The organism is Bradyrhizobium sp. LeoA1Lang, from assembly GCF_055413685.1.
This window is the reverse complement of the sequence record NZ_JBVAPG010000052.1, coordinates 1-51,994: the sequence shown is the minus strand read 5'-3', so window position 1 is coordinate 51,994 and position 51,994 is coordinate 1. Positions and strand designations below refer to the sequence as shown.

The window sequence follows — 51,994 nt, the reverse complement described above, 5'->3', positions numbered from 1 at the left end:
ACGGCTGGCAGACCCTCGCCAGCAAGCCCATTGCTCAGCCGGTTGATCTTGCCGCCTGAGCAGATATCATCCGTTCACCGGAGACTCGCGACGGACAAATTCCAACCAAGTTCGCGACGGCACCGTGACCGGATCGGTCCACTGTATCAGCCAGGCGTCGAGCTCTCCATCGTAGACCCTGAGCGTGGTGCCGTAGGAATTGGCGTTGGCGGTGGCATCGGCCTCGCGCAACTCGCCGCGCGGCGGCACGATCCAGACATCCTGGATCGCGCGGCCTTCGAGCGCCCAGCCGAAGTGCCATTCGCCCTTTCGCTCTCGCCTGGTGCCGTCCTCGGCAATGTGGGTGACATCGAGATCCCAGGAGCCGACGAAGCGGCCATAGAGATCCATTTTGCCGGCGCGGTCGGCTGCAGCACCGTCCGCGCCGAGCGCTTCGAGGAACGGGTTCATCACGCCGCTTCCCGCCCGAGCTTGTTCTGCATTGCGCCGACGCCAAGATCCATCTGGGAGGAGATGTAGGGCGCGATCTCGTTCGGCAGCACATCGGCGATCCACGTCACGCGGCTGCGGCAGTCGCCGTCGGCGAACGCCTGGATGGATGCGCTGTGCTGCTTCAGCCGCTCGCTGACGACGGCATAGACCAGCCGCCGCCGTGCGTCGTCGCAGTCGACCAGCAATTCACGCGCCACCGTGCCGTTGGAGAAGGTGACGATACGCGCGTCGCCGTCGAGCTTGGTGTCGAGCACGAAGCCCGGCACCAGCCGCGTATGCAGCGCGCCGAAATCGCGCAAGGCATCCCAGACCTGGTCGGGATGCGCGTCGATGATGAATTCCTTGTGGATGGAAGCCATGGGGTAAGTCCTTCTTGAAAGCCTTTGAATGACGGCAGTCGCAATGATGAAGATGGCGTCTCACGTACACACCGCCTCGACATTGTTGCCGTCGGGGTCGATCAGAAACGCCGCGTAATAGGTCGGGCTGTAATCCTTGCGATGGCCGGCTGCGCCGTTGTCGCGGCAACCGGCTTTCAATCCTTCGCTGTGGAATGTCTTGATCGCGTCGTGGTCCGGCGCGCGGAATGCGACATGGGCGCCGCCATTGCTCTGGCCCTTGTGCAGATGCAGCCACAGCGCCGGCTCGCCCTTCGGGCCGAAGCCGGCGCCACTGTCATCGCGCGAGCACAGGACATAGCCGAGCGGGGCGAGCGCTGCGGTGTAGAAACGCACGCTGGCGTCGAGATCGCCGACGCGCAGGCCGATATGGTCATACATGATTGTTCTCCAGTGCTAGTCTAGGGCGCGCCTGACGACGCGCGGGACTGGAGGAGGTTAGCTAGTGCAGCGCCAGCCGTTCTTGGAAAATCTTGCGGTCGCCGCGCGACGCTTTTCGGAACGCATGCGGTGAGACGCCGGCGGCGCGGTGGAACGTGCGCACGAAATTGGAGAGATCGCCGAAACCGACGTCGTAGGAGATCTCGGTGATCGGGCTGTCGTCGTCGGCCAGTCGCCGCGCCGCGTGGCGCAGCCGCGAGCGCACGAGATATTGATGCGGCGTCACGCCGAGGACTTCCGAGAACAGCCTGAGGAAATGGAACGTGCTGATGCCGGCCTGATCCGCCGCATCATCCAGCCCGATATCCCGCTGTGAGTGTGCATCGATCCACAGCGCCGCCTCGACCGCGCGGCGGCGATCGCGTAAGGCGGCCGTCACCGGCCTCGCCGCGCGTCCCGAGACCATCTCGATGAAGCGGCTGGCCAGGAGATGGCCGGCCTCGTCGAGGCCGATGTCGCTGTTGCCATCTGCTGCCGTTTGCGCGAGCTCGCCCAGCACCATCAATTCCGGCAGCGGCGGCACCGATCCGATCTGCCAGACCGCGCGGCTGTCGCCGATCGCCTGCACCAGCTCCGGATGCAGGTAGAACGACAGGCATTCGTCGCCGCCGACATGGTCATGGGTGCAGGTATATTCGTCGCCGGGATGGCCGACCAGGATCGCGCCGGTCACCAGCTCATGGAAACGGCCGCGGCAATGGCAGCCGAAGCTGCCCTTGCGGACGTAGGAAATCGAATGCGCATCATATTGTTCGGCAAACGGTTTCTCGCCGGGCACCGCGGTGCAGCGGAACTCGTTCACGGCAATGCGCTCACGCTGCAACAGCGGCCTTCGGATCATGCCTTAAGACTTAGCGATGCGCCCGCGGCGGCGCAACGCCCCAAGCAGCACATCCGGAATCCTGACGTTTTCCGTTAAGGAGAACGCGAGAGGCGACTTGGCGAAAGCCTCGGTCTCGGCTAATCAGGAGCGGCAACGCGATCCGCGGGCGTAGTTCAATGGTAGAACGGCAGCTTCCCAAGCTGCATACGAGGGTTCGATTCCCTTCGCCCGCTCCAGCCCTTTGCGTCACCCGACGTCGAATTTGACGCCCTGCGCCAACGGCAGTTCGCGCGAATAGTTGATGGTGTTGGTCGCCTGTCTCATGTAGCCGCGCCACGCGTCGGATCCGGATTCGCGGCCGCCGCCGGTTTCCTTTTCGCCGCCGAACGCGCCGCCGATTTCGGCGCCTGATGGGCCGATATTGACGTTGGCGATGCCGCAATCCGAGCCGACCGCGGAGATGAAGGTCTCGGCCTCGCGGATGTCGGTCGTGAAGATCGATGATGCGAGCCCCTGAGGCACCGCATTGTGGCTGGCGATCGCCTCGGCAAGATCGTGGTAGCGCATCACGTACAGGATCGGCGCAAACGTCTCGCGCGGCACTGGCCCCGTTTGGGACGGCATCTCGACCAAAGCGGGGGCGACGTAATAGGCGCCAGAGGATTGATGGTCCACGCGGGTCCCGCCATGCACCTTGCCGCCGAGCGAGGTGGCTTCATCCAGCGCGCGGCCCATCGCCTCGAAGGCGGCCGCATCGATCAGCGGGCCGACCAAAGTGAGCGGCTCGCGCGGGTCGCCGATCGTCACGGAACGATAGACGCGGCTGAGCCTCGAGACGAAATCATCGGCGATATCTTCGTGCACGAACAGGCGGCGCAGCGAGGTGCAGCGCTGTCCGGCGGTACCCATCGCGGAAAACGCGATGCTGCGCAAGGCAAGATCCTGATCGGCGGACGGCGTGACGATCGCGGCGTTGTTGCCGCCGAGCTCGAGAATGGCGCGGCCAAAGCGCGCGGCGACGCGCGGGCCCACCTGCTTGCCCATCCGCGTCGATCCGGTGGCCGACAGGATGGCAACTTCGGGGTGATCGACCAGGACTTCGCCGACCGTGCGGTCGCCCTGCACGAGTTCGGCCAGACCCTGCGGCGCGTCACCGAAACGTGCAAGCGCGCGTTCGACGATCGCCTGCACCGCGCACGCAGTCAGCGGCGTTTTCTCCGAAGGCTTCCACACCACAGCGTTGCCGCACACCAGCGCAAGCGCTGCATTCCAGCACCACACGGCAACCGGAAAGTTGAACGCCGTGATGATGCCGCACACGCCGGCCGGATGCCAGGTCTCCATCATCCGATGACCGGGGCGTTCGGATGCGATCGTCAATCCATAAAGCTGGCGCGACAGGCCGACGGCGAAGTCGCAGATGTCGATCATCTCCTGCACCTCTCCGAGCCCTTCGGAGAGAATCTTGCCAGCCTCGATCGTCACCAGCCGCCCGAGCAGTTCTTTCGAGCTGCGCAATTCCTCGCCGAGCAGGCGGACCAGTTCGCCCCGGCGCGGGGCGGGGACGGTTCGCCATGTCAGGAACGCAGTCCGCGCGCGAGCAATCGCTGCGCGCGTGTCGTCGTCGCTTCCGGGCTTGAGACGCCCGATGACCTTGCCGTCGATCGGCGAGCGGGCGATCAGACTGCCGTCGGCGACGAAGGCCGGCAGAGCCCCCAGCTTCGTCAGGAGATCGATGGCTTCGTTGGCAACAGTGGAGCTTGGCGTGGAGGTGCTCATGGCGGATGTCCTCGGATCAGCGGTCGCGCATGCAAGCGCCCGCTCGATTTGCTATAGCGTTTTCGAGCGAAGTGGACACCGGTTCGCGTGAAGAAAACGCGTCAAAACAAGAATCTAGAGCTTCGGTTCTGATTCAATCAGAACCGAAAATGCTCTAGCAAGTCTCGCAAGCACTCGTCCGCGTCAAGTCCACCCGCCGCCACGCGAAGAATCTTCGCGCGGCGGCGCTCAGTGCCGGGGGTGTTATGGCCGTGCTTCCAGGATCAGGTTGAACGGCGTTTCGGTGGCGCGCCGGAACCGGGTGAAGCCGGCCTCGCGGGCAATCTCGCGAAGCCTGGCCTCGCCGGCCTGCGCGCCCAGGGCGAGCCCGACCTCCTGGTCCAGGGAGGCCGGCGTGCAGACCATGGTCGAAGCCGCATAGTAGACCCGCCCGATCGGATTGAGATTATCCTCCAGCCGGTCGTTGGCGAAGGGCTCGACCAGCATGCAGGTGCCGTCCTTGGCCATGGTGCTGCGGGTATGCTTGAGCGCGCCGACCGGGTCGCCCATGTCGTGCAGGCAGTCGAAGAAGCACACGAGATCGTAGCCGTTTGCCGGAAAAGTCTTCGCGGTGTGGGTCTCGAACGTCATGCGATCGGACAGTCCCGCATCCCGCGTCAGCTCGCGCGCGGCCTGGATCGAGCCCTCGTGATAGTCGAACCCGAAGAATTTGGATTTCGGGAACGCCTCCGCCATCAGCCGGGTCGATATGCCGTGTCCGCAACCGACATCGGCGACCTTCGCGCCCCGCTTCAGCTTGTCGACGACGCCCTCCAGCGCCGGCAGCCATTCCTGCACCAAATGATGCTTGTAGCCGGTGCGGAAGAAGCGCGCCGTTCCGCAGAACAGGCATTCGCTGCGCTTGTTCCAGCCGACGCCCTTGCCGGTCTTGAATGCGTCGGAGATCTTCGGCTCGTCGAGGAATGTCGCCGCCACGAGGTTGCCGACCGCGCCCAGGAAAACCGGGCTCTCGTCGTCCGCCAGCGCCATGGCCTGCTCCGGCAGCATCGAGAACTTTCCGGATTTGGTGTCATATTCGACGTAGCCGGAGGCCGCTTGCGCCGACAACCACTCGCGCACATAGCGCTCCGCGGTGCCTGTCGCTTTCGCCAGCTCTGCGGAGTTCATCGGTCCCTTCTCGGCCAACGCCTTGTAGAGGCCGAGCCTGTCGCCGATCAGCATCAGCGACGCGTTCATCGCGGCGCCGATGTCACCAATCATCTTGCCCATGAAAGAGTTCAGGCGGTCATTATCAACTTCCATGATATGCCTCCATCGAAATTGTCTTTCGCCAAAATGTCACGTCGACGCTGCGGAAGCGGACCTTGCAGGACGCAAGACCGCTCCATCGCAGCGCCTGGATGATGGTAAGGCCGTTTCGGTGTGGGGAGCGAGGCGTTACGCCTCACGACAGCGAGATCGCCGTCACAAGCGCGCGAGCGGTAACGCGAACTTGCTCTGCTCTCTTCTTTCATCGCGGCAGTGCATGGCAGCGAGGCTGACGGATGTTACGTCAGCAACACCGCCATGCACCGCGTCGTATCACGCGCCCTGCGGCACCTGGTCGAGGAAACCGGTGATGCTCTTGATGCGGCCGTCCTTCAGCACCGCGAAGTCCGTGCCCTTGATCGGGCTGTCGGTGCCATCGGGACCGAGGCCCCAGGAAAAGCGGAGATGGTCGCCGAAACCGTTGGGTTCGCCGATCAGTTTGAACTTGAACGCCGGAAATTTTTCCTGGACGCCTGATATCAGCGCATCGACGCCTTCGTGGCCGTCGCCGCTCATCAGCGGATCGACATAGCGTGCGTCGGCGGTCCAGTTCTCGGCCAGCATCTCGCGGCGCCGGCTCGGCGTGCGCTCGTTCCACAGTTCGATATAGCGGCTTGCGATGGTCTTGTGGTCGGTCATCTTGCTCTCCTTCGCGTATCGCCGAATGGATCGGCTGCTGCGAACTATCGGATGTTGGCGTGAGCTAATCGATTACCTCCGAGGTCATCGCCTGCTGCTTGGAAATCTGCGGTGGTGCGCGAAACCGGATCACGTGCCAGTCGTTGGTTTCGCGCTGGAGCAGTTCGAACAAAACTCTTCGAGTTCTAGATTCCGGGTCTCTGGATCCAGTGATCGCCGACCTTCGCATAGGATCGCTTCACCGCCGCCGAGGCGGTCCGGTGTGCGATGTCCTCTTGCCTGATGTCGCCCGCATGGGCCGGCGCCGCAATTCCTTGCGCGAGTGCGTTCCTCGCCGAAATGGAGCTAATATAGCAGTCCTGCGTTTCGTTGGTGCTTGATCGAGGTCAAACCTTTCGCCGATGCCTGTCCGACCATGGCGCCGGCGAGCAAAAGGGGGAGTGAGCTTGGGCGAGAAGAACAGACCACCGGAAGAGAAGCCGAGCGCCGACACTGATTGGGCGGTGCAGACGCTGCTATGGCCAATGGCGGCCACGCGATTGGCGCTGGAGGCCTATCTGCATTGGTTCGCTGGTCGCGAGCCCACGCCGTCCGAGCCGGAGAGCGAGACTCCGCTATCCTGGACCATGCCGAACGTGATCGCGCTGCAGCTCGCCTCGATGCGGCTGCGGGATTTTTCGCGCAAGGCGACGGGCCAGCCGCTTCTGATCTGCGCTCCCTTTTCGCTGCACGAGGCCTTGGTCGCTGATTTCGCACCTGGCCATAGCCTGGTGCAGGCGCTGCTGCAGGGCGGCATGGATCGCATCTATGTCACCGACTGGTGCTCGGCGACATCAGAGATGCGCTATTTGTCGATCGACAGCTATCTCGCCGACCTCAACGTGGCGGTCGATGACATCGGCGCACCGGTCGATCTCATCGGCTTGTGCCAGGGCGGGTGGCTGTCGCTGGTCTATGCCGCCCGTTTTCCACACAAGGTGCGACGGCTCGTGCTCGCCGGTGCGCCGGTCGACGTCTCCGTGCCCTCAGATCTGTCGCGGATGGTGGCAAGTATGCCAAAGCAAGCGTTCGACGAGCTGGTGCACCAGGGAGAGGGCATCATAAGCGGCAAGCATACGCTTCGCTTCTGGAGCATGCCGCTTACCCTCCATGACGTCGAAGCGACCTTGCAGCGGGATGTCGGCGATGGATCGGAGCAGGGCGCGGCCCTGCTGGCGCGCTTCGAGCGCTGGGATCGCAAGCTGCTGGATTTGCCGGGAACCTTTTATCTCGAGGCGACCAACTGGATCTTCCGCGAGAACCGGATCGCCGAGGGACGCTTCGTCGCGCTCGGTCGCCAGATCGATCTCGCCGAGGTGACGGTTCCGGTCTTTCTGCTGGCAGCAGAGAAGGACATTGTCGTGCCGCTCGAGCAGGCACTCGCCACGGCGCGCCTGCTCGGCACGCCGCCGCATTGGCTGGAACAGGCCTCCGAGCCGTGCGGTCACCTCGGTCTTTTCATGGGGCGCGAGAGCTTGGGCCGTTCGTGGCACCGGATCATCCGCTGGCTCCAGGCGGGTGGTGACGATGTTGCGCAGCCAAGGCCCAGGATCAGGGCGTGAGACGAAAGCCTTCCGCGGGAAGCCGCGCTATCTCAACTCGGCGACGGTGAGCGGGCGCATCGCATCGGGCGCGGCAATATGCTGAACGGTGGGCTGCCGGCGCGAAGCTTCAGTTTGGTCGCTGCTTCGGCCGTGAACCGCCAGCAGCATGATCGCGACCGCGGCGGCAACACCAAGCGCAATGATCTTGCGATGGGTGCCACGATCCGCGCTGATCAATGAATGGTTCATGGCACATCTCGGTCAATTCTATCCTGGTCAGGCGTTCAGGCGGTTCAGCGCGGCGCGGTTCCGCAATTCGATCCGGCGCGAGGTCGCCAGCGCGATGGCGCCGGACTGCTCCAACTGGGTGAAGGTGCGTGACACGGTCTCGATGGTGAGGCCGAGGTAATCGGCAATGTCCTGGCGCGACATCGCAAGTTCGATCGATGTCGTGCTGGCGGTGCGGCGGGCGATATCGAGCAGGAATCCCGCGACCCGCTCCTCGGCGGTCTTGATCAGGAGCAGCATGTGATTGCGGAAGCGCTGCAGTTCACGCGTGGTGGCATCCCAAAGCTGCTGCGCCAGATCCTTCTCGCGCTCGGCACGCAGCATCACCGCGCTGCGCTTGACGATCAGGACCTGCGCCCCGTTCACAGCCTCGGCGGAAGACGAGTGCGTCTCGCCCGCCTCAAAGCCGAAGATGTCGCCCGGCAGATAAAACCCACCGATCTGGCGCCTGCCGTCCTCCAGCATCTTGTAGGTGCGGACAGTACCTGACACCACCTGATAGAGATATTCGGCCTCGTCACCTTCGCCGTAGATCTCGACATTGCGTGCGTATTGAAAGGGCGTGCCCATCAGCGCAAGCGGACCCTGCATGGCCGGGCTTTCGAGACGGTGCGGCGTGCTCGCGGCCTGGCGGAGGACGGGGCGGGAAGCGTCGGTGTGCATGGCGGGCTCCTTCAAATCATCTGATGGAACCAGAATGCCCGCTTGCACCGCGTCTGAAAATTCGGAGCCCTTCCCTAAGGAAGATTACGGAGGGTAGGTCTCCCGAGATGTCGTAGCCCGGGCGGAGCGCAGCGTAACCCGGGACGGTGCGCGCTGGGGCCACACAAGGCCCCGGATTGCGCTGCGCTCCATCCGGGCTACGTACGGTCGCAGAAACTGCGTCATTGCGAGCGCAGCGAAGCAATCCATGCCTCCGCGCGTAGAGAGATGGATTGCTTCGCTTCGCTCGCAATGACGGGCGGCAGGATGGCGGAGTTCTGCGCCGCCGAAAGATCAATGCGACATCAGCGTCGGCACCGTCATGCACTGGAGCATCTCGCGGGTGACGCCGCCGAGCAGGCGTTCCTGCAGCCGCGAATGCCCGTAGCCGCCCATCACCAGCAGGTCGAGGCTTTCGTCGGCCGCAACGGACAGGATGGTGGGCTGGATTTCGGAGTGCGCGGCCGGGAAGGCCACGATCTTGGCCGGCAGCCCAAGCCGCGCCAGATGCTCAACGAGGCGCTGCGGGCTCGCTTCGTCCGGAATCGCCCCTGGATTGCCAATGGAAATGATGGTGAGCGCGTCAGCGTGCCGCAGCAGCGGCATGGCCCCGCAGCGCGCGGCCGGCGAGGCGGCTTCCGTCCCAGCAAATCCCGATACGCCGCGCGGTAAACGCGCCGCGGAAGGTATAGGGCATGAACAATACCGGGCCGCCTGACTGGAACAGGATTTCCTGCGGCATGTCGTTGTCGAACGTATCGCGTTCGGGTTCCGGCTGCAGGACGACGGTGAGATCATGCAGCCGGGCGCTGGCGCCGGCGATCGCTAGCGCCTCACGCGGTGTCGCGCTCATCGTGCGGCAGGTATACGATATCCCTGCGTGCTTCGCCTCGACCTCGAAGACGCGCATCGCGGCCTCTGCGCGCTCCAGTGCGCGCTGCCGGGTCTCTTCGACGATCATGGCGACCGCAGCGCCGCCTGCCGCGGCGATCGGAACATTGGCGGTCTCGTAGGCGACGGACAGCGCGTCGAGGTGAGCGCCGTACGCCATGGTCAGCAGCACGGCACCGTCAATCACCGGCCGCGCGGGACGTTCGGAAGGGATAAGCACCAGCAGGTTCTTGAACATCGTCATTCTCCCCCACAATTGGTGGCGATCGGCACAAATTGCACATCGCTATAAGAGCACAACGGCCGATCGACGTATTGATCCAGGTCAGAGGGCGCCGTCGTCATTTTGACGCATATCAATGCCCGGCCCGCTTCCCAGTGCACGCTACCGGACCCGAGCCTGTTGGAGAGAAACAATGCTGGCAACGGATGTCATGCGAACCTGGTTCGCCACCATAAAGCCGAACGCGCCGCTGCTCGATGCCGTCCACCTGCTCCTGGAAACCAGTCAGCGTGGCTTGCCTGTGATCGACGACGATGGATCTTTGGTCGGCATCATCTCCGAGGGCGATTTCCTGCACCGTCAGGAGCTTGGCGTGACCGGCCCTGCCGGGTTCTTGCTGGAATGGCTGCTCGGACGAGCCGAGGGACAACACATGCACGAGCAGACGCAGGCGCTGCGGGTCGACGCCGTCATGACGCAGAATCCCGTGTGCGTGGATGAAACGGCAACCGTCGACGATATCGTCACGCGAATGGACGCACATCAGATCTCGCAGGTGCTGGTGGTCCGCGACGGCAAGCCCATCGGAATCGTTGGCCGTACGCAGTTGCTCATCGCGCTCGAACGCTGTTTGAGCCGGCAACACTGACGAAAGCGCGGCCGCGGCCGTACGCAGCATTCCAGTCTGGTTTATGTTGATCAACCCATGCAGCGGCCGATTCCCAAAGCTGCCGCTCGGTGATACTTGGATATCATCGCCGCCAACCGGCGGACGCGGATCGGAACCGGCAAACGACTGATGGACGCATCCGCGCACCGACCGCAGCTTGACAGGAACGGAGGCAATGACCGGGATCAGCCAAGCATTGCTCGCCGATATCGGCGGCACCAATGCGCGTTTCGCGCTCGTCAGGGGTCGTCAGATCGGCCCCATCGAACATGTCAAGGTCGCCGACTATCCGACCTCGGCGGAGGCGATCGCCGCCTTCCTTGCCCGCCACGCGACGGGCGGCGTTGCCACTGCGGCGATCTTCGGCATCGCGGGCCCGATCGAGAACAACCGCGTGGTGCTGACCAACAGCCCGTGGATGTTCGATGCGGCCAGCCTGCGCCAACAATTCGCCTTCGCGGCCGCGCATTTCCTCAATGATTTCGAGGCGCTGGCCTGGTCGCTGCCGGCTCTGGGAGCTTCCGACCTGGTGTCGCTCGGCAGCCCCACTCCGGTCGCCGGCGCTCCCATGCTCGTGGTTGGGCCGGGGACCGGCTTTGGCGCGTCCTGTCTGGTTCCGTCGAGCAAGCCGCCCGTGGCGATCATCACCGAAGCCGGCCATGCCACCTTGCCGGCGACTTCGGAACGGGAGGAGCGGGTGATCGATCACCTGCGTGTGCGCTTCGGCCACGTTTCGATTGAACGTGCGCTATCCGGGTCCGGCCTCACCCACCTCTATGACGCCTTGAACGCCATCGACGGCGCCGGCGCGCCCGCGCGCGATGCGGCCTCGATCACGCAGGCCGCGCTTGACGGGAGCTGCGCGACGAGCCGGGCGGCGCTCGACATGTTCTGCGCGATGCTCGGCATGGTCTGCGGCAATCTGGCGCTGACCTTCGGCGCCCGCGGCGGCGTCTATATCGCCGGCGGCATCGTGCCTCGTTTCGTCGATCATCTGGCGGGATCGGATTTTGGTCCGTGCTTCACCAGCAAGGGGCGGTTCGATTCCTATCTGCGGGAGATTCCAGTCCATGTCATCACCCGGCCCGATGTGACTTTTGTCGGGCTCAAGGCGTTCTTCGAGACGAACGTCATGGCCGCATAGGCTGCCTCGACAATGGAAGTCGCTCGATCAGGCTCAACGAAGTGCGCGATGCCGGCCGCACGTAACGATCGGCATCGCCATTCTCGTGCAATGGGCGCTTACTTCGCCGCGGTCACCATGATCTCGACAGTGTATTGGGGCGCCGCCAGCTTGGCCTCGACGGTAGCGCGCGCCGGCGTGTTGCCTGGCGACACCCAACGGTCCCACACCGCGTTCATCTCGCCGAACGTCTTCATGTCGGTGATGTAGATCGTCGTCGTCAGCAGCTTCGATTTGTCGGTGTCGGCCTTTGCCAGATGGCCGTCGATGATCGAGAGGATCTCCTCCGTCTGCTTCGTCACGCTTTCACCGGCCGTCTTGTTGGCGACGATGCCGGCCAGATACACCGTGTTGCCATGCACGACGACCTGGCTCATCCGCGGCCCGGTTTCAAAACGCTGAATGGTCATATTGTTCTCCCGTTGATTGGCGGTGACTACCTAGCGCAGCGGTCAAGCTCTGGCGAGTCGTCTCTTATGGTCTCTTGTAGCCCGGATGGAGCCAACGGGTCGCGCGAATGCGCGCCCGATGACAGGCTCCGCGCAATCCGGGGCAACTCGATGTGTGGATCGAAGAATCCCGGATTGCGCTTCGCTCCATCCGGGCTACGGGACTGCGATTTATCGCACGGCTTTCGCCGCGGCGCGTCCCGCGTTTCGTCCGGAGAACAGGCAGCCGCCCAGAAAGGTCCCCTCCAGCGAGCGATAGCCGTGCATGCCGCCGCCGCCGAAGCCAGCGGCTTCGCCGACGGCGTAGAGTCCCCTGATGATCTCGCCGTCACTCCCGAACACCCGCGCATCGAGATCGGTCTCGAATCCGCCGAGCGTCTTGCGGGTCAGGATGTTGAGCTTCACCGCGATCAGCGGTCCATGCGCGGGATCGAGGATGCGATGCGGCGCGGCGGTGCGGATCAGGCGGTCGCCGATATATTTGCGCGCATTGTGCAGGTTCATCACCTGCGCGTCCTTGACGTAAGCGTTTGCGATCTCGCGGTCGCGCGCCTCGATCTGCGTTCGGATGTGATCGAGCTTCAAAAGGTTCTCGCCGGAAAGCTGGTTCATCGCCGCGACCAGATCCTCGAGCCTGTCGCGCACGATGAAGTCGACGCCGTTTGTCTTGAACGCTTCCACCGGCGCCGGCGCGCCCTTGTTGGTGGCGCGCTTGATCGTCATGCGCCAGCTCTTGCCGGTGAGGTCCGGGTTCTGCTCGGAGCCCGAGAGCGCGAACTCCTTCTTGATGATGCTCTGGGTCAGGATGAACCAGGAATAATCATGGCCGGTGCTCATGATGTATTGCAGTTGCCCGAGCGTGTCGGAGCCCGGAAACAGCGGTGCCGGCAGCCGCCGTCCGGTCGCATCGAACCACATCGATGATGGCCCGGGCAGGATGCGGATGCCGTGCTTCGGCCAGATGGGTGACCAGTTCTGGATGCCCTCGACGTAGTGCCACATCCGGTCGCGGTTGATCAGCCGCGCGCCGCTCGCCTCGGTGATCCCGATCATGCGGCCGTCGACATGGTCGGGCACGCCGGAGATCATGTGCTTCGGCGGCTCGCCCAGTCGCTTCGGCCAGTTCTGCCGCACCAGATCATGATTGCCGCCGATGCCGCCGGATGCCACGATCACGGCTTGCGCGCGAAGCGAGAATTCGCCGACCACATTGCGTGACGAACTCTTGCCGCGCTCCACGTCGGTCGGCTCGAGGATCGCGCCGGTGACGCCGTCGATCGCGCCGTTCGTCACTTGTAGCGCATCGACACGATGGCGGAATTTGAAGATCAGCCGGCCGCTCTTCTCGGCCTCGCGCGCGCGGCGCGCGAACGGCTCGACGATGCCGGGCCCGGTGCCCCAGGTGACGTGAAAGCGCGGCACTGAATTGCCGTGGCCCATTGCGTCATAGCCGCCGCGCTCGGCCCAGCCAACGATCGGAAACAATCGATGGCCCATCGCGCGCAGCCAGTCGCGCTTCTCGGTGGCGGCGAAAGCGACGTAAGCTTCCGCCCAGCGCCGCGGCCAATGGTCTTCGTCACGATCGAAGCCCGCCGTTCCCATCCAGTCCTGCAGCGCGAGCTCGTGAGAGTCCTTGATGCCGAGCCGGCGCTGCTCAGGCGAATCGACCAGGAACAATCCGCCGAACGACCAGAACGCCTGGCCGCCAAGCGATTGTTCGCCTTCCTGCTCGACCACGATGACGCGTTTTCCCGCATCGGTAATCTCTGTGGCGGCAACAAGGCCTGCCAAACCTGCGCCGACCACAATGACGTCTACATCCTCAGCCATTTCTTTCCTCCCCCGAGTTCCCTGTGAATGAGACCTGTGCGTACGCGCGCGGTCAACGGCGAATCGGGCTCGCTTGTGGCGGCTGTTCCGCGAGGACACGGTAAGGTTGTTCCAGTATGGGATCTTTCATCCGCAAACTGCAGCGTGCGCGCAACACTCGATTTGAATTTGTTTTGACCGACCCGTGACGGCTGGACAAAAATCCGGCCTCGCAACACGCTGGCCGAAGTCTTGCATCACTGAAAACCAACAGATTCGATATTCGACTGGGGCAGGCCATGAAGTTGATGACGGGGTTGCTCGCGGCGGTTCTCCTGCTGGCGGGCATGGGGGTTTCGCATGCGGTGGTACGGATCGCCGACGATCGGGGCGGCAGGATCGGCACTTACGTCGACAGATATCAAGGCCTTCGCAGTTCCGGCGAAACCGTCATCATCGACGGCCTCTGCGCGTCGGCCTGCACCATTGTGCTCGGCGCGGTTCCCCATAGTCGGATCTGCGTCACCTCGCATGCCAATCTCGGTTTCCACGCCGCCTGGGATTTCGGCGCCAACGGCCGCGCCATCACCAATCCCGAAGCGACCCAGATGCTGTACTCGATGTACCCGGCTTCGATCCGCCGCTGGATCGCCTCGCGCGGCGGCCTCACCCCGCGGATGATCTTCCTGCGCGGCAAGGCCCTGCAGGCCATGTTCCGGCCCTGCTACCTCGACGCCCAGGCCTCCGTGAACCGGCCGCGCTAGGGGCGCGGTCGTCCTCTGCCGTCATGGCCGGGCTTGACCCGGCCATCCACGTTTTTGATGTGGAGGAAGACGTGGATGCCCGGGTTAAGCCCGGGCATGACGAGTGGCGATAGCTCCGTAATTCCCTCCGCACGATGTGACGGCGCGCCGCAGCATTGCGCTTGCCGGGCGGCGGAACCGAGCTTATTTCAATGAAATGGTTCAGCCGGTTTCCGCCTCGCATGGAATGACCGCACCTGCCTCGGCACAGGGCAAGGTGGCGTCCGTCATTGCCTGGGGCGCTGCGGGCTTGGGCGCGCTCATGGTGCTGGGCGCGGGCGCGCTCTGGTTCCACTACGGCACGGCGGTGTTCTTCGAGACCATCGCGGCCGGCGTGTCGGCTTGTTTCTGAGCATGACCCGGACCCGGAGGGCTGCGCCAGCGCAAAGTGGGCACCGGTTTTCCCGGTAAGGTGATGCTCAAACAATAAACGGCCGAAAGGATTTTTTTCATGGATCGGACCTCCCGCCCGCTCGTGATCGTGGCCGCCTTCGCCGGCAGCCTGGCGGTCGGGCTATTGCTGTTGTTCTGGACCATGGGCGGCCTGCGCAGCATGACCGCGCCGTCGGCGATCGGCGGCCCATTCCAGCTCACCGACCAGGCCGGCCAGACCGTCACCGACAAGAGCCTGAAGGGCAAGCCGACCCTGATCTTCTTCGGCTTCACCCATTGCCCCGACGTCTGCCCGACTTCGCTGTTCGAGATTTCCGAAGTGCTGCGGGCGATGGGCCAGGACGCCGACAGAGTGAACGCCTATTTCGTCTCGGTCGATCCAGAGCGCGACACCGCGGCGGCGATGAAGGATTATCTGTCCAGCTTCGACCCGCATTTGAAGGGCCTCACCGGCGCCCCTGATGCCATCGCCAAGGTGCTGTCGTCCTACCGCGTCTATGCCAAGAAGGTCCCGCTGAAAGACGGCGACTACACCATGGACCACACCGCGCTGATCTATCTGATGGATCGCGACGGCAAGTTCGTCTCCCCCTTCAACCTCAAGCGCACGCCGGAAGAGGCCGCGGCCGACCTCAAGCGCTATCTTTGAATTGCCACTAGGCCCTCGCATCATGCCCCGGATGGTCTATAAGGCCGTCCAATTTCGCAACATTGCCCGGCCAAATGTCCGATCAGACCGCCCCGCTCGACATCTCCCGTGCTATCCGCGCCATGGCCGGATGGCTCGTCGTAGCGGCTTTGGCTGTCTGTAGCGGCGCGGCGAATGCACAAACCCCACAGCAGCAAACTCCGCCGCCGAAGCCGCCTGTCGAGGCGGCGCCGCAGGCAGTGCCCGGCTTCTGGGATCCGCGGCGGCGGCCGGAGCGGCCGGACCTGTCGCGCATCACTGTGATCCGGTTCCTGACTGAGACCGATTATCCGCCGTTCAACTTCACCGGTCCGGACGGCAATCCGGCCGGCTTCAACGTCGACCTGGCGCGGGCGATCTGCGAGGAGATCAAGGTCACCTGCACCATCCAGATGCGCCGTTTCGAGACGTTGGTGGATGCGCTCGCCACCAACCGGGGCGATGCCATCATCGCCTCGATGGCGGTGACGCCGCAATTGCGCACAAGGGTCGATTTCTCCGATCCCTATTACCGCGCGCCGGCCCGCTTCGCGTCGCGGCGCGACGCCGTGCTGCCGGAAGTGCGGCCGGAATATCTCGAAGGCAAGAAGGTCGGCGTCATCGGCGGCACTGCGCATGAAGCCTATCTGAAGGCGATGTTCACCGACGCCGAGCTCCACGCCTACCCCAATGACGATGCGCTCAGGCAAGCGCTTCGCCGCGGCGAGGTCGATTTCATCTTCGGCGACGCGATCGCGCTCGCGTTCTGGATCAACGGCACGGATTCGGCCGAATGCTGCGCCTTCTCCGGCGGCCCGTTCGTCGAGAGCCGCTTCTTCGGCGAGGGCATCGGCATTGCCGTCCGCAAGGGCAACGACCTGCTCCGGCAGGCGTTGAACTGGGCCCTGTTCCGGCTCTGGGAAAAAGGCCGCTACACCGACCTGTGGCTGCGCTATTTTTCCGTCAGCCCGTTCTGACGCAGATGTCGCCGGATTCGTAGTCGGATTCGTAGGGTGGGCAAAGGAGCGTAGCGACGTGCCCACCATCAAGCATTCCGCTCGCAGTGGTGGGCACGCTTCGCTTTGCCCACCCTACGTTTCTTCGCAATGACGATTATGCTATCAAACCGGCCGTTTTTCTTATCTCGGAGAAAGTTCGTTTAAATGTCCGTGACCGACCTTGCCGCAAGCCCGAGCGATCTGCGTGCGCTCGCCGAACAATCCAACGCCTGGCCGTTCGAGCAGGCGAAAGCGATTGTCGCGCGGCTGAAAAAAACTCCGAAGGACGAGGTGCTGTTCGAGACCGGCTACGGCCCGTCCGGCCTGCCCCATATCGGGACCTTCGGCGAGGTCGCGCGCACCACCATGGTGCGCCACGCCTTCCGCGTGCTCACCGAGGACAAGATCAAGACGCGCCTGCTCGCCTTCTCCGACGATATGGATGGCCTGCGCAAGGTGCCGGACAATGTCCCGAACAAGGAACTGTTGGAGCAGCACCTCGGCATGCCGCTGACGAAGGTGCCCGATCCCTTCGGCACGCATCCGAGCTTCGGCGAGCATAACAATGCGCGGCTGCGCGCTTTCCTCGATCAGTTCGGCTTCGATTACGAATTCGCCAGCTCGACCGACTACTACACCTCGGGCCGCTTCGATGCCGCGCTGCTGCGGATGCTGGAGCGGATCGAGAAGGTGATGGCGATCATGCTGCCCTCCTTGCGCGAGGAGCGCGCCGCGAGCTATTCGCCGTTCCTCCCGATCTGCCCGCGCACCGGGCTCGTGCTCTATGTGCCGGTCACGGCGCACGACGCCAAGGCCGGCACCATCTCCTATGAAGACCCCGAGACCAAGGAGAGCGTCACGGTCCCCGTCACCGGCGGCCGCTGCAAATTGCAGTGGAAGCCGGACTGGGCGATGCGCTGGTATGCGCTCGGCGTCGACTATGAAATGGCCGGCAAGGACCTGATCGATTCGGTGAAGCTGTCAGGCAAGATCTGCTCGGCGCTCGGCGGCACGCCGCCGGAAGGCTTCAACTACGAGCTGTTCCTCGACGAGAAGGGCCAGAAGATCTCGAAGTCGAAGGGCAACGGCCTGACCATCGACGAATGGCTGCGCTACGCCTCGCCGGAATCGCTGTCGCTGTTCATGTACCGCGAGCCCAAGGCGGCCAAGCGGCTTTACTTCGACGTGATCCCGCGCAATGTCGACGAATACCAGCAGTTCGTCGACGCCTTCCCGCGCCAGGACGGCCGGCAGCAATTGCAGAATCCGGTGTGGCACATCCACTCCGGCCATCCGCCGCAGGTGGACATGCCCGTCACCTTCCAGCTTCTCCTGACGCTGGTGTCGTCGTCGAATGCGGAGAATGCCGGGACGCTGTGGGGCTTCATCGGCCGCTATCGCCCGGGCGTGACGCCCGAGAGCCATCCGAAGCTGGATGCGATGGTCGGCTATGCCATCAACTACTACCGCGACTTCGTCGCGCCCTCGAAGCAATTCCGCGAGCCGACCGAGAGCGAACGCGCGGCGTTGCAGGATCTGCGCGATGCGCTGTCCAACATGCCGCCGGATTCGACCGCGGAGGACATCCAGAACGTGGTCTACGAGATCGGCCGCCGCGAGCCGTTCCTCGATCCCGTGAAGAAGGGCAAGGACGGCCGCCCCGGCGTCTCGCTCGACTGGTTCAACATGCTCTACCAGGTCCTGCTCGGCCAGGAGAAAGGCCCGCGCTTCGGCTCCTTCGTCGCTGTCTACGGCATCCAGAACGCCGTCAACATGATCGACGGCGCACTGGCGCGTGCAAGCCGACCCATAGAACGTCCGCTGGAGGCTAATGTTCGTCCGCACCCGGAAGCATAGTACGTCCGCGATGCAGTTTCACGCTGTTGGCGCCAAGAGGTCGGTCGCGGCGGCACGTACATGCCTCCGGCGGCATTGAACACGTCCCAACAGCCGCCTAGACGCCGAACACAGCCGTGCTGAGTGCCGAAACTGGATAATTCGAATCGACCACTCCGCCGGAGGAGCCGCGCTCACAGACAGGTCGCGCCGGGCGAACTCCGAGGGAGAACACCCGTCTGTTCCAATATCTGATCCACGACCCTTTCGATCGGCGCAGTGGCGTCGATCGTGACGTCGCCCTTCGGAATGTCCTCCTTAGTGGCATGCAGCCTCACGACCAGATCCAGTTCGACCGGCCGTCCGCCGAACTCGTCTTCAGCCCTGCCGGCAAGCCTCCGTTTCAGGGTCTCGACATCGACGTCAAGAACGAAAATCCCGTCGAGCAGATCGACGAAGCAACCGAAGTTCCTGGAGCCGCCGCAGAAGAAGGAGATCTCGTCGCTGCGATCAGCAATCACGGCCTTGACCTTCTCCACGTTCCAGATCCAACGCTCCTGGCGCCAGCGGACCTTGTCCGCCTCGCTCGCGTGGGCAGGCTCGTCCACCGGCTCTCCCGTCTTCGGATCCCCCTGATAGGCCAACTCCCGGTCGCCGTGGACGACATGGTAACCGCGCCGCTGCAGCTCTTCAGCCACCGTGGTCTTGCCCGTGCCGGACACGCCGTCGATCAAATAGTTTCTAATGCCCATCGTTTACTCTGGTCAGATACCTTCCACGCCGCGCTCCGAATAACGCGACAACAGATGACATTTAAGATCTGATCGGTGACATTTGCAAAATGTAACCTCCCAACCACCCCTATCAGGAGTGCCCTTGATGTCGCCAACGGGATGGGACGCTCTCGCACAATGGGGCGAAGACGCAGATCGCATCAAAAAACTCGCCGGCGGCGTCGCAAACGATGTATGGAGCGTTCGCCTCCGCGGGCAACTCGCCGTCGGTCGTCTCGGCAAGAGGAGCGATGCCGATCTCGCATGGGAGACCGAGCTCCTCCAGCACCTCGACCGTGAAGGTCTGACCGTTCCGGTGCCGATCCCGACGATAAACGGCCGGCTGTTCGCAGACGGTCTGGTGGTGATGACATACGTCGAGGGCGGGCCGCCGGAGACGGAGGCCGACTGGCGTCGCGTGGCCGACACCCTCCGGCGGCTGCATCGGTCGACGCAAGGCTGGCGACAGCGTCCGGGCTGGCGATCATCGACCGATCTCCTGCACGCAGACACCGGGACAAGGATCGACCTCCGCGCAATGCCGCCCGAGGGCGTTGCTCGCTGCCGAGCCGCATGGGCGCGTCTCGGCAGACGTCAAACCTGCGTCGTCCACGGCGACCCCAACCCGCGCAACATCCGCATGACCGCGGAGCGGGTCGCGCTGATCGACTGGGACGAGTCGCACGTCGATGTCCCCGAGCTCGACCTGGTGCTGCCCCACAACGCCGCCGGTCTCGATGGCGACACGCATGACATCGCGGCGCAAGCATCGGCCGCGTGGGAAGCCGCGGTCTGCTGGGACGACGAGTTCTCGATCAAGCGACTTGCCGAAGTTCGGATGGCCTGAACGGCAGCAGGCGGCCTATATAAGAAACCCGCGTCACGGACATACTATGCTTCCGCGCGCGGCCCTTCCCTGTTACCCAACTAAAAATTTGCCAGTCGCTACAGTCTACCGTGGCGGTATTAACCTGACCTTCTATGGGTCAGGTTTCAGCGCGCTCGTCGTAGCTTTCTCAATCCGTCATGCGCGGGCTTGACCCGCGCATCCATCCTGCTTCGCAAGACTCTTTTGGTCGATGGATTGCCGGGTCAAGCCCGGCAATGACAGCATTGTTCGTGGCTCACCATCTATCTCGACCGCAATCGCGTTGCCCACGCTACGACCTACAGCTTACCGTCACGCAATCCATCGCTGGTCGCGCGCAGCAGCGTCAGCAGCAGGCCGTTGAGCGGCGTCGCTACGCCATGTCGCTCGCCCGCCGCGACGATGGCGCCGGTGAGCGCATCGGCTTCGAACGGCCGTCCGGCAAGGCGATCGAAATACATCGAGGTGCCGGCGTCGGGCGGATAGGTCAGCAGCGTCGCCAGCGTTCGTTCGGCTTCGTCCGCATCCAGGCGTGCGCCATCGGCGCGCCCGACGGCAACAGCCTCTTCGAGGATGGCAAGGCACAGCGTCTTGACGTCCTCGCGCCGGAACACCGCCTGCCGCAGCAACGTCAGTGCCGTGATCGGATTGGCGACCGCGTTGATCAGGAGCTTGCGCCAGGCGAGCGTGGCGAAATCGTCGCTACACAGCACCCGCATGCCGGTTCCTTCGAGCAGGGCTTCGAACGCTCGCCCGTCGGCATCGGCTGCGACCGTGAATTCATAGTCGCCGGCACGTCGGAAGCGAACGCGGTCCGGCGCCAATCGCTCGCCATTGTAATAGACGAGAGTAGGAATAATGGCCGCGTGCCCGGCCAGCGGCGCCAGCCGCTCCTTGTGCCCGATGCCGTTCTGCAGGACCGCGATCCGGGTGTCGGCGCCGCAGAGTTTTGCAAGCCACGGCGCGCTTGAAGGCGTGTCCTGCGCCTTGGTGCAGAACAGCACCCAGTCCACCGGCGTGGCCTGCTGCGGATCAGTCAGGGCGCGAAGCGGAACATCGATTGTGCCTTCCGCGCGCTCGACCACGAGACGATCGAGCGGCCGCCTGACGCAGGCGATCACATCGTGCCGGTCGGCCGCGCGCAACAGGCCGGCGATGATGCCGCCGATGCTTCCGAGGCCGACGATGGCAATGGTCTTGCGATCCGGGTTTCGTTCAGTGCCAGCAGTCATCCGCAACAATTCTCCTCATCCTCACTCTAGGGCGAACATTGCCGGCTTTGCCAACGCAAACTGTGTCTTGCCGCGTTGTTCTATCGAAAACATGCTGCCAACTGCCGCCAATGCACCGCGCGCGTCCCGCGAAATCGGGATGAATCGCGTAGGGTTGGCAAAGCGCAGCGTGCCCACCCTCAAGAGCGGTGCAAGAAGAGGTGGGCACGCTACGCATTGCCCACCTACTGCTTCGCATCGCGCAGCCCGTCGCGCCCTGCGAAATCGGGATAGTTGGTGCACGGTAATTTCAAGCGGAGCGACGGCGATTTGAGCTAGACTGCGCCAATAACAAGCCGCCAGCAGAGGGGCGCAAGGGAGGATCAACATGCAGTTCAGGGTTTCACCGGACACGCTCACCGATCAAGGCGCCGCAGAGTGGCAGGCGCGCGTCGATCTTGCCGCCGCGCACCGGCTCGCTTTCATCCAGGGCTTCAGCGAAGGCATCTTCAACCATCTGACCTTCGTGGTGCCCGGCCGCAGCGATCGCTACTACCAGATTCCGTTCGGCACGCACTGGTCGGAGGTCACCGCTTCCTGCTTCATGGAAGTCGGCATCGACGATGCCGAGATCAAGCGCGGCGAGGGTGAGGTCGAGCGCTCCTGTTTTTGCATCCACGCCCCGATCCACAAGGCGCTGCCGCAGGCGAAGGCGGTGTTCCACACCCACATGCCGTTTGCCAGCGCGCTGACGCGGCTCGAGGATCCCCGCATCAAGGAGATCGGGCAGACCGAAGTCGGCATGGCCGGCGAGATCGCCTATGACGATGAATATACCGGCCCGGCGCTCGATCCGGCCGAAGGCGCGCGGCTCGCGAAGGTGATCGGCGACAAGACCATTCTATTCATGGCCAACCACGGCATCTCGACCGTCGGCGAGACCGTCGCGGAGGCTTATGACCGGCTGTATTACATCGAGCGCGCCGCGCAGGTGCAGATCTACGCGATGTGGACCGGACAGCCATTGAAGAAGCTGCCTGCTCCCGTGGTCGAAAAGACCATGCGCGATATCGGCGGTAGCAGTCTCTACAAGGGCCCAAGCCCGGCGCAGCGCCACTTCGATGCGCTGAAGCGCATGCTGGACCGCAAGGAGCCGGACTACGCGACGTAGTTTTGTTCGCGCCTGCATCTAGCCGTCATTGCGAGGAGCGAAGCGACGAAGCAATCCATGTTTCCGCAAGTGGAGGCATGGATTGCTTCGCGGAGCCTGTCATCGGGCGGCGCTACGCGCCGACCCGTTGGCTCGCAATGACGGCATCATCGCGCGATGCGTCCGAGTCCGAGGCTTACGATCGCACGGCCGGCGGCGCCTGCAGTGTTGGCGCCGCAGCCGCGAGAATCTCCGCACGATCACCTGTCCGTGGCGGATAGATCCGCACGTGATTGATCGTCTGCTTGGTCAATTTGGCGGCGGCCCCGCTGGTGCGCATCTGGCGATCCCATCCTTCCGTGTACAAGGCCCCCCACGCGCCGAGATCGAGCACGGTGACATACCAATCGATATGTAGCGGCAGCATCGTCCGCCCGAACAGGTCGGCGACGACATTGTGGCCTGCGAAGCGGCCCATCGGCCGGGCGAACTGGCAGGACATCACGGAGGCGTGGATGCCGTCCACGAAACTGCAGGCCACGTCGCCGGCGGCAAAGACATTCATTGCACCAGTTGCGCGCATGAATTGATCGACGATGACGCGACCATATCGGTCCCGTTCGACATCCAGCGTCTCAGCCAGCGGACTTGCGCGCATGCCCGCGCACCACACGACTGTTTGTGTGGGAATGATCTCCCCCGAACTGAGCGTGATGGCATTTGCGTCGAGCGCGGCAACCGTCACGCCCAGCCGCGTTTCGACGCCGAGCGCCGAGAGCGCCTCATTGATGACCGGGCGGGCGTTATCGCCGATCGTGACGCCAACCGCGGGATTGGGGTCGATGAGGATGATGCGTCGATCGCCGGTGATGGCGGCGCGATCGAGCTTGCCCGGCATCTCGGTTGCGACTTCAATCCCGGTGAAACCGGCGCCGACCACGACCACCGTGGAGCGCGCTTCCGATGGCGCCGCTGCGCCAAGCGCTGCGAGGTGTGCGTCGAGCCGGACGGCAGCCGCATAGGTGTCCACGTCGAAGCTGTTGGCGGCGAGGCCGGGAATCGCCGGACGCGCCAGTTCGCTGCCAAGCGCCAATACCAGCCGATCGTAAGTCAAAACCTCCGGGCCGTCGCGCGTTACAACGCTCACCTGCTGTTCGACCGCATCGATCGCTTGCACCTCGGCAACCCCATGAGCGACGCCGATAGGGTCCAGCACTTCGGCAAGCGGGATCGCCGCCTTGCTTAGGTCGACTTCATAATTGCGAACGCGAATGTTGTGATAGGGATTGCGGTCGATCACGAGGATCTCGACCTCGGCCATCCGGCCGATCTCATCGCGCTTGCGCGCAGCGCCGATGGCAGCCCAGAGGCCGGCGAATCCCGCACCGAGGACAATAATGCGCGCCATTTCCTCTCCGAGCGCCCTCGCTTCTCCGAGCTCCGTCAGTGAGCTTGTCCTGAACCGACGCGGCAATCAAGCCGGGCGAGCCGGCGCATTTCACGTACTCGCGCATGATCCGGAAAAGTGGAGACCGGTTTTCCCTCGCGACAAACGCGAAGCGTTTGCGCGGAGATCATGCTCAAACAAAAAGCTAGAGCGAGATGATGATTCGAAGAAAAATCATCACGCTCTAGCGCACGCTCGCATGTCCAGCCCAGCTATTCCGCTTCTTAACGGACGACTAGCAAATGCGACAGGGATGCGAAGTGCTGCCTTAGCCGATCAGCGCCGCTTGACGATGGAAAAATCACACCCCCTGCTTCTTCGGCCCGAGCCCCTCGAACTGCGTCTTCTGCTCGTCACTCAGGTACCAATAGAAATCGTCGACCGCGTCGTTCACGCTTCCGATCGCCTCTCGCATCGCTTCCAACCGCGCCTTTGCGGCCTTAAGGCGGGCCGGCGGGGTGAGCGCGTCCTTTGGCGGGCATGCGCTTAAGGCTTCCATGGTGCCCATCGTGGTGTCCTGCACCAATTCGAGCGCGGCGCGTTGGGTATCGTTCAGTTTCAGGCTGGCGGCGATGTCGTCGAGGGGCCATTGCTGGGCGACGAGCTGGCGGTATTGCTTTTCGGCCTGTTGCTCGTCCTGCGGTTCGCGGCTCGCCTGGCAGGCGGCGTCCTGCATCTCCTTCAGCTTCGCGGCCGCAGCGTTAGCGCGGCGGTCGCGTTGGGGCGCGTTGAGCCGCGCCTTCTGCTCATCGCTCAGGAGATCGTAGAACTTTTGGAATGCCGGCTGAACGGCCTCAACTCCGCTCAGCATCGCGTTGACGCGGCTCTGCATGGCCGCGAGCCGCTCCAGCGCGGTGGTTGCGGCCTGTGCTGGACAGGAGGCGCGGATGGTGTCGCCGGCGGAAGTCCAGGCGCTCGCGAGCTCGTCGAAGGCTGTGCGCTGCGCCTCGTTCGCCGCGACCACCCGGCCGATCTGCTCGAGGGCAACGCCGGTCGTCTCGGCGGTGTCGCCGCCGCAGAGCTCCCGCACGAAGGGCGCTTTGCGATGCCGCCTCCCGGCGGGGCGCTCGGCCGCAAACGCTGAGAGATCGCTCGCAGCGTAAGGCGAGAAGATCGCGGCGTAGAGATCGCCGTAGCCATAGGCCCAGAAGCCGCTGCCATCACTGAGAAGCGCGTAGTCATAGAGATCGCTATAGGCGAACGGCCAGAACAGCGGACCGACCCAGCCGTATGAACCGTCGGCGTGCTGCCACCAGCCTTGTGCAGCTCGGCCGCCCTGCCAGCCGGCCAGGGCCGCGACGGCAGTGAGCTGCGCGCGCTCACTCGGGCGGATCGACTCGGCGGCGGAGCGAAGATCTTGCGGTCTTAAGGCAGCCATTCGGACGCGGCTGTGGCGCGCCGCCATGCGTGCGCGCCGAAGACCTGCGACCGACAGCATGCCGGCCATCGCGAAGCGCGCGACACCGACGGGGCCGCCAACGCGCAGGCGGAGGCCCGCCTCGGCCGCGCTTGGCAGCGCTCCCAGAACGACCAGGGCAAGGCCGGCCGCAGCCATTCCAAGGCGGGACTTTGGCATGATCTCTCCCTTGGCTTCCCTCCTCAGCGGCCAGGCCGCATCGCGTCACAAATATGACTCGGAGCGAAACCGAAAGTTCCCCCCGCGGTCGTTTTCATTCGGGTGAATCTGCGGTCAGGTGACGATGTCAAACCGCCGTGGTTACATCGTGGCGCATTTTTTAAACGGATATCTTCTTAGAGCGCCATGATTTTTCTTCGAATCATCATCCCGATCTATCTTTTTGTTTGAGCATGATCTCTGCGCAAACGCTTCGCGTTTGTCGCGAGGGAAAACCGGTATCCACTTTTCCGGATCATGCTCTAGAGATCGCTAATGCATTTTACGCGCGTCGACGCGAGGGACGTTTCATCCAAAATCGATCGCGGACGTCCGTAGTGGCAATGAAAAGCTACGCTGAAGCAGAGAAGTCCAGAGATCACCTTTCGCGAGATTTTTAGGGTTATTCGATTTTCGACTTTTGCAACAATATCCCTTCTATAGCGGCACAAGACGGGAAATCGCCTGATGTCTGGGTCGGGTCATTTGCTACGAGGGCGAGCCACCGGCAGACGCGGCTATGGCCACTATCTCGCCGAAAGCGGAAGCAAATCTAGTGCATTGGCGGATCCGTTACGGATGTGATTCAAGCTTCGAAGTCGTAGCCCTCGAAACTTGGTTCGAGGTATCAAGCATGTGCGGAGCGGTATCTTCGCCCGCGCTGCCCTCACTGCCTCACCCACACGATCCGCGCGATCCAGGCCACATCCTCGGCTGCGAGCGTGCGATCCGGCTCCGCCGGATTGAACGACTGCAATTCGAGCGTCTTTGCCGTGCGGCGTTTGCACTCCTTCACCAGCATCTCACCGTCCTTCGTCCGCAGCACCACGCGGTCACCGCGGCGGATCGGGGTTGAGGGCGACACCAGGATGACGTCGCCCTCGCGGAAAACCGGCCGCAGCGTATCGCCGGAGATTTCGAGCGCGTAGGCGTGCTCGTCCGGGATCGTCGGCAGCGCCACCTCGTCCCAGCCTTTGCCGGTCGGAAAGCCGTTGTCGTCGAAAGCATCGCTTGCCGCCGCCTCGGCGAGGCCGATCAGCGGCACCGAGGGGCCGCCGCGGCCGCCGCCATCGCCGATCAACTGCACGAAGGCGTCGATGGACACATTGGTCGCGGCGAGCGCCTTGGCGACCGATTCGGTCGATGGCCAGCGCTCGCGGCCGTCGGCGGTGATGCGTTTGGACTTGTTGAAGGTCGTGGGGTCCAGCCCGGCGCGCCGGGCAAGCCCGGACGGCGACATTCCGGCGCGCTCCGCAAGCCGGTCCAGCGCGGCCCAGACCTGGCCGTGGGTGAGCAGGCGCGATTGCTTGGGCGGTCTGACCATCGGAATTCCGCCGTTCGGATTTAGGAATTATTGCCGGAACCCGCGGCTTTCCGCAAATGTCCCCAATCGGCCCTGCTGTGGCGCTTGAGTTGCGCCACGGGCGTCGATACGTTCCCTCACTGACCCGACCAGTTTCGGGAAAACCCCAACAGACTCAAGCGACAAGCAGGGGACACCGGAAAGGTGCGCACGATCTATAAAATCAGCCCTGCCTCGGCCTGGCGCGAGGCCGAGCGGGCCGGGGTGTATCGGGGTAGTGCCGACGATCTGCGCGACGGTTTCATCCACTTCTCCACCGCATCCCAACTCGCCGGGACCGCGCGGAAGCACTTTTTCGGTCAGGCCGGCCTGTTCCTGATCGCGGTTGACGCTGATGCACTCGGTGACGCCCTGCGCTGGGAGCCTTCCCGTAACGATGAATTGTTTCCGCATCTCTATGGCGAGCTCGATCTCGGTGCGGTCACCGCGGTCTACGACCTGCCGGCACGCGCCGACGGCACCCATGTGATCCCGGAGCAGCTCCCGTGATCCGCGCCTTCGATGCCGTCTCGCTGCCGCTGCTGCGCTGGCTCGATCCGGAGGACGCCCACCGGCTGGCGATCCAGGGCCTGCGCTTCCTGCCGCCGATCCGCCAGCGGCTGGATGACCCGAAGCTCGCGGTGCGAGCGTTCGGCTTGAATTTTCCCAATCCGATCGGCATGGCCGCGGGCTTCGACAAGAACGCGGAGGCGCCCGATGCGCTGCTCAAGCTCGGCTTCGGCTTTGTCGAGATTGGCTCGGTGACGCCGCTGCCGCAGGCCGGCAATGCCAGGCCGCGGCTGTTCCGGCTCGAGCGGGATGAGGCCGTCATCAACCGCATGGGCTTCAACAATGACGGCGCGGCGGTGGTGCTGCGGCGGCTCGCCAGCCGCGCGCATCTTTCCGGCATCGTCGGCGTCAATGTCGGCGCCAACAAGGATTCGCCTGATCGTACCGCCGACTATGTGAAGCTGATCGAGACCTTTGCGCCGGTCGCGAGCTACTTCACCATCAACGTATCCTCGCCGAACACGCCGGGCTTGCGCAATCTGCAGCAATCGGCGGCGCTCGACGACCTCCTGGCGCGGGTCATCGATACCCGCGAGCGGGTGCGGAAGAATGCCGGCGACTCGCCGGTGCTCTTGAAGATCGCGCCGGACTTAAGTCTCGCCGAACTCGACGACGTCGTGCACATTGCGCGCTCGCGCCGCGTCGACGGCATGATCGTCGCCAACACCACGCTGGCGCGGCCCTCGATCTTGCGCGAGCAGGCCCGCGCGAAAGAGCAGGGCGGTCTCTCCGGGCGGCCGCTGTTCCGCCTGTCGACGCGGATGGTGGCGGAGACCTATGTGCGCGCGGAGGGCGCATTTCCGCTGATCGGTGTCGGCGGCATCGATTCCGGCGGCGCCGCACTGACAAAAATCCGCGCCGGCGCCAGCCTGATCCAGCTTTACTCCGCGCTGGTCTATAAAGGCCTCGGTCTCGTCGACGACATCAAGCGCGATCTCTCCTCGACGCTCCTGCGCACCGGCCGCGACTCGCTGTCCGAAATCGTCGGCGCTGATGCTGCGACAATTACCGCCGAGGACTGGCCGGTACGGTAGAGACTTCGTAGCCCGGATGGAGCGAAGCGCAATCCGGGAAGCCGCTCTCCGCAACACTGAAGGCCCCGGATTGCGCTGCGCTCCATCCGGGCTACGGCATCTACGGCTTGAGAAATGACGCCCTGAACAGCGCCGGATAGCGCAGCGCTTCCAATCCGCCGCGCGCGGCGTAGTGCACCAGCAGCGCGGTCCACAGCCCGGCATTGCCGAAGGGGCGCAGCAGGAACCAAGCGGCGAGGAAGATCACGAGCGACAGCACCATCAGATTGCGCATGTCGCGCGCCCAGGTCGCGCCGATATAGACGCCGTCATAGGCGAAGGCGAACACTGCCAGCAGCGGCGACAGGATCACGAACAGCAGGAACGCGCGTGCAGCCTGCCGCACCTCCGTGTTCGCGGTCATGATATCGATCAGCGCCGGCCCGAACAGCGCGAACGCCGCCATCACCGCGAGCGCGAACACAAAGCCCCAGACGATGACCAGCCGCACCGCGCCGGCAAACGCATAGCGGTCGCGCGCGCCATAGGCGCGGCCGCAAAGCTGTTCGGCGGCATTGGCGAGGCCGTCGAGGAAGAAGGCGCTGACCAGGAGGAAATTGTTCAACACCGCGTTCGCCGCCAGCGTGACGTCGCCGGCGCGGGCGCCTTGCGCGGTGAAGAACAAAAACGCCGTGATCAGCGCTGCGGTGCGGATCATGATGTCGCGGTTGACCGCGAGCATCCGCATCAGTTTTTCGCGCGCAAACAGCGTGCCGGGCGGGATGTCGAGCTGTCCGCCGGTGAGATGCCGCGCGATGAGGATGCCGAGCACCAGCCCGGCCGCTTCCGCGATCACAGCGGCGACCGCCGCGCCGGCGATGCCGAGATTGAACACCAGCACCAGCAGCATGGTCGCCGCCATGTTGACGACGTTAATCGCGATCTGCGTCGACAGCGCCAATGTCGCCCGCGCCTGGCCGATCAGCCAGCCGAGCACGACGTAATTGGCGAGCGCGAGCGGCGCCGACCAGATGCGGATCAGGAAATAGGTCTTCGCGGCTGCCGTCACGCCCTCGCTGCCGCCCATCGCGCTGAGCAGGATCGCCGAGAGCGGCACCTGCAGCACGATCAGCGCGGCGCCGATGACTGCCGCGACGATGAAGCCGCGCACCAGGATCGCACGCAGTTCCTGCGTCTCGCCGGCGCCGAGCGACTGGGCGGTGAAGGCGACCGTGCTCATGCGCAGGAACGCGAACAGCCAGAACATGCAGTCGAACAGCACGGAGGCCATCGCGACGCCGCCGAGCAGCGCCGCGTCATCCAGCCGTCCGATCGCGGTGGTGGAGACGATCCCGATCAGCGGCGTTGTCAGATTCGCGATCATCGCGGGACCCGCGATGGCGAACACCTGCCTGCTCGTGACCTCCGCGGATGGGTTTGGTGCGTGCATCTTCTAGAACACCACCACCATGCCGTCGCTGGCAGTGGTGTAGGGCAGCTCGTCCACGCGGCCGAGCATGTCGTCGCTCATATGGGTCAGCACCAGCCGCTTGGCGCCGATCTCGGGCAGATGCGCTTCCAGCGTCGTCAGGCTGAGATGGTTCTTGACGATCTTGTCGTAGGTATAGGCTTCCGCGATGAACAGGTCGGCGTTGCGCGCCGCCGGGATCAGCGCCTCCGTCCATTCGGTGTCGGCGCTGTAGCTGATGACGCGGCCCTCGGCCTCGATGCGAAGGCTAAGGAACGGCCCGCCGGATTCGCCGTGCACCACCGGATAGGGCGTCACCTTCACCGCGCCGAAGCTGCGGCTTTGTTCCGGCACCAGCGGTACGACGGAGAGATCGAAGCGCTGCTTTGTCTTCGACGAATGCTCGAACCGCGCTTCCATCACCTGTGGCAGTCGCGTCTCGATACCCTCAGGCCCCGCGATCACCAGCGGCCGGCTGCGCCGCGAGAACTGCGCATCTAGCAGGAAGAACGGCAGGCCGGCGAAATGATCGCCGTGGAAATGCGTGATCAGGATCAGATCGATCTCATCGCGCGCGATCTCGAGCCGCTTCATGGCCGGCAACGAGGACGCGCCGCAATCGATCAGGAAATCGACGCTTCTGCCGGTGACGTGGAAGCAGGTGTTCGCGCGGCCGCCGGAGCCGAAGGCGTCACCGCAGCCGACAAATCGCAGTTGCATCGCCCCGGTCCGCGACAGCTAGCGGCCGCGCGGCGTGCCGAACAGCCGCGACAACAGCCAGACCGGGATCACGATCACGGCGCCAAGCAGAAAATAGCGCCACAACCAGTTGATGGTGTCGAACCCTAAGTCCCACAGCCGCTGGAACAGCAGGCGGATGCTGTGGATGATGTTCCAGGGATCGAATCCAACAGCCGCGAGCACCACGCCGACCAGGATCGACAAGAGGATCAGCCGGAAGGCGACCGACAGCGGCGAGCCGCCGAGAAAGCGGTACAAACCGTCATTCTGGCTGGCCGGCAAGTCACGGACGTCGTCAGGCATTGCTGTCTCCTCGCGGGTCTGCATCCGCATTATAGGCAAGGCGGAGCACATGGGGAACCCGCGCCGCGCCGTCAATGCTTATCATCCACGCCTGGAACCTTTAATTTGCCGTCACACTCTTCAGCATCCGCTCCAGCGTCTCCAGCCGGTCGGCCTCGCGCGGCGGCTTGTCCCAGCGCAATCGGTTGATGCGCGGAAAGCGCATCGCGACGCCCGATTTGTGCCGTGGTGAGCGCTGCAGACCCTCGAACGCGACTTCCAGCACCAGCCCCTGGTCCGGCTCGTGCACGACGTGGCGGACGGGTCCGAATTTCTCGGTGGTGTTGCGGCGGACGAAGCGGTCGATCTGCAACAATTCCTCATCTGTAAAGCCGAAATAGGCCTTGCCGACCGGCACCAGCTCGTCGCCAGCATCGCCATTGGTCCAGACGCCGAAGGTATAGTCGGAATAATAGGACGAGCGCTTGCCGTGGCCGCGCTGCGCATACATCAGGACCGCATCGATGATGTGCGGATCGCGCTTCCACTTCCACCATTGTCCCTTCGGCCGTCCCGGCAGATACGGCGCATCGCGCCGCTTCAGCATCACGCCCTCAACCGCTTCCGCATCGAGCCCGGCGCCGGCGCCGGCGGGATCGGCGCGCGCCGCCGTCAGCGCGGGCCAATCGGTGAAGGGGACGGTCGGTGACAGGTCGATGCGCGGATCGGCGAGCTTCTTGATGAAGCTTTCCAGATGCGCGCGACGCTCCTCGAACGGCAGTTCGCGCAGATCGTTCTCGTCGTCGCCGAGCAGATCATAGGCGCGCAGATGGATCGGATAATCCTTCATCAGTTTCGGCGACACGACTTTGCGGTTCAGCCGCTGCTGCAGCACGTTGAAGGTCTGCACCCGCCCGTCGCGCAGCACCAGCAGCTCGCCGTCGATCGCGCCGGGCAGATGCAGCGAGGGCAACAGGTCCGGAAAGCTGTTGGTGATGTCCTCGCCGGATCGCGAATACAGCCGCACCTGCAAGTGCCCGCGTTCGTCGCGTCCAGCGACCGCCTGCACGCGGATGCCGTCCCATTTCCATTCGGCGATGAAATCGGCCGGATCGAGACTGGCGAAATCCGCATCCTCGATCGCATGCGCCAGCATCACCGGGCGGAACGGCGCCGGGTCGCGGTTGACGGGTTTTTCGGCACGGCCCTCCAGCCAGGCGAACAGATCGAGATAGGGCGGCGCCAGCCCCGGCCACATCAATTCGATCTCGTGCGGGTCTTTCTCGCCAAGTGCCGCGGCCGCGGTCTTCGCCAGCCGCGCCGAAATCCCGATCCGCATCGCGCCGGTGACGAGCTTTAGCAGCGCCCAGCGTCCGGTCTCGTCGAGTTCGTCCAGCCAGCGCGCAAGCTGCGTCGGCAGTTCGGTCTTGCCGAGCGTGCGCAGCCGGGTGACGACCTCGGTCAGTGTCGGGGGCGGGGGATTATTGTGGCCCGCCAGCGCCACTTTCGGCCACATCAGCGCCACCGTTTCCGAAAGGTCGCCGACGTAGTCATAGGAGAATCCGAACAGCACCGGATCGGTGCGCTCCATGATCAGGTCGCGGATCAGGCCCGGCTTGGCGTGTTTGAACGACAGCGCGCCGGTGAGCGCCGCCAGCGCATAGCCGCGGTCGGGATCTTCGGTGTCGCGCAGATAGGCCGTGAGCAGTTTGAGTTTATTGTTGCGGCCGGGCTCATAGGTGAGGCGATCCAGCAGTTCGGCGAAACGGTTCATGCCCCGCCTTCCTCGCCCTCGAGCACGGCCTCGGTCTCCTCCTCATCGCCATACCCGACGAGATCGAGCGGCCGCGCGGCAAGTCCGCGCGACTTGCACCAATGCACCAGCGCGTCTTCCTGGCCGTGCGTCACCCACACCTCGCCGGCGCCGGTGGCCCCGATCGTCGCAGTCAAGCCGTCCCAGTCGGCATGGTCTGAGATCACCAACGGCAGTTCGACGCCGCGCTGCCGCGCGCGGGCGCGCACCCGCATCCAGCCCGAGGCAAACGCGGTGACGGGATCGGGAAAGCGCCGTGTCCAGATGTCGGAGGTCGCCGTCGGCGGCGCCAGTGTGATGGTGCCGGCAAGCTCGGCCTTCTTCATGCCGCGAACCGGGCGCAAGTCGCCGAGCGCAACGCCGCGGCTCTCGTAATAGCGCGTGATCTTCTCCATCGCGCCGTGCAAATAGATCGGAGCGTCATAGCCGGCCTCGCGCAGCAGCGCGATCACGCGCTGCGCCTTTCCGAGCGAATAGGCGCCGACCAGATGCGCGCGCTCCGGAAACAGCGCCACTGAGGCCAATAGCTTTTTCACCTCATCCGCTGCATTGCCGTGCCGGAACACCGGCAGGCCGAAGGTCGCCTCCGTGATGAAGACGTCGCAGGGCACCAGCTCGAACGGCGCGCAGGTCGAATCGCGCGCATCCTTGTAGTCGCCGGAGGCGACGATGCAGAGATCCTTGCAGTAGACCGCGATCTGCGCCGAGCCCAGCACATGGCCGGCGGGATGGAATTTCACCGTGACGTCGCCGAGCCTGATCTCCTCGCCATAGCGCACCGCCTGCGTCGAGCCGGCGAAATTCTCGCCATAGCGCAGCCGCATCATGTCGAGCGTCTCCTGGGTGGCCAGCACCGCGCCGTGGCCAGCCCGCGCATGGTCGGAATGGCCATGGGTGATGACCGCGCGCTCCACAGGGCGGACCGGATCGATATGGAAGCCGCCCACCTTGCAGCAGAGACCGGCGGCAACTGGCATCAGGATGTCTTGGGGACGCATGCCGCCTATATAGGCAGTTTGGCCGCGATGTTTAGCCGTGGAGCGCAGCCCTTGACCCGCGCTTCCATCTCCCGGAAAAGTACCGCTTTCGCTGCCGGGCCGGCGCCCGGCCATGACCAATATGGTTCTTGACGTATGCCTAGACGTCTCTTCCTGTCCTCCGGCGATCTCGTTGCCGACCGCCGCTATGGATTCGCGCGCGACCTGCAAATGCGGGGCGATCTCGCCGCCGCCGCCGGCCTGCTCGAGCAGGCGATCGAGCTCGCACCGCATTTCGTCTCCGCCTGGTTCGTGCTCGGCGAGATCCGACAAAAGCTCGGCGAACGCGAGGCGGCGATCGCAGCTTTCCGCCGGGCCCGCGATGGCGATCCACAGGACCATCACGGCGCCAGCCTGCATCTGATGCAACTCGGCGCGGAAGGACTGTCCGACATGCCGAAAGCCTATGTGCAGGCGTTGTTCGATCAATACGCGCCGCGCTTCGACGAGGCCCTGCTGCACGATCTCGGCTATCGCGGCCCGTCGCTATTGCTCAAGGCGGTGCTCTCGGCGCGCGCCGCCGCGAACAAGCCCGCCTCTTTCAAGCGCGGCATCGATCTCGGCTGCGGCACCGGGCTCGGGGCGGCAGCCTTTGCCAAGAACGTCGATCGCTTCATCGGCATCGACCTGTCGCCGGGCATGATCGAGCAGGCGCGCGCCACGGGCCTCTATGCCAATCTCGAGGTCCAGGACATGCTGAACGGCCTGCGCGACAAGGATGACGCCAGCGCCGACCTCATCCTCGCGGCCGACGCCATGGTCTATGTCTGCGATCTCGCGCCTGTGCTGGCCGAGGCTGGACGTGTGCTCGCGCCCGGTGGCGTCGTCGCCTTCACCGCCGAGACGCATGAAGGTGAAGGCGTCGTGATCGGCGACGGGCTGCGTTATGCGCACGGCGCGTCCTACATCGGCGCAGCAATCGAGGCCGCAGGCCTGAACTTATCCGCGCTGCAGCCCGCCTCCACCCGCAACGAAGGCAAGGTGCCCGTCCCCAGCCTGGTGGTTGTCGCGAGCAAGACGTAAGTGCCGTAGCCCGGGTGAAGCGAAGCGTAACCCGGGACGGCTCGCAGACGCGGAGGCAGATGCCCCGGGTTGCGCTGCGCTCCACCCGGGCTACGGCATCGGACAAAACTTGAGTCTAGACGCTATCTTTTCCGCGCAGCGGAACTGCTCAAGCGGCATTGCGTCGCAAAGGCAAAAGTTCGGTATTGCCGAGCCAGGCGGAATGTTGATCATTGTTGTCGTCTAGGGAGAGACAACAACAATGAAAAAGCAAACGAGGCGCGAGTTCTGCGCCACCGCCATCAGTGCGTTCGCCGCATCCACCTTGCCCGCGCCCTATGTCTGGGCCGCCGAGAAGAAATATGATCCGGGCTCGAGCGACACCGAGATCAAGCTCGGCCAGACCGTGCCGCATTCCGGCCCCGGCTCGCTGTACGGCGTGCTCGGGCGCGTCGGCGAAGCCTATTTCCAGATGCTGAACGAGAAGGGCGGCATCAACGGGCGCAAGGTCAAATTCTTGACCATGGACGATGCCTATAGCGCGCCGAAATGCGTCGAGGCCACGCGTCGGCTGGTGGAGCAGGAGGAAGTGCTCGCGCTCTATGGTTCGCTCGGCACCGCGCCGCAGACCGCCGTGCACAAATATCTCAATTCCAAGGGCGTGCCGCAGTTGCTGCTCAACACCGGCGCGTCGAAATGGAATGACCCGAAGAATTTCAAGTGGACCATGGCCGGTCTGCCGCTCTACCCGACCGAAGCGCGCATCCTGGCCAAGCACGTCGTGGCCGTGAAGCCGGACGCGAAAGTCGGCATCCTCTACCAGAACGACGATTTCGGCCGCGATTTCCTGGGGCCGTTCAAGAAGGTGTTGGCGGATGCCGGCGGCAAGGCGCAGGTGATCATGGAGCAGACCTATGATCTCACCGATCCGACCGTCGACTCGCAGCTCATCAATCTCTCGAAATCGGGCGCCGACGTCTTCTACAACATCACCACTGGCAAGGCGACGTCGCAGTCGATCCGCAAGGTCGCCGAGCTTGGCTGGAAGCCGCTGCATCTATTGTCGGCGGGCTCGACCGGCCGCTCGATCCTGAACGCCGCGGGGCTTGAGAACGCAACCGGCATCGTCGCGATCCGCTACGCCAAAGAGGTCGGCGTGCCGCGCTTCGAGAAGGACCCGGACGTGCTCGCCTTCGAGGAATTGCGGAAGAAATATCTGCCCAATGTCGATCCCGACAACACCATCGCGTTCGCCGGCTACGGCCAGGTCGCGACCATGGCGGAAATCCTGCGCCGCTGCGGCGACGATCTCACCCGCGCCAATGTGCTGGAGCACGCCACCACGCTCGCCGGCTTCCACTCGCCCTATTTCCTCGACGGCGTCGATTTCAGCTACACGCCCGAGGACTACACGCCGATGAAGACACTCTACATCTCGATCTTCAACGGCAAGGACTGGGACATCTCCGACAAGCCCGTGACGGAGTAGGGGGCCGCGCCGCATCTCCGCTGTCGTCCCCGAAGGCGGGGACCCATAACCACAGGGAGGCGTTATGGCGTGCGCAAGCGGTTGCAGCGGAGCGCACTAGAGGGCCCTGTGGCTATGGGTCCCGGGTCAAACCCGGGACGACAGTGGTGGGACTGGCGGGCGACTCGCACCCCTCGACGAAGCCTCCTTGAGGGCATAGCTCTACCCTGTGCCCGTCCTGACCCAGCCCGCGACCTCGACCGAGGCCGAATTTCTCCTGCCTGTCCGCTTCCAGAAATGGTTCGCGGACCGTGGCTGGTCGCCGCGCGAGCATCAGCTCGCGCTATTGGCAAAGGCGCGCGAAAACCGTTCGGCGCTGCTGATCGCGCCCACAGGCGCCGGCAAGACGCTCGCCGGCTTCCTGCCAACATTGGTGGAACTGAGCGCGGCCTCACACCTCCCCCTGAAAGGTCCTTTCAAGGGGAGGGAGAATGACCAGCTCGCCAGCGGCGAGGGAGCGCTCTCAAGTGCGGCACGCTCCAACCTCATCTCCGCCGGCCGCAGCGTGAAGCGCACGGGCGGCCTCCACACCCTCTACATCTCTCCGCTGAAGGCGCTCGCGGTCGACATCGCGCGCAATCTGGAAGCGCCGGTCGCCGAGATGGGACTGCCGATCAAGATCGAGACCCGCACCGGTGATACGCCGGTGTCGCGCCGACAGCGGCAGCGGCGTTATCCGCCGGATATCCTGCTCACCACGCCCGAACAGCTCGCGCTGTTATTGTCATCCGACGACGCGCCGTTCCTGTTCTCCTCCTTGAAGCGCATCGTGCTCGACGAATTGCACGCGCTGGTGACCTCCAAGAGAGGTGACCTGTTGTCGCTTGGGCTCGCGCGGCTATGGCGGCTCGCGCCGGAGATGCGCGCGATCGGCCTGTCGGCGACGGTCGCCGAGCCGGAACAACTCGCGCGCTTCCTGGTGCCGCAGCAACCGGCCACGCAAATCGCCGCTGATGTCGTCACCGCCGGCGGCGCTGCGCCGCCGATCGTCGAGATGCTGGATACGCGCGAGCGCCTGCCCTGGGCAGGCCACACCGCGCGCCATGCGCTCGGTGAGATCTATGAACTGATCAAGCAGAACAAGACCACGCTGGTCTTCGTCAACACGCGCAGCCAGGCCGAGATGCTGTTCCAGGATCTCTGGCGCATGAACGACGATGGGCTCGCGATCGCGCTGCATCACGGCTCGCTCGACGTCGCACAGCGCCGCAAGGTCGAGGATGCGATGGCGGCCGGCAGGCTGCGCGGCGTGGTCTGTACGTCCTCGCTCGATCTCGGCGTCGACTGGGGCGACGTCGACCTCGTCATCAATATCGGTGCGCCCAAGGGCTCGTCGCGATTGATGCAGCGCATCGGCCGCGCCAATCACCGTTTCGACGAAGCCTCGCGTGCCGTGCTGGTGCCGGCCAACCGCTTCGAGGTCCTGGAATGCCGTGTCGCGATCGATGCGATCGCCGAGAATGCGCAGGACACGCCGCCGCTGCGATCAGGCGCGCTCGACGTGCTGGCGCAGCATGTGCTCGGCTGCGCCTGCGGCGAGCCGTTCCTTGCCGACGAATTGTATGAGGAGGTGCTGACGTCGGCGCCGTACGCGTCGCTGACGCGGGCCGATTTCGACGACATCGTCGATTTCGTCGCCACCGGCGGCTATGCGCTGAAGACCTATGAACGCTTCGCGCGCATCAAGCAGGACAAGCAGGGCCGCTGGCGCGTCGCCAATCCCCGGGTGCGGCAGAGCTACCGTCTCAACGTCGGCACCATCGTCGAGGAAACCATGCTGAAGGTTCGGCTGGTGCGCTCGCGCGCCGGCGGCACCGGCTCGACTGGCGCGCTTGGCCGAGGCGGCCGCGTGCTGGGAGAGATCGAGGAAGTCTTCATCGAGGGCCTCGTGCCCGGCGACACTTTTGTCTTCGGTGGCGAGGTGGTGCGCTACGAGGCGCTGGTCGAAGACCAGGTCTATGTCTCTCGCGCCAATGACAAGGATGCCAAGGTGCCGTCCTATATGGGCGGCAAATTCCCGCTCTCCACCTATCTCGCCGAGCGCGTGCGCAAACTGCTCGACGATCGCCGTGCGTGGAATGCGCTGCCGGATCAGGTCCACGAATGGCTGTCGCTGCAGAAGGATTTTTCCCGTGTGCCCGCGGTGCGCGAGCTGCTGGTCGAAACCTTTCCGCGCGGCAACAAGCATTACCTGGTCTGCTATCCCTTCGAGGGGCGGCTCGCGCACCAGACGCTCGGCATGCTCCTGACGCGGCGGATGGAGCGCGCCCGCACCCGGCCGCTCGGCTTCATGGCCAATGAATATGCGCTCGCGATCTGGGGATTAGGCGACCTCTCTTACCTGATCCGGCACGGCCAGCTTGATCTCAACGCGCTGTTCAATCCCGACATGCTCGGCGACGATCTCGAAGCATGGCTCGCCGAATCAGCGTTGATGAAGCGCACCTTCCGCAATTGCGCCATCATCTCAGGGCTAATCGCGCGTCGCCATACCGGTGAGGAGAAATCGCGCCGCCAAGTACTGTTCTCGACCGACCTTGTCTATGACGTCCTGCGCAAGCATCAGGCCGATCATGTCCTGTTGCGCGCGGCGCGTGCCGATGCCGCAACTGGCCTGCTCGATCTGCGACGGCTCGGCGACATGCTCGCGCGCATCCAGGGGCGAATCACTCATCGGGAACTGGAGCATGTTTCGCCGCTCGCAGTCCCGGTGATGCTGGAAATCGGCCGCGAGTCAGTTTATGGCGAAGCATCCGACGCGCTATTGGCAGAAGCCGCCGACGAGCTCGTGAAAGAGGCGATGTCATGAGACATCGTAGCAATGGAAATGAATTTTCGGGGCGTATCCCTCTCCACACCGTCATGCCCGGGCTTGTCCCGGGCATCCACGTCCTTTGCTTCAGCGTGTGTGGAAAGGCGTGGATGGCCGGGACGAGCCCGGCCATGACGGAGCAAGTGGCTCTTACTGCCGACCCCCCAAGTACTTTCGAGGTCGCCGGCGTTTCGTTCGCCGCCGATCTCTCCGGCGCTTTGTTCTGGGAAGAGCAGCGCCTGCTCGTCGTCTCCGACCTGCACCTGGAAAAAGGTTCGAGCTTCGCCACACGCGGCGTGCTGCTCCCGCCTTACGACACCGCGGCGACCCTGGGCCGCCTTGCCGCCGTCGTTGCCCGGCATGACCCGCGCATGGTGATTGCGCTCGGCGACAGTTTTCATGACCGGCGCGCGCATGAGCGGATGAGCGCGCAGGATCGCGACGCCATCACCGCGCTGCAGGCGCGGCGTGAGTGGATCTGGATATCGGGCAATCACGATCCGGCCCTGCCGTCCGATCTCGGCGGCATGGTCGCTACCGAAGTCGCGATCGGCCGGATCAGATTCCGCCATGAGCCGACCGGCGCCATCGGCGAGATCGCCGGCCATTTGCATCCCAAGGCCCGCGTCTCGACCCGCGGCCGCGCAGTCGAACGCCGCTGCTTCGCCAGCGACGGCGAACGCGCCGTGATGCCCGCCTTCGGCGCCTACGCCGGCGGCCTCAGCATCCGCGACGCCGCGTTTGCAAAACTGTTCGGTACGCCGGCCTTCACCGCGCACCTTCTCGGCGACACCAAGCTGCACACCATCGCCGCTTCCCGCTGTTATTGATTGCTGCCACAAGCGCCGTCCTCATCCCGAGGAGCCGCGCAAGCGGCGTCTCGAGGGATGGGCCACGGGCTCCTCACTCTCCGTCATTCCGGGGCGCGCGCAGCGCGAGCCCGGAATCCATTTGTCCACTTGCGCAAGCGGTAAAATGGATTCCGGGCTCATCGCTTCGCGATGCCCCGGAATGACGGAGGAGAAAATTCGCCAGCGATTCCAACGTGATTTGGCCCGTCCAGCCCTCGCACAAAAAACATTCCGCTTCCGCCGTCGGGCAAATCAGTGATTTAACTCCGCGCGTCTCACCCGAATGAGGGGCGGCTCGCGATCGTCACGAACGTTGCGGTGAGATGCGGTGGACGTGAAGCGTATGACTGACGAGCACGCGCATCACGGACGGCGAAGTCGTGTGGTCCTGGCGCCCCGACGCTGGCGCTAAGTTCGCAGAGATGATCTGTGAGTGATGGTGGCAAGAAAGCCCGGTCACCAAGGAGAGCACGAAGTAAGCCGTAAACCATCGCGCAGGGAAAGCCGGAATGCTTCGGTTGAACCTGTGGTCCTACCCCCGTGCTTTTTGTTGCACGGGACCCACGGGTGCAACCAGCACCCGGCTTTCCCTGCGCCCTCTGATTTCGAGAGGGTGGAAAGTGAAGCAAAGCTCGGACGCAATGCGTCGCGAGAATACAGACTCACATCCCCTCCGCTGTTTGAAATTTGAATCACAACTCGCGGCAATGCTGTAGGGTGGGCAAAGCGAAGCGTGCCCACCCTCACGAGCGGAGTGCTGATGGTGGGCACGCTTCGCTTTGCCCACCCTACGCCCGCTACGCCGCTTTCGCCTGCACGGTGTCGCAGAACTCCGCGAGTCTGTCGGCAAGCCGCAGTGTGGCGGGGCTGGCGGCGGGGGAGGCGAGCAGGGCGACTTCGGTCCTGTCGATCGGGGCAAAACCGTCTTTTGCCGTGAGCACGCGGTGATCGGCCTGGATCGCGATCTCCGATAGGATGCTCAGGCCCATGCCGGCGGCGACCGCGGCCTGGATGCCGGAGAGGCTCGAGGACGTATAGGCCATGTGCCAGGCGCGGCCCGCGCTCTCCAGCGCATGGATCGCGCCGGCCCGGTAGAGACAGCCGGCCGGAAATCCGATCAGCGGCACCGAGCCGCTGCGCGTATCGCGCGGATGCGTCTTGCTGGTGACCCAGTGCACCCGTTCCGGCCACGCCGCGATCGCGCCCTTCTCGCCGGCGGTGCGCTTGAGCAGCGCCAGATCGAGCTCGCCGCGATTGAGATCGCGCTGCAGGTGCATGCTCTGGTCGGCGCGCACGTCGAGCCGGAGCGTTGGATGCGAGCGCGAGAAGGCGCCGAGCAGTTTTGCCAGCCGATAGGCGGCGAAATCCTCGGGGATGCCGAGCCGGATCGCGCCCTGATAGGTCGGTCGCGTCACGACATCGCGCGCCTCTTCGGCGAGCGCCAGCAGCCGTCGTGCATAGGAGAGCAGTCGTTCGCCGGCTTCGGTCGGGGTGACATCCTTGCCGTTGCGGACCAGGAGCGGCTGGCCGACATCTTCCTCCAGCCGCTTGATCTGCTGGCTGACGGTGGATTGCGTGCGGTGGACGCGCTCGCCGGCGCGGGTGAAGCCACCGGCATCGACCACCGAGACGAAACTGCGCAGCAGTTCCAAATCGAACATGGCGGCACCTATTCAAAAATCCACTGGCTGCCAGTCTATCATTTAATTTCCAAATGGGAAGGCGAGGCCCTAGATGGAAGGGCCAAGGAGAATTCACATGTCGCTCGCCCCTTCGATTGCGGCTCCTCGTCAAGGCTTCAATCGGCTGCCGCTATTGATTGCTCTGTTCTGCCTGCTCTGGAGCTACGCCTTCATCGCCGGCAAGATCGGCGTCACCGATTGTCCGCCGCTGCTCCTGCTCACGGCGCGATTTTCGCTCGCGGGCGTCCTGATCCTCGGCTTTCTGGCGCTGCGCCGCGAGGGCTGGCAGCTCTCCTGGCGCGATGTCGCGGTCTATTCGGTGCTCGGCGTTGCCAACAACGCGCTCTATCTCGGGCTTGGCTATACCGGGCTGAAGACAGTCTCCGCCGGCATCGGCGGGTTGATCGTCTCGGCCAATCCGGTGTTCACGGCGGTGCTGGCGGCGCTATTCCTCGGCGAAGTCTTGACCTGGCGCAAGGTCGCGGGTCTCGTGCTCGGCGTTGTCGGCGTCGCCTTCATCGTCTGGCATCGGATCTCCGTCGGCACCGAGCATATGGAAGGCATCGTGTTCACGCTGGCCTCGCTCGCTTCCATCGTCACCGGCACCATCCTGTTCAAGCTGCTCGCACCCAAGGGCGGCCTGTGGATCGGCAATGGCATCCAGAATCTCGCCGGGGGGCTGGTGCTCCTGCCATTCGCGTTCACGCTCTCGAGCGTCTCCGAGATCGTGCCGAGCGCGCGGCTGCTCGGCGCATTCGCATTCCTGGTGTTCGGCGGATCGATCCTGGCTTACGCGCTGTGGTTTCATCTTCTGAAAGTGTGCGGCGCCACCGCCGCGAGCGCCTACCACTTCCTGATGCCGCCGCTCGGCATGCTGTTCGCATTCCTTGTGCTCGGCGAGCATGTCGAGTCCCGCGATCTGCTCGGCATCATCCCGGTCGCGCTCGGCATCTATCTCGTGACCCGTCCAACCGCCGCGCCCGCACCGCGCGCCTGACGACATGTCTTGCTTGTGCCACAACGAGGAGCCAGGTACAGCGCCGGGAACCGAACCACCTCCGGTTCGTTGTCGCGGCGACTGGACCGGGTATGACGCAACACAAGGCATCGACTGGCAATCACGTAAGACCCGGCGATAAGCCGGCCTCCAAGGCCAAGCCGCGCCAGCCCTTCGAACTCAAGCGCTTCCTGCAATCGCTCGGCCCCGGCCTGATCACCGGCGCCTCCGACGATGACCCGTCCGGGATCGGCACCTACAGCCAGGCCGGCGCGCAGCTCGGCTACGGCATCGGCTGGACCATGCTGTTCACCTTTCCGCTGATGGTGGCGATCCAGGAGATTTCGGCCCGCGTCGGCCGCGTCACTGGTCAGGGTATTTCGGGCAATGTGTGCCGGCACTATCCGCTGTGGCTGCTCAACATCGTGGTCACGCTCTTGTTCATCGCCAACACGATCAATATCGCGGCCGATCTCGGCGCCATGGCGGATGCGACGACGCTCCTGGTCGGCGGGCATCCCATCCTCTATGTGGTGCTTTTCGGCGTGGCGTCCGTGGCCGCCCAGATCATCCTCGATTACAAGCGCTATGTCGCGGTGCTGAAATGGCTGACGCTCAGCCTGTTCGCCTATGTCGCGGCCCTTGCCTTCGCCCGCATCTCCTGGGGCGAGGCGCTTGCCGGCATATTGCTTCCAAGGCTCGCCTGGAACGGAAACTATTTCACCACCATCGTCGCGATCTTCGGCACCACGATCTCGCCCTATCTGTTCTTCTGGCAGGCCTCGCAGGAAGCCGAAGACCAGCGCGTCGACGCCAAGAAGCAGCCGCTGATCGACAAGCACTATGGCGCGCGGAAGGAATTTTCTCGCATCCGCGCCGACACCATCGTCGGCATGGCGTTCTCGAACCTGATCGCGCTCTCGATCATCGTCACGGTCGCTGCGACCTTGCATGTGGCGGGGAAGACCGACATCCAGAGCTCGGCCCAGGCGGCAGAGGCGCTGCGTCCGATCGCCGGACCGTTCGCGGAAGCGATCTTCGCGCTCGGCATCGTCGGCACTGGGCTGCTTGCCATTCCCGTGCTCGCGGGTTCAACCGCTTACGCTGTCGGCGAGGGACGCCAGTGGCCGGTGGGCTTGGCGCGCAAGCCGAAGGAGGCGGTTGCCTTCTATGCCGTGCTGGCGCTGTCGGCCGGCTTCGGCATCGCGCTGAATTTCACGCCGATCAACCCGATCTCGGCGCTGTACTGGAGCGCGGTCATCAATGGCGTGCTCGCCGTTCCCGTGATGGTGCTGCTGATGTTCATGGCGCGCCGCCACGACGTGATGGGCCGGTATATCATCACCGGCCCGCTCTATTGGTTCGGGTGGCTGTCGACGATGGCGATGCTGCTGAGCGTGGTTGCGATGGGCGTCGGGCTCTTCGCGTCGTGACGTCAATCGCGCCGGAACACGATCGAGGCCATCCAGCCGGTCATCAGCGCCATGGCGGCGGTGAGGAGGCCGTAGGCAAGGCCGTTCTGCCGCGCGGTATTGGCGACGAACTGCTCGAAGCCGACCTTGACGATCTCGAAGGCAGTATCGGCCTTGGTCACCAGCGCGCCGTCGGTGAACAATTTGATCTCGACATTATAGGTGCCGATCGGCACCTCGGCCGGCAGCGGAATGGTGGTGCGGAACAGGGTCGGGGTCAGGAAGGTGACCGCCGAGGTCTCCTCGCGATACAGCCCGTGCTCGATGCGCAGCCGCACGAAGGCGCTGCGGAAGACGTCGTTGGGAACGACGTCGGCATAGTCAGGGCCGACGCGCTGCATCAGCAGCACATTGTTGAGCCCGAGCTGCTGGCGCCGCTGCACCTCCGGCGAAGCGATCTGGTCGAAGGGGCGGTTGGAGAACAGGGCGAGATAGGTCGGCACCTGCAGGAACTGCCGGTAATCGCTGTTGATCCAGATCCCGAATCGGCGCTCCTTGCGCCGCGTCACCATGTCGGCGCGCGGCCCGATCACGCTCACCACGAGGTCGTAATTGGTGCGGCCGGGTGGCGTATCGGCATCCCTCTCGACCGAGCCGAACAGCACCAGTTCCTCGCCGGAATAATTCGGCGTCACCGTGACGCGGTGGTTCGAGACCGAGACGATCAGCCGCTCCGCACAGGCCGGGCTTGCCGCGAGGATCGCACCGAGCAGGGCGGCGAGAACGAGGAGTGCGCGGGCGGTCATGGCGCGCCGCCGCCGGTTTCGCGGATGGTGAAGAGATCGGCGGGGCGGATCACGAGCTCGACCGCAAAGCGGATGCCGACCGCGAGCACCAGGAGCCCGAGCAACAGCCGCAGATGCTCGCCGCGGATCTTCTGGCCCGCGCGCGCGCCGAACTGCGCCCCGGTGACGCCGCCGACCATCAGGATCAGGGCCAGCACGGCATCGACCAGGTGATTGGTCACCGCGTGCAGCAGGGTCGCGAAGATCATCGTCACCAGCGTCAGCACCATCGAGGTGCCGATCACGGTCGAGGTCGGCACCCGCAGCAAATAGATCATCAGCGGCACCAGGATGAAGCCGCCGCCGATGCCCATGACGGCGCCGATGAAGCCGATCACGAGGCCGACGAAGATGACGGGAATGATGGAGAGATAGATCTTGGAGCGCTTGAAGCGCATCTTCAGCGGCAGGCCGTGGATCCAGCCATGGCTGCCCGGGCGGCGCAGCGTGACGGTGCCGCCGCGGCGGGTGCGCAGCATCGCGCGCAGGCCCTCATAGGCCATCGCCCCGCCGACCGCGGTGAGCAGCACGACATAGGACAGCCCGATCATCAGGTCGAGCTGGCCGAGCGAGCGCAGATAGGTGAAGGTCCATACCCCGAGCGCGGTGCCGATCGTGCCGCCGCTTAACAGGATCAGCGCCAGCGTCGGATCAATCGCGCGGCGGCGCCAATAGGAGATCGCGCCGGAGAAGGAGGAGGCCGCGATGTGGCTCGCGACGGAGGCAACCGCGACCGCCGGCGCGATGCCGATGAAGATCAGGAGCGGCGTCATCAGGAAGCCGCCGCCGATACCGAACATGCCGGAGACGAAACCGACCGCCGCGCCCATCGCCAGCACGAGGAAGATATTGACGGGAATATCGGCGATCGGGAGGTAGAGCTGCACGCGCGGTCGCTTCTTATAATGCCGCGGGGCTGGCGTACGGCCAGCCCACGGCGCGGTTTTCTGATCGAGCTTGCGGGCAGCGGAATCCGACGCGGAGACGGGCGCGGATCGGTTGCCGCGCCCTTGAATAACCGAAATCGCCGCGACGAGGGACTATAGAATCCGCCAACGCGGACTTTTTTGTCGCACCCAGAGCATGATCCCGAAAAGTGGAAACCGGTTTTCCGAAAAGATCATGCTCAAACAAAGAGATGAGATCATGATCCGATTCCGTCCAATCGGATCATGATCTAGGTCGGCCGTCGCCTCACGGTCGGCCGATGGGATCGGTAATCAGGTTCATCGCCGCGGCTTCCTTGGTGCCGAGCCAGCGGATGTCCCTGGTTTGTGACATCGCCTCGACGACGGTGGACGAAACGCCCATCCTGGTCATGTAGTGCAGGACGGCACCGGTGACGCGCTGGGTGTCGGCGACGGGGTCGGCAACCGGCGCCGTGGTGACGAACCGGTGGACGCCCAGCATCGAGCCCTCGATGCCGTAGCGGGTCGTGCCACCGGCAAAGGCGAGGACGCAGGCGCTGGCGCAATAGGCCGGGCGGACCTGGCCCGAAGCATCGGCAACGCCGACGGCGGTCGTCAGCCCGCGGGTCCGGATCATTTCGCCGATGATGAGCGCCTGGTTCAGAGCGCCGCCCGGAGATGACAGAAGGACAACATCGCCGGGCGCCAGATGGGCCTCATCCAACCTGTCGCGGAACCAGTTCGCGGCGGCCGGCCCGATCTCGCCCCTGATGGCCAAAGCGGGCCGCGAGCCGACCGCCCCGCCGAGATCGGTCTTGCTGATCAGTTTCGAACTCAGGCTCGGCGAAAAATACTGGTCTCTCCAATACGCCCAGGCGTCGGGCCGCGACAGGTCCCGATAGGCGCGGATGCCGACGCCGGAGATCAGGAGGACGAATATGACAATCGACCACATCGACCACCGCCATGCCGGCCGATGAGGCGGCCGCGCTTTCGGTTGATCGATCGACTGGCGTGGTGGTGCTACGTGGGGCCCGGTCGGCGAGCTTCGGTAGCGACCTTCGTGGTCTTGGGCTGACAAACTGGTTCTCTCGGCGCTGGCAGCTACCCGCGCGGGGGCCCGGCCTTTCTACACAGCTTCAGCGCTGAGATACATATGGCGACGCCGCACCGCAGCGTCCTGCGTCTGTCATAATTTTAATGCGCGATCGAGGCGGTCCGCTTCTGTGACGCCGCCCTGGCCGCGGGCTTGGCCGCATTGGGCGGCACGGTCGCGGAGTCCCAGCCGCCCGGTGGGGTCGCGGCGTTGACGGCGTCGTCGGGCTGCGGCTCGGCGGTGAAGGTCTGGATCGCGAGCTTGGCCGCTGCCAGCGATTGAGCGTCGAGGCGCTTGGCAACATCGTCGCGCTTGTGGCTGGCGTCGGCGTCGCCCTGGGCTGCGGCGAGGCTGAACCATTTGAAGGACTCGGCCAGGTTCTGCTCGACGCCGATGCCACGGGCATAGAGGATGCCGAGATTGAACTGGCTGTCGGCGACGCCGCGATCAGCGGCCTTGCGGAACCATTGTGCCGCGCTCTTGTAGTTGGCGCCTTTGCCGCCGCCATCGGCATCGAGCACCGCGAGATTGTGCATGGACTTGGCGTTGCCGCGCTCGGCGGCCTGCACGTAGTAACGCCGCGCGGTGTCGACGTCCTTTTTCACGCTGAGGCCCTTCTCATAGAAGGTTCCCAGCCGGAAGATCGCGGGCACCACGCCGGCCTGCGCGGCGCGCTCGTACCACTTTGCGGCCTCGTCATAATTGATCGGAACGCCCTTGCCTTCGGCGAAGCGCACGCCGACCTCATAGGCCGCGGCCGGATCGCCCCTCAGCGCCGCAGCGCGCAGCACCGGGCCGCCGATGGCATCAGGCAGCCGCTCGCTCGGCGGCACCTGCACCATCATAAGCCTGCCGCCCATCGGCGCGACGGACGGCGCGGGGATCGAGCCGGTGATGTCATTGTTCGCAACGGAAGATGGGGACGGCGCGGGCGCCGGCGGGATCGCCACCTGCGAGCCGTCGAGCATGTTCGGCGCGGTGCTGTTGTTGGATTGCCGGCCGAGCGGGGTCGGCGAAGTCATCAATGGCGCCGCAGGGGCCGGCGCGGGCGCGGGTGCGACGACCGCAGTGTCGGCCGGCGGCTGTGCCGCGGCGGGGGCATCGCTCGACCTCTCCATCGGCGGCATCTGCGAGGCGGTGCCGCTATCGAGCAGGATCATCGCCACCTTGAAGGCGCCGAGTACGATGACCACCACACTCGCGCCGACCAGCAGCGAGCGGATCTTTGACGTGATGGTCGAGGGCTCCTTGCCCTCGGACTTGCCCTGAGCCTTGTCGACCGGCTTGGCCTTGGCTGCCGCCTTGGCCCCACCACGTCCGCCCTTCTCGGTGGCGGCCTGGGCGGCCGCGGCCTGGGCGGCGCGGCGTGCGGCGGCGATGAAGCTCGACGTGGAGACCGGCTCTTTAGTGGAGGGCGAGATCTCGCTGATCGCGCTCTCCGACGCGGCGATGCGTTCGGTGGGCGTCGACACCCGTCCGGTCGGGCGCGTGCCCGGCTCGAGCGGATGATCCGGCGGCAGGTCCGGCTCGAGCGCGGCGCGGACCGCGGCGTGCGGCTCCAAAATCTCGCTGATCGCGCGCGGCGGGAGCGGCGGCGGAACGGGTACAGCCTCCACCGGCATGGCCGCATGGAAGTCGCGCGGCGCGGCCGCGAAATGTTCCTGTATCGCGGGATTAGGCAGCTCGGGCTTCGGCTGCGGCATCACTGTCTGCGGCATCGCGGCGCGCGGCGGCTCGGGCGCCGGTGACGGCGTGGCCGGCGCGGAGCGCACGGTGCGCAGATCGTTCTCGATCATCGCGAGGCGATCGACCACATGGCCGAGCGTATTGTGCACTGTCTCGAGCGAATCCTGCGTGCGGCGGTCGGTTTCCGACTGGCTGTAGCGGATATCGGACAATTCGCGCTTGACCATATCGACGAGGCCAGGGTCGAGCGGCTGCGGCGCCGGCGCGCCGGCATTGCGGCTCGTCTCGGCCAGCGACACGAGATTGGCGTGCTGGCGTTCGAGATGGCGCAGGATGTCCTGCAGCCCTTCCTCGACGCGCCCGAAATTGCCGGACTGAGGATTGGAGAAGGTTTCCAGGCGCTCGAGCAGGTAGGAGACACGCTGTTCGAGATGCGCGAATGCCGAGGCGCTGTCATTTCCGACCTGCATACGGTCGATCCGTTCCGACAGCGTACGCACGGCGTCTTCGAGATGTTGCGAGTGTTCGGTTGGCGCCGGGCGCTCGCGGCTTTCCAGGGTCGAGGCCAACGCGGCGATCCGCTGCTCGAGGACCGCAAAGGCATCGCCATGGTTGCCGGCGCGCGCGAGCTCGTCGACCTTGGACGACAGCGTCTGCACGTCCTCGGTGAGCCGTGCCAATGCGTCGTTGGAGGCGATATTGGAGACGATCGCGCGGAGCGCGGCGATTGCGCTCTCGAGCTGATGCACCGTCGAGGGATCGTCGTTGGCGCGCAGGATCAGATCGAGCTTGGCGCCGAGATTGCGGATCGCCTCGTCATAGCCGGTGAGCTGCTCGGCCGGGGTGAGCGAGCGCAGCACCTCGCGGATCTCGGACAGCGCACGCTCGATGCCGGAGAGCGCCTGGCCGTCGGCACCGTTCTGCCGGTTGTCGTCGATGCGGCGCGACAGCGAGCGGATCTCGCTTTCGAGCGATTCGATCGCGCGGCGCGGCATCGCCTCGGTGAGCGCGGCGCGGATTTCCGCAAGCTCGCTCCGGAACGCGGCGATCGACTGCTCGATATGATCCGGCCGTTGCAGTGCCTCGATCTGGCTCGTGATCTTGATCAGATAACGCTCCAGCGAGGAGAAGTCCGGGCCAGCCGGTGCCGGCGCGGCAGGTGCCGGTGCAACCGGAGGAGCATGCGCGGCCATTGGCGGAACGCTTGGGCCCGTCGGCTGAGCTGCGCCCATTGGCTGAGCGTGGCGCGGCGGCATCTGCCGCGGTGGCGGACCGTCGAGTTCGTTCTGGCGTGCGGTGATCTCCGCGATCGCGGAATCGAAAGAGGCGGGACTTAAGGGCGGCGACGGACGGTAGACCTTTGCGGCAGCACGCTCGACGGCTTCCGCCTGGCGCTGCCGGTCCGGCATCTGGGGCTGGCGCGCCGCGGCAGCGGGATTTGAAATCTGTGACAGCCGCGCATCGAGCCGCGAGATCGCGTCGTTGAGCTGGCGCGCGACGTTGGACTGGCCGCGCGCAGCGTCGCTGCGCGGGGCGTCATTGCGCGGCGCGGGCCGCGCTAATCGATCGATCTGCTGGGTGATCGCATCTAATCGCTGATGAATGTCGGCGACGTCCCGGCTTGCCTGGCTCGGCATCGCGGGCCGCGCCTGGTCATTGCGGAGATCCGGCGGCGCCGGCTCGCTCATGGTGGAATTGAGCCAGTCGTTCAGCGACATGCCGGCGCGGCGAGCCGCAGCCTCGGCCCTTTCGCGGACGGATGGATCGATGCTTTCAACACTCCACGATACGCGCGAATTCATGATTCCGTCCGGTCCCGACTAAGGCGTCCACACCCACGCCTGCAGCCTCCCCGTACGTCCCGATTGAACAGACAATCGAATTCCGCGCGGGGCGTCTGCCTTAGCCGTCGACTTTTTCGCGTTACGGTAAAGAACGGGTTAAGGAATGGCGCCGCGGGGCTCTAAAGTTACCTTTGCGCGGAACCTGCATCGGGAAGCCCGTCGTCCCGGCCTCCGAGCCGGGACCCATAACTCCGACTATGTGTTGTGAAACGTGCAAGTCGGCCCAGCGTCTTCCAACCACAAACCCTGTGGTTATGGGTCCGGGTCAAGCCCGGGACGACGGGGAGAGGTTCCTATGCCTTATCGTCGCCGTGGCCCGCTTTGAGCGGCTGAACGGTTACCCGGTTTGTCAGGGCGGAGAGGGCCTCGATGGCCTCCTCGCACCACTCCGCCACGACCTGCTCATGGCGAAGGCCGATGCGAAGCCCGAGCAGCTTGCCCATATCGGCGGGCGAGGCGACACCTTGCGGGAACCGCTTGTTGAGCAGGCGCTCGTAGCGCCCGTAGCGGTCGCGGTGGTGCTCCAATCGCGCCATCAGATCGGTGCGCAGCGGTTCGATATCGACGCTGTCGAGCGCGTAGAGCCGCACCAGGAGATCGTCCTTGATCGACGCCGGCATACTCGGACGCGCCGCCCAGTGCCGTAGCGCCGCCTTGCCTTCGGGGGTCAGCGTGTAAACCAGCTTGTTGGGCTTGCCGGATTGGACGACCTCGCGGGCCTGGACATGGCCGCGGTCGCGCAGCTTGGAAAGCTCGCGATAGATCTGCTGATGGTCGGCTTTCCAGAAGAAGCCGATGGACGCGTCGAACGTCTTGGCGAGCTCGTAGCCCGTCATCGGACGTTCGGTCAGGCATGCGAGGATCGCGTCACCCAGGGCCACGGGTCGCCACTCCCTCTCCGGTTTGCTGAGCAGGATACTGTCGGAGGACAGGCGCCCATTTGTCCGGATCCTGCTCACTCGTCCAGCATCCTTGACTTTATGCACATAGGCGCATATGCGTCAATGTGCATATTGACGGTCAAGACTAAACGGCGCGCCATGGTCGGGCCGTTGCACGTTCCGCCAAGAGGAGACGTCTTTGACAATGACCGGCCTCGACAAGTGGTACGCCTACATGAAGTCCCATGATCGCGCAGCGCTCTGGGATCTGCTTCACCCCGACGCCGTATTCGAAAGCCCCGTCGTACACGCGCCGCAGTGCGGACGTGACATCACCTTCAAATATTTGTCGAGCGCGGAAAAGGTGCTGGGCGGCCCCGGCTTCACGTATCGGGGCGAATGGCGCAGCGATAACGGCGCGGTGCTCGAATTCGAAAACGAGATTGAGGGCATCAAGATCAACGGGGTCGACATCATCACCTTCGATGCGGAGGGACGGATCACGCATTTCAAGGTGATGGTGCGCCCGCTGAAGGCGATCAACCTGTTGCACCGGCTGATGGGAGAAGAGCTAATGCGGCAGGCCGGCGAGGCCAGCGCCGCCAAGTCGCAGCCTAACATTACAGTTGTCTTTTTGTTTTGAAGTGCGCGCGCTGGGCGGCGGCCTGGTGAGCTCTACGCCAAAGTGACCATGCGATGATGTGTGCGGGTTGGATTCGCTTTCGAGCGAGTCTGATGGCGATGC

The 51,994-nt window shown here is 64.6% G+C and carries 49 protein-coding genes and 1 tRNA gene; 20 read left to right on the top strand and 30 right to left on the bottom strand.

Going from position 1 to position 51,994, the window contains the following annotated elements; all coding sequences use genetic code 11:
- Nucleotides 1–66: 66 nt before the first annotated feature.
- The 4 genes from ACZYOF_RS19230 to ACZYOF_RS19215 form a co-directional block, all read right to left on the bottom strand.
- Complete coding sequence (locus tag ACZYOF_RS19230) at nucleotides 67–450, bottom strand: hypothetical protein (protein WP_463716747.1); 384 nt, start codon at nucleotides 448–450, stop codon at nucleotides 67–69.
- Nucleotides 450–851 carry an SRPBCC family protein gene (locus ACZYOF_RS19225; protein ID WP_130577651.1) on the bottom strand — a complete coding sequence of 134 codons (402 nt, stop codon included), beginning with the start codon at nucleotides 849–851 and terminating at the stop codon, nucleotides 450–452. Before ACZYOF_RS19225 ends, ACZYOF_RS19230 begins: the two co-directional genes overlap by 1 nt.
- Nucleotides 852–911: 60 nt before the next feature.
- Entirely contained in the window at nucleotides 912–1,271 is a 360-nt protein-coding gene (locus ACZYOF_RS19220) for a VOC family protein (RefSeq protein ID WP_130577652.1), read from the bottom strand.
- Between the two features lie 61 nt (nucleotides 1,272–1,332).
- Nucleotides 1,333–2,172 (bottom strand): helix-turn-helix transcriptional regulator, encoded by an 840-nt coding sequence (locus ACZYOF_RS19215; protein ID WP_463716746.1) that lies wholly within the window; start codon nucleotides 2,170–2,172, stop codon nucleotides 1,333–1,335.
- 144 nt (nucleotides 2,173–2,316) lie between these two features.
- Here ACZYOF_RS19215 and ACZYOF_RS19210 point away from each other — a divergent pair.
- Nucleotides 2,317–2,390: transfer RNA gene (locus ACZYOF_RS19210), tRNA-Gly, on the top strand.
- A 10-nt stretch (nucleotides 2,391–2,400) separates the two neighbouring features.
- Here ACZYOF_RS19210 and amaB read toward each other — a convergent pair.
- From amaB to ACZYOF_RS19190, 4 genes are all read right to left on the bottom strand, one after another.
- Nucleotides 2,401–3,933 carry an L-piperidine-6-carboxylate dehydrogenase gene (gene amaB / locus ACZYOF_RS19205; RefSeq protein WP_130577654.1) on the bottom strand — a complete coding sequence of 511 codons (1,533 nt, stop codon included), beginning with the start codon at nucleotides 3,931–3,933 and terminating at the stop codon, nucleotides 2,401–2,403.
- A 243-nt stretch (nucleotides 3,934–4,176) separates the two neighbouring features.
- The gene (locus ACZYOF_RS19200; protein WP_130577655.1) at nucleotides 4,177–5,235 is read right to left on the bottom strand and encodes a class I SAM-dependent methyltransferase; all 1,059 of its coding nucleotides are present in this window, start codon (nucleotides 5,233–5,235) and stop codon (nucleotides 4,177–4,179) included.
- 279 nt (nucleotides 5,236–5,514) lie between these two features.
- The gene (locus ACZYOF_RS19195) at nucleotides 5,515–5,880 is read right to left on the bottom strand and encodes a nuclear transport factor 2 family protein (RefSeq protein WP_394569674.1); all 366 of its coding nucleotides are present in this window, start codon (nucleotides 5,878–5,880) and stop codon (nucleotides 5,515–5,517) included.
- Between the two features lie 185 nt (nucleotides 5,881–6,065).
- Nucleotides 6,066–6,164, bottom strand: a complete 99-nt coding sequence (locus ACZYOF_RS19190) for a ChaB family protein (RefSeq protein ID WP_282532270.1) — start codon at nucleotides 6,162–6,164, stop codon at nucleotides 6,066–6,068.
- Between the two features lie 162 nt (nucleotides 6,165–6,326).
- Here ACZYOF_RS19190 and ACZYOF_RS19185 point away from each other — a divergent pair, with 162 nt between their 5' ends.
- A complete protein-coding gene (locus tag ACZYOF_RS19185) occupies nucleotides 6,327–7,481 on the top strand; it encodes an alpha/beta fold hydrolase (protein ID WP_463716745.1) in 1,155 nt (384 codons plus the stop codon).
- A 27-nt stretch (nucleotides 7,482–7,508) separates the two neighbouring features.
- On the opposite strand, the gene ACZYOF_RS19180 is transcribed toward ACZYOF_RS19185, so the two are convergent.
- The 4 genes from ACZYOF_RS19180 to ACZYOF_RS19165 form a co-directional block, all read right to left on the bottom strand.
- Entirely contained in the window at nucleotides 7,509–7,712 is a 204-nt protein-coding gene (locus tag ACZYOF_RS19180; protein WP_463716744.1) for a hypothetical protein, read from the bottom strand.
- A 27-nt stretch (nucleotides 7,713–7,739) separates the two neighbouring features.
- On the bottom strand, nucleotides 7,740–8,414 hold the full coding sequence (locus tag ACZYOF_RS19175; RefSeq protein ID WP_463716743.1) for a helix-turn-helix domain-containing protein: 675 nt from the start codon (nucleotides 8,412–8,414) through the stop codon (nucleotides 7,740–7,742).
- Nucleotides 8,415–8,747: 333 nt separating this feature from the next.
- Complete coding sequence (locus tag ACZYOF_RS19170) at nucleotides 8,748–9,059, bottom strand: universal stress protein (RefSeq protein WP_463716742.1); 312 nt, start codon at nucleotides 9,057–9,059, stop codon at nucleotides 8,748–8,750.
- Entirely contained in the window at nucleotides 9,037–9,582 is a 546-nt protein-coding gene (locus ACZYOF_RS19165) for a hypothetical protein (RefSeq protein WP_463716741.1), read from the bottom strand. Before ACZYOF_RS19165 ends, ACZYOF_RS19170 begins: the two co-directional genes overlap by 23 nt.
- A 178-nt stretch (nucleotides 9,583–9,760) precedes the next feature.
- Between ACZYOF_RS19165 and ACZYOF_RS19160 the strand changes: the two genes are divergently transcribed.
- Nucleotides 9,761–10,216 (top strand): CBS domain-containing protein, encoded by a 456-nt coding sequence (locus tag ACZYOF_RS19160; RefSeq protein WP_130577659.1) that lies wholly within the window; start codon nucleotides 9,761–9,763, stop codon nucleotides 10,214–10,216.
- A 196-nt stretch (nucleotides 10,217–10,412) separates the two neighbouring features.
- Complete coding sequence (gene glk / locus ACZYOF_RS19155) at nucleotides 10,413–11,381, top strand: glucokinase (RefSeq protein ID WP_463716740.1); 969 nt, start codon at nucleotides 10,413–10,415, stop codon at nucleotides 11,379–11,381.
- Nucleotides 11,382–11,479: 98 nt separating this feature from the next.
- Here the strand turns inward: glk and ACZYOF_RS19150 are convergent, their stop codons facing one another.
- Both ACZYOF_RS19150 and ACZYOF_RS19145 read right to left on the bottom strand, forming a co-directional pair.
- Nucleotides 11,480–11,830 (bottom strand): RidA family protein, encoded by a 351-nt coding sequence (locus tag ACZYOF_RS19150; RefSeq protein ID WP_282532502.1) that lies wholly within the window; start codon nucleotides 11,828–11,830, stop codon nucleotides 11,480–11,482.
- Between the two features lie 210 nt (nucleotides 11,831–12,040).
- On the bottom strand, nucleotides 12,041–13,699 hold the full coding sequence (locus ACZYOF_RS19145; protein WP_282532503.1) for an FAD-binding dehydrogenase: 1,659 nt from the start codon (nucleotides 13,697–13,699) through the stop codon (nucleotides 12,041–12,043).
- Between the two features lie 278 nt (nucleotides 13,700–13,977).
- On the opposite strand from ACZYOF_RS19145, the gene ACZYOF_RS19140 reads away from it, so the two are divergent.
- From ACZYOF_RS19140 to ACZYOF_RS19120, 5 genes are all read left to right on the top strand, one after another.
- On the top strand, nucleotides 13,978–14,442 hold the full coding sequence (locus tag ACZYOF_RS19140) for a hypothetical protein (RefSeq protein ID WP_463716739.1): 465 nt from the start codon (nucleotides 13,978–13,980) through the stop codon (nucleotides 14,440–14,442).
- 196 nt (nucleotides 14,443–14,638) lie between these two features.
- Nucleotides 14,639–14,833, top strand: coding sequence for a hypothetical protein (locus ACZYOF_RS19135; protein WP_463716738.1), 195 nt, complete (start codon nucleotides 14,639–14,641; stop codon nucleotides 14,831–14,833).
- Between the two features lie 99 nt (nucleotides 14,834–14,932).
- Entirely contained in the window at nucleotides 14,933–15,523 is a 591-nt protein-coding gene (locus tag ACZYOF_RS19130) for an SCO family protein (RefSeq protein ID WP_130577664.1), read from the top strand.
- A 122-nt stretch (nucleotides 15,524–15,645) separates the two neighbouring features.
- Complete coding sequence (locus tag ACZYOF_RS19125) at nucleotides 15,646–16,518, top strand: transporter substrate-binding domain-containing protein (protein ID WP_130577683.1); 873 nt, start codon at nucleotides 15,646–15,648, stop codon at nucleotides 16,516–16,518.
- Between the two features lie 186 nt (nucleotides 16,519–16,704).
- Nucleotides 16,705–18,396, top strand: coding sequence for a lysine--tRNA ligase (locus tag ACZYOF_RS19120; protein WP_463716737.1), 1,692 nt, complete (start codon nucleotides 16,705–16,707; stop codon nucleotides 18,394–18,396).
- Between the two features lie 173 nt (nucleotides 18,397–18,569).
- Here ACZYOF_RS19120 and ACZYOF_RS19115 read toward each other — a convergent pair whose 3' ends face one another.
- Nucleotides 18,570–19,127, bottom strand: a complete 558-nt coding sequence (locus ACZYOF_RS19115) for an AAA family ATPase (RefSeq protein WP_463716736.1) — start codon at nucleotides 19,125–19,127, stop codon at nucleotides 18,570–18,572.
- A gap of 127 nt (nucleotides 19,128–19,254) precedes the next feature.
- Here ACZYOF_RS19115 and ACZYOF_RS19110 point away from each other — a divergent pair, with 127 nt between their 5' ends.
- Nucleotides 19,255–19,995: a phosphotransferase enzyme family protein gene (locus ACZYOF_RS19110; protein ID WP_463716735.1), complete on the top strand. Its 741-nt coding sequence runs from the start codon at nucleotides 19,255–19,257 to the stop codon at nucleotides 19,993–19,995.
- Between the two features lie 320 nt (nucleotides 19,996–20,315).
- Here the strand turns inward: ACZYOF_RS19110 and ACZYOF_RS19105 are convergent, their stop codons facing one another.
- The gene (locus tag ACZYOF_RS19105; RefSeq protein ID WP_463716734.1) at nucleotides 20,316–21,248 is read right to left on the bottom strand and encodes a 2-dehydropantoate 2-reductase; all 933 of its coding nucleotides are present in this window, start codon (nucleotides 21,246–21,248) and stop codon (nucleotides 20,316–20,318) included.
- A gap of 367 nt (nucleotides 21,249–21,615) precedes the next feature.
- Between ACZYOF_RS19105 and ACZYOF_RS19100 the strand changes: the two genes are divergently transcribed.
- Nucleotides 21,616–22,398: a class II aldolase/adducin family protein gene (locus ACZYOF_RS19100; protein WP_463716733.1), complete on the top strand. Its 783-nt coding sequence runs from the start codon at nucleotides 21,616–21,618 to the stop codon at nucleotides 22,396–22,398.
- Between the two features lie 175 nt (nucleotides 22,399–22,573).
- On the opposite strand, the gene ACZYOF_RS19095 is transcribed toward ACZYOF_RS19100, so the two are convergent.
- The 3 genes from ACZYOF_RS19095 to ACZYOF_RS19085 form a co-directional block, all read right to left on the bottom strand.
- Complete coding sequence (locus ACZYOF_RS19095) at nucleotides 22,574–23,785, bottom strand: NAD(P)/FAD-dependent oxidoreductase (protein ID WP_463716732.1); 1,212 nt, start codon at nucleotides 23,783–23,785, stop codon at nucleotides 22,574–22,576.
- A gap of 340 nt (nucleotides 23,786–24,125) precedes the next feature.
- Nucleotides 24,126–25,379, bottom strand: coding sequence for a Spy/CpxP family protein refolding chaperone (locus ACZYOF_RS19090; protein WP_463716748.1), 1,254 nt, complete (start codon nucleotides 25,377–25,379; stop codon nucleotides 24,126–24,128).
- Between the two features lie 727 nt (nucleotides 25,380–26,106).
- The gene (locus ACZYOF_RS19085) at nucleotides 26,107–26,763 is read right to left on the bottom strand and encodes a S24 family peptidase (protein WP_463716731.1); all 657 of its coding nucleotides are present in this window, start codon (nucleotides 26,761–26,763) and stop codon (nucleotides 26,107–26,109) included.
- A gap of 183 nt (nucleotides 26,764–26,946) precedes the next feature.
- Here ACZYOF_RS19085 and ACZYOF_RS19080 point away from each other — a divergent pair, with 183 nt between their 5' ends.
- Complete coding sequence (locus ACZYOF_RS19080) at nucleotides 26,947–27,291, top strand: DUF952 domain-containing protein (protein WP_463716730.1); 345 nt, start codon at nucleotides 26,947–26,949, stop codon at nucleotides 27,289–27,291.
- The gene (locus tag ACZYOF_RS19075; protein ID WP_130577671.1) at nucleotides 27,288–28,385 is read left to right on the top strand and encodes a quinone-dependent dihydroorotate dehydrogenase; all 1,098 of its coding nucleotides are present in this window, start codon (nucleotides 27,288–27,290) and stop codon (nucleotides 28,383–28,385) included. Before ACZYOF_RS19080 ends, ACZYOF_RS19075 begins: the two co-directional genes overlap by 4 nt.
- A gap of 100 nt (nucleotides 28,386–28,485) precedes the next feature.
- Here ACZYOF_RS19075 and ACZYOF_RS19070 read toward each other — a convergent pair whose 3' ends face one another.
- From ACZYOF_RS19070 to ACZYOF_RS19050, 5 genes are all read right to left on the bottom strand, one after another.
- Complete coding sequence (locus ACZYOF_RS19070) at nucleotides 28,486–29,814, bottom strand: MATE family efflux transporter (RefSeq protein ID WP_463716729.1); 1,329 nt, start codon at nucleotides 29,812–29,814, stop codon at nucleotides 28,486–28,488.
- 3 nt (nucleotides 29,815–29,817) lie between these two features.
- Nucleotides 29,818–30,552, bottom strand: coding sequence for an MBL fold metallo-hydrolase (locus ACZYOF_RS19065; RefSeq protein WP_463716728.1), 735 nt, complete (start codon nucleotides 30,550–30,552; stop codon nucleotides 29,818–29,820).
- A gap of 18 nt (nucleotides 30,553–30,570) precedes the next feature.
- The gene (locus ACZYOF_RS19060; RefSeq protein WP_165421018.1) at nucleotides 30,571–30,876 is read right to left on the bottom strand and encodes a DUF6460 domain-containing protein; all 306 of its coding nucleotides are present in this window, start codon (nucleotides 30,874–30,876) and stop codon (nucleotides 30,571–30,573) included.
- A gap of 100 nt (nucleotides 30,877–30,976) precedes the next feature.
- The gene (locus tag ACZYOF_RS19055) at nucleotides 30,977–32,629 is read right to left on the bottom strand and encodes an ATP-dependent DNA ligase (protein WP_463716727.1); all 1,653 of its coding nucleotides are present in this window, start codon (nucleotides 32,627–32,629) and stop codon (nucleotides 30,977–30,979) included.
- A complete protein-coding gene (locus ACZYOF_RS19050) occupies nucleotides 32,626–33,666 on the bottom strand; it encodes a ligase-associated DNA damage response exonuclease (protein ID WP_463716726.1) in 1,041 nt (346 codons plus the stop codon). The genes ACZYOF_RS19055 and ACZYOF_RS19050 overlap by 4 nt, the downstream gene beginning before the upstream one ends.
- A gap of 135 nt (nucleotides 33,667–33,801) precedes the next feature.
- On the opposite strand from ACZYOF_RS19050, the gene ACZYOF_RS19045 reads away from it, so the two are divergent.
- The 4 genes from ACZYOF_RS19045 to pdeM all read left to right on the top strand — a co-directional run bounded on the left by ACZYOF_RS19045 (nucleotide 33,802) and on the right by pdeM (nucleotide 39,877).
- Nucleotides 33,802–34,728: a class I SAM-dependent DNA methyltransferase gene (locus ACZYOF_RS19045; RefSeq protein WP_463716725.1), complete on the top strand. Its 927-nt coding sequence runs from the start codon at nucleotides 33,802–33,804 to the stop codon at nucleotides 34,726–34,728.
- A 241-nt stretch (nucleotides 34,729–34,969) separates the two neighbouring features.
- Entirely contained in the window at nucleotides 34,970–36,196 is a 1,227-nt protein-coding gene (locus ACZYOF_RS19040) for an ABC transporter substrate-binding protein (RefSeq protein ID WP_463716724.1), read from the top strand.
- A 208-nt stretch (nucleotides 36,197–36,404) separates the two neighbouring features.
- Nucleotides 36,405–39,044 carry a ligase-associated DNA damage response DEXH box helicase gene (locus ACZYOF_RS19035; protein WP_463716723.1) on the top strand — a complete coding sequence of 880 codons (2,640 nt, stop codon included), beginning with the start codon at nucleotides 36,405–36,407 and terminating at the stop codon, nucleotides 39,042–39,044.
- A 134-nt stretch (nucleotides 39,045–39,178) separates the two neighbouring features.
- The gene (gene pdeM, locus ACZYOF_RS19030; protein WP_282532747.1) at nucleotides 39,179–39,877 is read left to right on the top strand and encodes a ligase-associated DNA damage response endonuclease PdeM; all 699 of its coding nucleotides are present in this window, start codon (nucleotides 39,179–39,181) and stop codon (nucleotides 39,875–39,877) included.
- Between the two features lie 818 nt (nucleotides 39,878–40,695).
- Here the strand turns inward: pdeM and ACZYOF_RS19025 are convergent.
- Entirely contained in the window at nucleotides 40,696–41,559 is an 864-nt protein-coding gene (locus ACZYOF_RS19025; protein ID WP_130583447.1) for a LysR substrate-binding domain-containing protein, read from the bottom strand.
- A 97-nt stretch (nucleotides 41,560–41,656) separates the two neighbouring features.
- Between ACZYOF_RS19025 and ACZYOF_RS19020 the strand changes: the two genes are divergently transcribed.
- Both ACZYOF_RS19020 and ACZYOF_RS19015 read left to right on the top strand, forming a co-directional pair.
- Complete coding sequence (locus ACZYOF_RS19020) at nucleotides 41,657–42,577, top strand: DMT family transporter (protein WP_463716722.1); 921 nt, start codon at nucleotides 41,657–41,659, stop codon at nucleotides 42,575–42,577.
- Nucleotides 42,578–42,669: 92 nt separating this feature from the next.
- Nucleotides 42,670–44,010, top strand: coding sequence for an NRAMP family divalent metal transporter (locus tag ACZYOF_RS19015; RefSeq protein WP_463716721.1), 1,341 nt, complete (start codon nucleotides 42,670–42,672; stop codon nucleotides 44,008–44,010).
- Nucleotides 44,011–44,012: 2 nt separating this feature from the next.
- Here the strand turns inward: ACZYOF_RS19015 and ACZYOF_RS19010 are convergent, their stop codons facing one another.
- From ACZYOF_RS19010 to ACZYOF_RS18990, 5 genes are all read right to left on the bottom strand, one after another.
- Nucleotides 44,013–44,795 (bottom strand): TIGR02186 family protein, encoded by a 783-nt coding sequence (locus ACZYOF_RS19010; protein WP_463716720.1) that lies wholly within the window; start codon nucleotides 44,793–44,795, stop codon nucleotides 44,013–44,015.
- Entirely contained in the window at nucleotides 44,792–45,721 is a 930-nt protein-coding gene (locus ACZYOF_RS19005) for a sulfite exporter TauE/SafE family protein (RefSeq protein WP_282532442.1), read from the bottom strand. Before ACZYOF_RS19005 ends, ACZYOF_RS19010 begins: the two co-directional genes overlap by 4 nt.
- Before the next feature lie 307 nt (nucleotides 45,722–46,028).
- The gene (locus ACZYOF_RS19000; RefSeq protein ID WP_282532443.1) at nucleotides 46,029–46,697 is read right to left on the bottom strand and encodes a COG3904 family protein; all 669 of its coding nucleotides are present in this window, start codon (nucleotides 46,695–46,697) and stop codon (nucleotides 46,029–46,031) included.
- Between the two features lie 242 nt (nucleotides 46,698–46,939).
- The gene (locus tag ACZYOF_RS18995; protein WP_463716719.1) at nucleotides 46,940–50,326 is read right to left on the bottom strand and encodes a hypothetical protein; all 3,387 of its coding nucleotides are present in this window, start codon (nucleotides 50,324–50,326) and stop codon (nucleotides 46,940–46,942) included.
- A gap of 335 nt (nucleotides 50,327–50,661) precedes the next feature.
- A complete protein-coding gene (locus tag ACZYOF_RS18990) occupies nucleotides 50,662–51,249 on the bottom strand; it encodes a PadR family transcriptional regulator (RefSeq protein WP_463716718.1) in 588 nt (195 codons plus the stop codon).
- Nucleotides 51,250–51,454: 205 nt separating this feature from the next.
- Between ACZYOF_RS18990 and ACZYOF_RS18985 the strand changes: the two genes are divergently transcribed.
- Nucleotides 51,455–51,892, top strand: coding sequence for a nuclear transport factor 2 family protein (locus ACZYOF_RS18985; RefSeq protein WP_463716717.1), 438 nt, complete (start codon nucleotides 51,455–51,457; stop codon nucleotides 51,890–51,892).
- The last annotated feature ends 102 nt before the right edge of the window (nucleotides 51,893–51,994 follow it).

Excerpts from the sequence above, each read along its gene's own strand:
- ACZYOF_RS19225 (WP_130577651.1), bottom strand. The coding sequence starts at position 851 with ATGGCTTCCATCCACAAGGAATTCATCATCGACGCGCATCCCGACCAG.
- ACZYOF_RS19085 (WP_463716731.1), bottom strand. The coding sequence starts at position 26,763 with ATGGTCAGACCGCCCAAGCAATCGCGCCTGCTCACCCACGGCCAGGTC.
- ACZYOF_RS19065 (WP_463716728.1), bottom strand. The coding sequence starts at position 30,552 with ATGCAACTGCGATTTGTCGGCTGCGGTGACGCCTTCGGCTCCGGCGGC.
- ACZYOF_RS19090 (WP_463716748.1), bottom strand. The coding sequence starts at position 25,379 with ATGGCTGCGGCCGGCCTTGCCCTGGTCGTTCTGGGAGCGCTGCCAAGC.
- ACZYOF_RS19045 (WP_463716725.1), top strand. The coding sequence starts at position 33,802 with ATGCCTAGACGTCTCTTCCTGTCCTCCGGCGATCTCGTTGCCGACCGC.
- ACZYOF_RS19100 (WP_463716733.1), top strand. The coding sequence starts at position 21,616 with ATGCAGTTCAGGGTTTCACCGGACACGCTCACCGATCAAGGCGCCGCA.
- glk (WP_463716740.1), top strand. The coding sequence starts at position 10,413 with ATGACCGGGATCAGCCAAGCATTGCTCGCCGATATCGGCGGCACCAAT.
- ACZYOF_RS19115 (WP_463716736.1), bottom strand. The coding sequence starts at position 19,127 with ATGGGCATTAGAAACTATTTGATCGACGGCGTGTCCGGCACGGGCAAG.
- ACZYOF_RS19025 (WP_130583447.1), bottom strand. The coding sequence starts at position 41,559 with ATGTTCGATTTGGAACTGCTGCGCAGTTTCGTCTCGGTGGTCGATGCC.
- ACZYOF_RS19040 (WP_463716724.1), top strand. The coding sequence starts at position 34,970 with ATGAAAAAGCAAACGAGGCGCGAGTTCTGCGCCACCGCCATCAGTGCG.
- ACZYOF_RS18985 (WP_463716717.1), top strand. The coding sequence starts at position 51,455 with ATGACCGGCCTCGACAAGTGGTACGCCTACATGAAGTCCCATGATCGC.
- ACZYOF_RS19020 (WP_463716722.1), top strand. The coding sequence starts at position 41,657 with ATGTCGCTCGCCCCTTCGATTGCGGCTCCTCGTCAAGGCTTCAATCGG.
- ACZYOF_RS19180 (WP_463716744.1), bottom strand. The coding sequence starts at position 7,712 with ATGAACCATTCATTGATCAGCGCGGATCGTGGCACCCATCGCAAGATC.
- ACZYOF_RS19060 (WP_165421018.1), bottom strand. The coding sequence starts at position 30,876 with ATGCCTGACGACGTCCGTGACTTGCCGGCCAGCCAGAATGACGGTTTG.
- ACZYOF_RS19230 (WP_463716747.1), bottom strand. The coding sequence starts at position 450 with ATGAACCCGTTCCTCGAAGCGCTCGGCGCGGACGGTGCTGCAGCCGAC.
- ACZYOF_RS19055 (WP_463716727.1), bottom strand. The coding sequence starts at position 32,629 with ATGAACCGTTTCGCCGAACTGCTGGATCGCCTCACCTATGAGCCCGGC.
- ACZYOF_RS19140 (WP_463716739.1), top strand. The coding sequence starts at position 13,978 with ATGAAGTTGATGACGGGGTTGCTCGCGGCGGTTCTCCTGCTGGCGGGC.
- pdeM (WP_282532747.1), top strand. The coding sequence starts at position 39,179 with ATGACGGAGCAAGTGGCTCTTACTGCCGACCCCCCAAGTACTTTCGAG.
- ACZYOF_RS19220 (WP_130577652.1), bottom strand. The coding sequence starts at position 1,271 with ATGTATGACCATATCGGCCTGCGCGTCGGCGATCTCGACGCCAGCGTG.
- ACZYOF_RS19195 (WP_394569674.1), bottom strand. The coding sequence starts at position 5,880 with ATGACCGACCACAAGACCATCGCAAGCCGCTATATCGAACTGTGGAAC.
- ACZYOF_RS19110 (WP_463716735.1), top strand. The coding sequence starts at position 19,255 with ATGTCGCCAACGGGATGGGACGCTCTCGCACAATGGGGCGAAGACGCA.
- ACZYOF_RS19000 (WP_282532443.1), bottom strand. The coding sequence starts at position 46,697 with ATGTGGTCGATTGTCATATTCGTCCTCCTGATCTCCGGCGTCGGCATC.
- ACZYOF_RS19015 (WP_463716721.1), top strand. The coding sequence starts at position 42,670 with ATGACGCAACACAAGGCATCGACTGGCAATCACGTAAGACCCGGCGAT.
- ACZYOF_RS19010 (WP_463716720.1), bottom strand. The coding sequence starts at position 44,795 with ATGACCGCCCGCGCACTCCTCGTTCTCGCCGCCCTGCTCGGTGCGATC.
- ACZYOF_RS19175 (WP_463716743.1), bottom strand. The coding sequence starts at position 8,414 with ATGCACACCGACGCTTCCCGCCCCGTCCTCCGCCAGGCCGCGAGCACG.
- ACZYOF_RS19135 (WP_463716738.1), top strand. The coding sequence starts at position 14,639 with ATGGTTCAGCCGGTTTCCGCCTCGCATGGAATGACCGCACCTGCCTCG.
- ACZYOF_RS19165 (WP_463716741.1), bottom strand. The coding sequence starts at position 9,582 with ATGTTCAAGAACCTGCTGGTGCTTATCCCTTCCGAACGTCCCGCGCGG.
- ACZYOF_RS19160 (WP_130577659.1), top strand. The coding sequence starts at position 9,761 with ATGCTGGCAACGGATGTCATGCGAACCTGGTTCGCCACCATAAAGCCG.
- ACZYOF_RS19215 (WP_463716746.1), bottom strand. The coding sequence starts at position 2,172 with ATGATCCGAAGGCCGCTGTTGCAGCGTGAGCGCATTGCCGTGAACGAG.
- ACZYOF_RS19070 (WP_463716729.1), bottom strand. The coding sequence starts at position 29,814 with ATGCACGCACCAAACCCATCCGCGGAGGTCACGAGCAGGCAGGTGTTC.
- amaB (WP_130577654.1), bottom strand. The coding sequence starts at position 3,933 with ATGAGCACCTCCACGCCAAGCTCCACTGTTGCCAACGAAGCCATCGAT.
- ACZYOF_RS19170 (WP_463716742.1), bottom strand. The coding sequence starts at position 9,059 with ATGCCGCTGCTGCGGCACGCTGACGCGCTCACCATCATTTCCATTGGC.
- ACZYOF_RS19150 (WP_282532502.1), bottom strand. The coding sequence starts at position 11,830 with ATGACCATTCAGCGTTTTGAAACCGGGCCGCGGATGAGCCAGGTCGTC.
- ACZYOF_RS19145 (WP_282532503.1), bottom strand. The coding sequence starts at position 13,699 with ATGGCTGAGGATGTAGACGTCATTGTGGTCGGCGCAGGTTTGGCAGGC.
- ACZYOF_RS19105 (WP_463716734.1), bottom strand. The coding sequence starts at position 21,248 with ATGACTGCTGGCACTGAACGAAACCCGGATCGCAAGACCATTGCCATC.
- ACZYOF_RS19125 (WP_130577683.1), top strand. The coding sequence starts at position 15,646 with ATGGCCGGATGGCTCGTCGTAGCGGCTTTGGCTGTCTGTAGCGGCGCG.
- ACZYOF_RS19050 (WP_463716726.1), bottom strand. The coding sequence starts at position 33,666 with ATGCGTCCCCAAGACATCCTGATGCCAGTTGCCGCCGGTCTCTGCTGC.
- ACZYOF_RS18995 (WP_463716719.1), bottom strand. The coding sequence starts at position 50,326 with ATGAATTCGCGCGTATCGTGGAGTGTTGAAAGCATCGATCCATCCGTC.
- ACZYOF_RS19200 (WP_130577655.1), bottom strand. The coding sequence starts at position 5,235 with ATGGAAGTTGATAATGACCGCCTGAACTCTTTCATGGGCAAGATGATT.
- ACZYOF_RS19095 (WP_463716732.1), bottom strand. The coding sequence starts at position 23,785 with ATGGCGCGCATTATTGTCCTCGGTGCGGGATTCGCCGGCCTCTGGGCT.
- ACZYOF_RS19130 (WP_130577664.1), top strand. The coding sequence starts at position 14,933 with ATGGATCGGACCTCCCGCCCGCTCGTGATCGTGGCCGCCTTCGCCGGC.
- ACZYOF_RS19120 (WP_463716737.1), top strand. The coding sequence starts at position 16,705 with ATGTCCGTGACCGACCTTGCCGCAAGCCCGAGCGATCTGCGTGCGCTC.